Source organism: Streptomyces sp. NPDC001604 (genome assembly GCF_042893475.1).
Lineage (GTDB): Bacteria > Actinomycetota > Actinomycetes > Streptomycetales > Streptomycetaceae > Streptomyces.
Map to the genome: position 1 here is coordinate 442,908 of NZ_JBIAUY010000002.1, position 43,234 is coordinate 486,141.

Annotated in this window: 41 protein-coding genes and 3 pseudogenes; 24 read left to right on the plus strand and 20 right to left on the minus strand. The window is 71.2% G+C overall.

Translation table 11 applies throughout. The annotated features are described in order from the left end of the window. The first annotated feature begins 49 nt into the window (after positions 1-49). On the plus strand, positions 50-1,375 hold the full coding sequence (locus tag ACFY1E_RS07240; RefSeq protein WP_389072481.1) for a helix-turn-helix domain-containing protein: 1,326 nt from the start codon (positions 50-52) through the stop codon (positions 1,373-1,375). 218 nt (positions 1,376-1,593) lie between these two features. Continuing rightward, positions 1,594-2,958, plus strand: coding sequence for a S8 family serine peptidase (locus tag ACFY1E_RS07245; RefSeq protein WP_389072484.1), 1,365 nt, complete (start codon positions 1,594-1,596; stop codon positions 2,956-2,958). A gap of 71 nt (positions 2,959-3,029) precedes the next feature. Here the strand turns inward: ACFY1E_RS07245 and ACFY1E_RS07250 are convergent, their stop codons facing one another. Both ACFY1E_RS07250 and ACFY1E_RS07255 read right to left on the minus strand, forming a co-directional pair. Continuing rightward, complete coding sequence (locus tag ACFY1E_RS07250; protein ID WP_389072487.1) at positions 3,030-3,674, minus strand: response regulator; 645 nt, start codon at positions 3,672-3,674, stop codon at positions 3,030-3,032. Further along, positions 3,662-4,918 carry a histidine kinase gene (locus ACFY1E_RS07255; protein ID WP_389072489.1) on the minus strand — a complete coding sequence of 419 codons (1,257 nt, stop codon included), beginning with the start codon at positions 4,916-4,918 and terminating at the stop codon, positions 3,662-3,664. The genes ACFY1E_RS07250 and ACFY1E_RS07255 overlap by 13 nt, the downstream gene beginning before the upstream one ends. Before the next feature lie 133 nt (positions 4,919-5,051). Here ACFY1E_RS07255 and ACFY1E_RS07260 point away from each other — a divergent pair, with 133 nt between their 5' ends. Beyond that, a complete protein-coding gene (locus ACFY1E_RS07260) occupies positions 5,052-5,537 on the plus strand; it encodes a hypothetical protein (protein WP_389072492.1) in 486 nt (161 codons plus the stop codon). 35 nt (positions 5,538-5,572) lie between these two features. Here the strand turns inward: ACFY1E_RS07260 and ACFY1E_RS07265 are convergent, their stop codons facing one another. Together ACFY1E_RS07265 and ACFY1E_RS07270 are read right to left on the minus strand one after the other, a co-directional pair. Next, entirely contained in the window at positions 5,573-6,367 is a 795-nt protein-coding gene (locus tag ACFY1E_RS07265; protein WP_389072494.1) for a hypothetical protein, read from the minus strand. 69 nt (positions 6,368-6,436) lie between these two features. Then, on the minus strand, positions 6,437-6,814 hold the full coding sequence (locus ACFY1E_RS07270; RefSeq protein WP_389072496.1) for a DUF952 domain-containing protein: 378 nt from the start codon (positions 6,812-6,814) through the stop codon (positions 6,437-6,439). Positions 6,815-6,946: 132 nt separating this feature from the next. On the opposite strand from ACFY1E_RS07270, the gene ACFY1E_RS07275 reads away from it, so the two are divergent. Together ACFY1E_RS07275 and ACFY1E_RS07280 are read left to right on the plus strand one after the other, a co-directional pair. Next, complete coding sequence (locus ACFY1E_RS07275; RefSeq protein WP_389072499.1) at positions 6,947-7,150, plus strand: cold-shock protein; 204 nt, start codon at positions 6,947-6,949, stop codon at positions 7,148-7,150. 219 nt (positions 7,151-7,369) lie between these two features. Further along, a complete protein-coding gene (locus ACFY1E_RS07280; RefSeq protein WP_389072501.1) occupies positions 7,370-8,827 on the plus strand; it encodes a DEAD/DEAH box helicase in 1,458 nt (485 codons plus the stop codon). A 44-nt stretch (positions 8,828-8,871) separates the two neighbouring features. On the opposite strand, the gene ACFY1E_RS07285 is transcribed toward ACFY1E_RS07280, so the two are convergent. Further along, a complete protein-coding gene (locus tag ACFY1E_RS07285) occupies positions 8,872-10,008 on the minus strand; it encodes a sugar ABC transporter substrate-binding protein (RefSeq protein ID WP_389072504.1) in 1,137 nt (378 codons plus the stop codon). Positions 10,009-10,244: 236 nt separating this feature from the next. On the opposite strand from ACFY1E_RS07285, the gene ACFY1E_RS07290 reads away from it, so the two are divergent. Continuing rightward, the gene (locus tag ACFY1E_RS07290; RefSeq protein ID WP_389072506.1) at positions 10,245-11,717 is read left to right on the plus strand and encodes an ATP-binding protein; all 1,473 of its coding nucleotides are present in this window, start codon (positions 10,245-10,247) and stop codon (positions 11,715-11,717) included. 25 nt (positions 11,718-11,742) lie between these two features. Here the strand turns inward: ACFY1E_RS07290 and ACFY1E_RS07295 are convergent, their stop codons facing one another. Continuing rightward, positions 11,743-11,904, minus strand: coding sequence for a hypothetical protein (locus ACFY1E_RS07295; RefSeq protein ID WP_389072509.1), 162 nt, complete (start codon positions 11,902-11,904; stop codon positions 11,743-11,745). 17 nt (positions 11,905-11,921) lie between these two features. On the opposite strand from ACFY1E_RS07295, the pseudogene ACFY1E_RS07300 reads away from it, so the two are divergent. Next, a pseudogene (locus ACFY1E_RS07300) lies at positions 11,922-12,346 on the plus strand (hypothetical protein). Between the two features lie 485 nt (positions 12,347-12,831). On the opposite strand, the gene ACFY1E_RS07305 reads toward ACFY1E_RS07300, so the two are convergent. Beyond that, a complete protein-coding gene (locus ACFY1E_RS07305) occupies positions 12,832-13,197 on the minus strand; it encodes a DUF4440 domain-containing protein (RefSeq protein ID WP_389072510.1) in 366 nt (121 codons plus the stop codon). Positions 13,198-13,337: 140 nt separating this feature from the next. On the opposite strand from ACFY1E_RS07305, the pseudogene ACFY1E_RS07310 reads away from it, so the two are divergent. Both ACFY1E_RS07310 and ACFY1E_RS07315 read left to right on the plus strand, forming a co-directional pair. Next, positions 13,338-14,396: pseudogene (locus ACFY1E_RS07310) on the plus strand (chitinase); the annotation flags it as partial. 325 nt (positions 14,397-14,721) lie between these two features. After that, positions 14,722-15,570, plus strand: a complete 849-nt coding sequence (locus tag ACFY1E_RS07315; RefSeq protein WP_389072512.1) for a hypothetical protein — start codon at positions 14,722-14,724, stop codon at positions 15,568-15,570. A gap of 70 nt (positions 15,571-15,640) precedes the next feature. Here ACFY1E_RS07315 and ACFY1E_RS07320 read toward each other — a convergent pair whose 3' ends face one another. After that, positions 15,641-16,312: a DUF4328 domain-containing protein gene (locus ACFY1E_RS07320; protein WP_389072514.1), complete on the minus strand. Its 672-nt coding sequence runs from the start codon at positions 16,310-16,312 to the stop codon at positions 15,641-15,643. Positions 16,313-16,443: 131 nt separating this feature from the next. On the opposite strand from ACFY1E_RS07320, the gene ACFY1E_RS07325 reads away from it, so the two are divergent. Then, complete coding sequence (locus ACFY1E_RS07325) at positions 16,444-17,619, plus strand: acyltransferase family protein (protein ID WP_389072517.1); 1,176 nt, start codon at positions 16,444-16,446, stop codon at positions 17,617-17,619. Between the two features lie 10 nt (positions 17,620-17,629). Here ACFY1E_RS07325 and ACFY1E_RS07330 read toward each other — a convergent pair whose 3' ends face one another. From ACFY1E_RS07330 to ACFY1E_RS07345, 4 genes are all read right to left on the minus strand, one after another. After that, complete coding sequence (locus ACFY1E_RS07330; RefSeq protein WP_389072518.1) at positions 17,630-18,304, minus strand: nucleotidyl transferase AbiEii/AbiGii toxin family protein; 675 nt, start codon at positions 18,302-18,304, stop codon at positions 17,630-17,632. A 199-nt stretch (positions 18,305-18,503) separates the two neighbouring features. After that, positions 18,504-20,471: a YncE family protein gene (locus tag ACFY1E_RS07335; RefSeq protein WP_389072521.1), complete on the minus strand. Its 1,968-nt coding sequence runs from the start codon at positions 20,469-20,471 to the stop codon at positions 18,504-18,506. Positions 20,472-20,663: 192 nt separating this feature from the next. After that, positions 20,664-21,074 (minus strand): luciferase family protein, encoded by a 411-nt coding sequence (locus ACFY1E_RS07340; RefSeq protein ID WP_389072523.1) that lies wholly within the window; start codon positions 21,072-21,074, stop codon positions 20,664-20,666. 71 nt (positions 21,075-21,145) lie between these two features. Then, entirely contained in the window at positions 21,146-21,679 is a 534-nt protein-coding gene (locus ACFY1E_RS07345; RefSeq protein WP_389072525.1) for a GrpB family protein, read from the minus strand. Between the two features lie 92 nt (positions 21,680-21,771). Here ACFY1E_RS07345 and ACFY1E_RS07350 point away from each other — a divergent pair, with 92 nt between their 5' ends. Further along, positions 21,772-22,140, plus strand: a complete 369-nt coding sequence (locus tag ACFY1E_RS07350; protein WP_389072527.1) for a DUF6479 family protein — start codon at positions 21,772-21,774, stop codon at positions 22,138-22,140. 12 nt (positions 22,141-22,152) lie between these two features. Here ACFY1E_RS07350 and ACFY1E_RS07355 read toward each other — a convergent pair whose 3' ends face one another. Beyond that, on the minus strand, positions 22,153-22,836 hold the full coding sequence (locus ACFY1E_RS07355; RefSeq protein ID WP_365833887.1) for a DUF6445 family protein: 684 nt from the start codon (positions 22,834-22,836) through the stop codon (positions 22,153-22,155). 245 nt (positions 22,837-23,081) lie between these two features. Between ACFY1E_RS07355 and ACFY1E_RS07360 the strand changes: the two genes are divergently transcribed. Then, a complete protein-coding gene (locus ACFY1E_RS07360) occupies positions 23,082-23,816 on the plus strand; it encodes a DUF4142 domain-containing protein (protein ID WP_389073353.1) in 735 nt (244 codons plus the stop codon). A gap of 252 nt (positions 23,817-24,068) precedes the next feature. Then, positions 24,069-24,995: an LAETG motif-containing sortase-dependent surface protein gene (locus tag ACFY1E_RS07365; RefSeq protein WP_389072530.1), complete on the plus strand. Its 927-nt coding sequence runs from the start codon at positions 24,069-24,071 to the stop codon at positions 24,993-24,995. Between the two features lie 182 nt (positions 24,996-25,177). On the opposite strand, the gene ACFY1E_RS07370 is transcribed toward ACFY1E_RS07365, so the two are convergent. Both ACFY1E_RS07370 and thrS read right to left on the minus strand, forming a co-directional pair. Beyond that, positions 25,178-26,143: a nucleoside hydrolase gene (locus ACFY1E_RS07370; RefSeq protein ID WP_389072532.1), complete on the minus strand. Its 966-nt coding sequence runs from the start codon at positions 26,141-26,143 to the stop codon at positions 25,178-25,180. Between the two features lie 47 nt (positions 26,144-26,190). Beyond that, a complete protein-coding gene (gene thrS, locus ACFY1E_RS07375) occupies positions 26,191-27,411 on the minus strand; it encodes a threonine--tRNA ligase (protein ID WP_389072535.1) in 1,221 nt (406 codons plus the stop codon). 290 nt (positions 27,412-27,701) lie between these two features. Here thrS and ACFY1E_RS07380 point away from each other — a divergent pair, with 290 nt between their 5' ends. After that, the gene (locus ACFY1E_RS07380; RefSeq protein ID WP_389072537.1) at positions 27,702-28,505 is read left to right on the plus strand and encodes a hypothetical protein; all 804 of its coding nucleotides are present in this window, start codon (positions 27,702-27,704) and stop codon (positions 28,503-28,505) included. A gap of 25 nt (positions 28,506-28,530) precedes the next feature. Here the strand turns inward: ACFY1E_RS07380 and ACFY1E_RS07385 are convergent, their stop codons facing one another. From ACFY1E_RS07385 to ACFY1E_RS07395, 3 genes are all read right to left on the minus strand, one after another. Beyond that, complete coding sequence (locus ACFY1E_RS07385) at positions 28,531-28,809, minus strand: ribosomal protein L7/L12 (RefSeq protein WP_389072540.1); 279 nt, start codon at positions 28,807-28,809, stop codon at positions 28,531-28,533. Positions 28,810-28,860: 51 nt separating this feature from the next. Further along, positions 28,861-29,568, minus strand: a complete 708-nt coding sequence (locus tag ACFY1E_RS07390; protein WP_389072542.1) for a GAF and ANTAR domain-containing protein — start codon at positions 29,566-29,568, stop codon at positions 28,861-28,863. Positions 29,569-29,687: 119 nt separating this feature from the next. Next, positions 29,688-31,034, minus strand: coding sequence for a helix-turn-helix domain-containing protein (locus ACFY1E_RS07395; RefSeq protein ID WP_389072545.1), 1,347 nt, complete (start codon positions 31,032-31,034; stop codon positions 29,688-29,690). A 108-nt stretch (positions 31,035-31,142) separates the two neighbouring features. Here ACFY1E_RS07395 and ACFY1E_RS07400 point away from each other — a divergent pair, with 108 nt between their 5' ends. The 4 genes from ACFY1E_RS07400 to ACFY1E_RS07415 all read left to right on the plus strand — a co-directional run bounded on the left by ACFY1E_RS07400 (position 31,143) and on the right by ACFY1E_RS07415 (position 33,936). Continuing rightward, complete coding sequence (locus ACFY1E_RS07400; RefSeq protein WP_389072548.1) at positions 31,143-31,295, plus strand: hypothetical protein; 153 nt, start codon at positions 31,143-31,145, stop codon at positions 31,293-31,295. 138 nt (positions 31,296-31,433) lie between these two features. Beyond that, a complete protein-coding gene (locus tag ACFY1E_RS07405; protein ID WP_389072550.1) occupies positions 31,434-32,210 on the plus strand; it encodes an NPP1 family protein in 777 nt (258 codons plus the stop codon). 223 nt (positions 32,211-32,433) lie between these two features. Next, complete coding sequence (locus tag ACFY1E_RS07410) at positions 32,434-33,669, plus strand: amidohydrolase (RefSeq protein WP_389072553.1); 1,236 nt, start codon at positions 32,434-32,436, stop codon at positions 33,667-33,669. A 42-nt stretch (positions 33,670-33,711) separates the two neighbouring features. After that, positions 33,712-33,936 carry a hypothetical protein gene (locus tag ACFY1E_RS07415; RefSeq protein WP_389072555.1) on the plus strand — a complete coding sequence of 75 codons (225 nt, stop codon included), beginning with the start codon at positions 33,712-33,714 and terminating at the stop codon, positions 33,934-33,936. A 7-nt stretch (positions 33,937-33,943) separates the two neighbouring features. Here ACFY1E_RS07415 and ACFY1E_RS07420 read toward each other — a convergent pair whose 3' ends face one another. Further along, positions 33,944-35,098, minus strand: coding sequence for a hypothetical protein (locus ACFY1E_RS07420; RefSeq protein WP_389072557.1), 1,155 nt, complete (start codon positions 35,096-35,098; stop codon positions 33,944-33,946). A gap of 182 nt (positions 35,099-35,280) precedes the next feature. Here ACFY1E_RS07420 and ACFY1E_RS07425 point away from each other — a divergent pair, with 182 nt between their 5' ends. Next, entirely contained in the window at positions 35,281-35,748 is a 468-nt protein-coding gene (locus ACFY1E_RS07425; RefSeq protein WP_389072560.1) for a hypothetical protein, read from the plus strand. 87 nt (positions 35,749-35,835) lie between these two features. Continuing rightward, the gene (locus ACFY1E_RS07430) at positions 35,836-36,834 is read left to right on the plus strand and encodes a hypothetical protein (protein ID WP_389072562.1); all 999 of its coding nucleotides are present in this window, start codon (positions 35,836-35,838) and stop codon (positions 36,832-36,834) included. Here the strand turns inward: ACFY1E_RS07430 and ACFY1E_RS07435 are convergent. Beyond that, a complete protein-coding gene (locus tag ACFY1E_RS07435; protein WP_389072565.1) occupies positions 36,817-38,154 on the minus strand; it encodes a PLP-dependent aminotransferase family protein in 1,338 nt (445 codons plus the stop codon). The genes ACFY1E_RS07430 and ACFY1E_RS07435 overlap by 18 nt on opposite strands. Positions 38,155-38,243: 89 nt before the next feature. On the opposite strand from ACFY1E_RS07435, the gene ACFY1E_RS07440 reads away from it, so the two are divergent. The 4 genes and pseudogenes from ACFY1E_RS07440 to ACFY1E_RS07455 all read left to right on the plus strand — a co-directional run. Then, on the plus strand, positions 38,244-38,990 hold the full coding sequence (locus ACFY1E_RS07440; RefSeq protein WP_389072567.1) for an alpha/beta fold hydrolase: 747 nt from the start codon (positions 38,244-38,246) through the stop codon (positions 38,988-38,990). Between the two features lie 35 nt (positions 38,991-39,025). Continuing rightward, entirely contained in the window at positions 39,026-40,024 is a 999-nt protein-coding gene (locus ACFY1E_RS07445; protein WP_389072570.1) for an endonuclease/exonuclease/phosphatase family protein, read from the plus strand. A gap of 172 nt (positions 40,025-40,196) precedes the next feature. Beyond that, on the plus strand, positions 40,197-42,131 hold the full coding sequence (locus ACFY1E_RS07450) for an FUSC family protein (RefSeq protein WP_389072572.1): 1,935 nt from the start codon (positions 40,197-40,199) through the stop codon (positions 42,129-42,131). A gap of 170 nt (positions 42,132-42,301) precedes the next feature. Continuing rightward, positions 42,302-43,234, plus strand: a pseudogene (locus ACFY1E_RS07455) (Toxic cation resistance protein); the annotation flags it as partial.

The following is a 43,234-nucleotide window of genomic DNA, read 5'->3' on the forward strand; positions in this document are numbered from 1 at the left end:
TGGAACGCGCGACTGGAACACGGGGGAACACGGAGGGGTGGGGAAACACGTGTCGGAGGCGAGCGAGGCCGCTGAGACCGAGGCGTTCGCGCGGCTGTTGCGGGAGCTCAAGGACCGCTCGGGGCTGAGTTACGGGGCGCTGGCCAAGCGGCTGCACATGAGTACGTCGACGCTGCACCGCTACTGCAACGGCAGCGCGGTGCCGGTCGAGTACGCACCGGTGGAGCGCCTGGCGAGGGTCTGCCGGGCGGCGCCGCAGGAGCTGGTGGAGCTGCACCGGCGCTGGATCCTGGCGGACGCGGCACGGGGACGCAGAGCGGAACAGACAGAAGCCGTCCAGGCGGTGGATCCCGGCCCGGCGGCATCGCACGAACCCGTCGGTCGCGAGAGCGAGCGGGAGGACGAGGGCGAGGGCAGGGCCGACGACGTCGACGAGCCGGTGGTCGTCGACACACCGCGCGCGCTCACGCCACCCGGCCGTCCACGTCATCCCCGTACCGTCCTGATCGCGTCCGCCGCCGCGGCCGCCGTGCTGGGAGTCGTCGCGCTCACCGTGCATCCGGGCTTCGGCGGCGGGAACAACGCGGCGGACCGGCAGGAGGTCGGTGCGGGCGCCACGACCAGCGGCGCTTCGGACACCGGGACGCCGTCGGCCACCCCCTCCCCGAGCGCGAATGACCACCCGCCGTCCGCGTCGGCCAGCGCCTCCGCCACCGGGTCCGGGACGGCCGGGTCCGGCAAGGGACCGGACCGGTCCACCGGCGGCTCCGCCACCGGCCCCGTCCCGCTCACCGTCGGCACCCGCCCCTACGTCTACGACAGCCCCTGCAGCCAGCACTTCCTGGTGGACAGCGAACCCGCGCAGGTCGGCCCGCCGGCGAGCGAGGACACCGCCACACGCTGGGCCGCCGCGTACGGGGCGGTGTCCTCGGGCGAGCAGGAGGTCGCCCTCACCGTGCAGGGCACCGGCGCGGAGACCGTCGTCCTGGAGGCGCTGCACGTCCGCGTCCTCAGCAGGGGCGCGCCGCTCGCGTGGAACGACTACTCGATGGGCGTCGGCTGCGGCGGCGGCGTCGAGACCAAGTCGTTCGACGTCGACCTCGACAACGGCAGCCCCACGGTCACCGTCAAGGGCGGCCAGCGCGACTTCCCGTACAAGGTCAGCGAGTCCGACCCGGAGGTCTTCTACGTCGTCGCCCACACCAAGGCCCACGACGTCCGCTGGGACCTCACCCTGGACTGGTCCAGCGGCAGCCGCCGCGGCACCGTCCACATCGACAACTCCGGCACCGCGTTCCGCACCAGCGCCGACGCGGGCCGCCCGGGCTACGACTACCCGCTGGGCGGCAGCGAGTGGATCAAACGGGAGAGCTGACCGTCAACCGGCAGAGTTGAAGATCAATCAGGAAAGTTGCCGGTCAATCGGGAGGTAAAGGGTTCGGCATCGTCGCTTCAACGGCCTTGAACTGTGCATGACTCATTGGATGGGATGCGCGTAGACCATCTCGGAATCACCCCGTGAGACCGAGACAGAGCCGTTCGCGAACCCGCTTCGCGCATCCACTTCGTGATATTCCGAATCCAGGGGGATTCATGCACATAGCCCGTATCGGGCTGGGCGTCGCGGCTGCCACGTCCGTCGCCGCCCTCGCGGTCACCGCACTGGGGACCGCCGCACCCGCCGCCGTACCGCACACCCTGGCGGTACCGGCCGTCGCCGGGCACACCCTGGTCCACAGCGTGAGCAGCCCGCTGAACAGCGAGCAGTGCCAGGCCAAGTGGCACATCAACTGCTACAACCCGCTGCAGTACCGCAAGGCGTACGACCTCAACGCCCTCTACCGCAAGGGCGTCACCGGCAAGGGCCGCACCATCGTCATCGTCGACTCGTACGGTTCTCCGACCGTCCAGCACGACCTCGACGTCTACAGCCACCAGTTCGGTCTGCCCAGCACCAAGGTGAAGGTGGTCAAGTGGGGCCACGTGCCCGCCTTCGACCCCAAGAACTCCGACATGACCGGCTGGGCGGGCGAGACCACCCTGGACGTCGAGCTGGCGCACGCGGTGGCACCCGCCGCCAAGATCGTCCTGGTGGAGACGGCCGTCTCCGAGACCGAGGGCACCACCGGTCTGCCGGAGATGATGGACGCCGAGAAGCACCTGATCGACCACGGTGTCGGCGACGTCATCAGCCAGAGCTTCGGCGCCACGGAGAACACCTTCCCCGGCTTCGACCACGGCGACTTCTCCAGCATCAAGAACCTGCGGTACGCCTTCCAGGACGCGAACCGCAAGAAGGTGACCGTGCTGGCGGCCTCCGGTGACGGCGGCGCGACCGACCTGAGGCTGGACGGGAAGACGTACTACAAGAAGCGCGTCAACTCCTGGCCCTCCTCGGACCCGCTGGTCACCTCGATCGGCGGCACCGAGCTGCACCTGAACGACGCGGGCGCCCGCGTCAAGCCGGACAGCGTCTACAACGCCTCCGAGCACGACTTCGGCGCCGGCGGTGGCGGCCAGTCCCACGTCTTCACCCGCCCGTCCTTCCAGGACGGCGTGAAGAGCAAGGTCGGCACCCGCCGCGGCACCCCGGACGTCTCGATGGCCGCGGCCGTCAACGGCGGCGCCTGGATCTACTCCAGCTACGACCCGACCGCCGTCGGCTGGGACGTCACCGGCGGCACCAGCGAGGCCACCCCGATCTTCTCGGGCATCGTCGCCCTCGCCGACCAGGCGGCCGGCCACCGGGTGGGCAACATCCAGAAGGCGCTGTACGCCCTCTACGCCCACAACGCCAAGGCCAACGGCATCGTCGACGTCAACGACGGCACCGACAACAGCTACCAGGGCGTGACCGGCTACAAGGCCGTCAACGGCTACGACCTGGCGACCGGCGTCGGCACCGTGGACGCCCTCAAGTTCGTCCCGGCCCTCGCCAGGGCGAGCAGCCGCGGCTGACGCCTCCTGCACGACATGGACGGCCCGGGTCCCGCACCCGGGCCGTTCGCGTCGTCCGTCCGCTCCGGCACTCACGCCACCCCGAGAAAGTGCAGCACCGCGAGGACCCGACGGTGGTCCGCGTCGGCCTTCGGCAGGTCGAGCTTGGCGAAGATGCTGTTGATGTGCTTCGCCACCGCGCTCTCGCTGACGACGAGTTGTTCGGCGATGCCCGCGTTGGAGCGGCCGCCCGCCATCAGTTCCAGGACCTCGCGCTCCCGGGGCGTGAGGCGGTCCAGCGGGTCGCTGTGGCGCCGTACCAGCAGCTGGGAGACCACCTGCGGGTCGAGGGCGGTGCCGCCCGCGGCCACCCGGCGCAGGGTGGCCGCGAACTCCTCGACGTCCGCGACCCGTTGCTTGAGCAGATAGCCGATGCCGGAGGTGTTGGCGGAGAGCAGATCGGTGGCGTACCGCTCCTCGACGTACTGGGACAGGAGCAGTACGGCGGTCTTCGGCCACTGGCGCTTGACGACCAGCGCGGCCCGTACGCCTTCGTCGGTGAAGCCGGGCGGCATGCGCACGTCCACCACCGCGATGTCCGGCCGGTGCTCCTCCACCGCCGCCAACAGCGCCTCCGCATCCCCCACTTCGGCGACCACTTCAAAACCGGCCATCTCCAGGACCCTGACCACGCCGATCCGGAGCAGTACGGAATCCTCGGCGATCACGGCACGCACGGCAGCTCCACGGTGATGACGGTCGGCCCCCCGGCGGGGCTGTCGAGCGACAGCGTGCCATCGACGGAGGCGACCCGTTTGGCCAGCCCCGAAAGACCGGTCCCACCGCCGAGTCGGGCGCCGCCCACACCGTCGTCCCGGACGACCACGAGCAGGGTCGCCCCGGCGCGCACCACCGTGACCTCGGCCTCGGACGCCTCCGCGTGCTTCACCACGTTGGTCAGCGCTTCGGAGACGACGAAGTAGGCGACGGACTCGATCGTCGGGGACAGCCGCGCGGTCAGCTCCACCGTCACCCGCACCGGGACCGGCACCCGGGCGGCGAGGCCGGAGAGCGCGGCGTCGAGGCCGCGGTCCTCCAGGACGGCCGGATGCAACCCACGGACCAGACTGCTCAGTTCCTCGATCGCCTCCTTCGCCTCCCGGTGCGCCTCGTCGATCACGCGGCGGACGTCCTCGGGCAGGTCGCCGAGGGTGGCCTTGGCGATCCCGAGGTTCACGGCCAGCGAGACCAGCCGCTGCTGTGCGCCGTCGTGGAGGTCCCGTTCGATGCGCCGCCGTTCGGCGTCGACGACGTCCACGAGACCCGCCCGGCTCTCGGTCAGCGCCTCGACCCGGCGCGCCAGTTGCTCGGCCCGGCTGGGCCCGAGCAGGACGGTCGCGAGACGGGTGTCCAGCCGGGTGAGGGCGGCGGACAGCCAGGCCGCCACATAGAGCAGGCCGATCCCGGCAGCCGTGAGGTAGGCCGCCCAGGTCGAATACCCGAGGTGCTCAAGGCGCCAGTCCAGAGGTACGGCCCAGATCCACAGATAGACGGTGGTGGCGACCAGCGCGACGGCCCAGGTCAGGAGCGTGAAGGCCGCCGCAAGGGCGAGAAGCGGCCCGGCCGGCAGGTGGTACCGGAGCTGCCGCCGTCCGGCCGGGGACCGCAGCCACTGGTACGGCCGGGGCCGCCGTCCCCCGTACGGCGAAGGGATGTCCACGCCGAGCCGGACCCGGAAGCGGGCGTGCTGTGCCTCGGTCAGCAGCGGTCCCGCGAGCACGACGGCGGCGAGCGGCAGGAGCACTGCGAGGAGCAGTTGGCCCGCCGGGCCGAGGACCGGGAGGAAGAGCAGCCACGGCAGGGCCGTGACGAGCAGCACGCCGAACTGGATCAGCAGGCCCGTGGCGAGGAAGGCGACCGGGCGGCCTGACCCTCGCAACGGCCGCAGGACGATGCCCCGCAGGCGGGTGACGATGCGCATTGACGAAACGCTACTGCCCAGGTCAGGGGCGGTCCATGGTGCAGTTGCCCGGCTCGGGGTGCAACTGGTGCCACCCCCGGAACGGACAGCTGCGTTACTGACTGTGACCGCCGTGTGGCGAAGGCTTGAGGTCGTGGAGGAGAGCCGGAAACACGAGGAGACCGAGCCGATGAGCCTGCTGATGATCCGTCAGGAGCCCGGTGTCACCCGCCGCGTGGCCGTACCCGGCGCCCGCCGCTGGTACCACCGCTGCCGCACGGAACATGTCCTCGTCGGCTGCGGTCTCGCCCTGCTGCCCTGGCTGGTCGTGCTGGCGAAGGGCCTGCCCGACACCGCCGTCGCCACGCACTGGAACACCGCCTGGGTGGGCCTGGACGCCCTGGAGGCGACGGGCCTGATCGCCACGGGACTGCTGGCCGCCCGCGGCCACCCCCTGCACGCCCTCACGGCCTCCGCGACCGCGACCCTGCTGGTGGCCGACGCCTGGTTCGACACGATGACGGCGGCCCCGGGCGGGGACCGGCTCTCGGCGCTCGCGATGGCGTTCGGCGCGGAGCTGCCGCTGGCGGCACTGTGCGGGGCGCTGGCGGTACGGGGGCTCGCCCGCCGCACCGCCTGACCGGTTCCACGGCCGTACCGACGCGCCGGCCGGACTCAGACCGCGGCCTCGACGTCCTTGCGCGAGACCGCGAGGTAGCCGACGAAGCCGAGGATGGCGACCGTCCAGGACACGGTGACCGGACCGAGCCCGAGGGCCAGTCCGCCCCGGTTGTGGCCCACGGCCATCCAGTCGGCCACGGAGGCCCCGAGCGGACGGGTGATGACGTACGCCGACCAGAAGGCGGCCACCGCGTTCAGGCCGCTCCAGCGGTGGGCGACGGCCGGTACGGCGATGGCGGCGGCGTAGACGACGGCCGAACCGAGGTAGCCGAGGCCGATCGTGGCGGTGAGGTCGCCCGCTGCGGTACCGAGGGCGAAGGTGGCGAGGACCGCCGCCCAGTAGAAGGCCTCGCGGCGCCGGGTGTGGATGCTGTGGATGGAGAGGGTGCCCTCGCTGCGGGACCAGAGGAAGAAGACGGCGGCCAGCGCCACCATGAAGAACGGCGTCGAGATCAGGTACGGCACTCCGAGGCCGACGTGCAGCACGTCCGCGGCCATCGTGCCGAACACGCTGACCACCACGATCGCCGTCCAGTAGATCCAGGCGACGTACCGGCGAACGGCGAACTGCACCACCAGGGCGGCCACGAACGCGACGCCGCCGACGCCCACCGCGGGGATCGGGCCGAGCAGGTGCGCCAGCCAGTCGGAGGCCGTCTCACCCATCCCGGTGGTCAGCACCTTGATGATCCAGAAGTAGACGGTCACCTCCGGCACCTTGCTCGCCGCGTGCCGTATGCGGCCCGCGTGCTGCGCGGGCCGGTCGGAGGTGAGGTGATCTGTGCTCATGGCAGGCACGATGACATGGCGAACGGCTGTCGCCACAGGCCTCTTTGCCGGAGTTTTGGCGCTTGTTGGTCACGGACGTACGTCGGGTGGTGCGTCCGCAAGTCCCGTCGCGCGGCCCTCCTCGTCCCACCGGACCATCAGGACCCGCTCCACCGCCTCACGGTCGAGGGGCCCGAACACATGCGGGAACAGGGTGCCCTCGGCGACTCCCGGCGGCGGCGCGGGATCCGCCGCCTCCCACACGCACTTCGCGCTCAGCCGGGCCTCGTCGATCAGCAGCACGAACAGCGGCCGGGGCGCGCTGCCGTAGAACGCGTCGACGACCTTGAGCGTGGTCGGCTCGTCGGGGGAGCAGTGGACGAAACCGTCCTCGACCAGGGAGGCAGGGGCGTAGGGCCGGTCGGGACTCGCGTTCCACTCGGCGCTCGACACGACGTGATAGATCATGGCCGAGTTATACCCCAGCATCGGGCCACCACCTGTGCTACGGTGCCAAATGGCAGTTTTGGTTACCAGAGGCTTTTGAGTGCTCTTCGACCTTCCGTCGACGAGCACTCTTTTTTGTTGAGGGAGATCCGTATGGCATCCGGCACCGTGAAGTGGTTCAACTCGGAAAAGGGATTCGGCTTCATCGAGCAGGACGGCGGCGGCGCCGACGTCTTCGCCCACTACTCGAACATCGCCACCTCCGGCTTCCGTGAGCTTCACGAGGGCCAGAAGGTGACCTTCGACGTCACGCAGGGCCAGAAGGGCCCGCAGGCCGAGAACATCCTTCCCGCCTGACGCTGACGCGTACGTACCACGTGGCTGGGGCCCGCACTCTTTGGGTGCGGGCCCCGGCTCGTTGCGTTTTCCCGTACTCCGCTCCAATCTTCGCCGCATCCTTCACTTCGAATTCGTCATCCGTTCCTTCGGTTTCTTCGGCTACTTCTTGCGAATCCTCATGCGGTCCGTCCGCCGGGAGGCATTCCTCGATACGTGCCGCATCGAGGAGGCTTCCGCATGAACCGCACAGCTCGTACGAACACTCGCACGAACAAGAGATCCGGCCGTCCCCGTACGCCGGGCCGGGGCCGCCCCGCCGCGTCCGGCGGCGAGTTCGCACTGCCCGTCACCGTCACCCCGGCGCTGCCGCCCGTCGAGGACTTCGCCGAACTCGACATGCCCGAGCGCCTGTTGGCCACGCTCGGCGCCGAGGGCGTGACCGCCCCGTTCCCGATCCAGGCCGCGACGCTGCCCAACTCCCTCGCAGGCCGCGACGTTCTCGGCCGCGGGCGCACCGGCTCGGGCAAGACGCTCGCCTTCGGCCTCGCCGTGCTGTCCAGGACCGCAGGGCAGCGGGCGGAGCCCCGGCAGCCGCTGGCCCTCGTCCTCGTCCCCACCAGGGAACTGGCACAGCAGGTCACCGACGCGCTCACACCGTACGCCCGAGCGCTGCGGCTGCGGCTCGCCACCGTGGTCGGCGGGCTGTCGATCGGCCGCCAGGCGGGCGCCCTGCGCTCCGGGGCCGAGGTCGTCGTCGCGACACCCGGCCGGCTCAAGGACCTCATAGACCGGGGCGACTGCCGTCTGGACCAGGTCGCCATCACCGTCCTGGACGAGGCCGACCAGATGGCCGACATGGGCTTCATGCCGCAGGTGACCGCTCTCCTCGACCAGGTGCGCCCGGGCGGTCAGCGACTGCTGTTCTCGGCGACGCTGGACCGCAACGTGGACCGCCTCGTCCGGACGTATCTCCACGACCCGGTCGTCCACTCCGTGGACCCGTCCGCGGGCGCCGTCACCACGATGGACCACCACGTGCTGCACGTGGAGGACGAGGACAAGCACGCGACCACGACCGAGATCGCCGCCCGCGACGGACGGGTGATCATGTTCCTGGACACCAAGCACGCGGCGGACCGGCTCGCCAAGAAGCTGCTGGCCGTCGGGGTGCGCGCGGCGGCGCTGCACGGCGGCAAGTCGCAGAACCAGCGCACCCGGACCCTGGCCCAGTTCAAGGACGGTCAGGTCAGCGTGCTGGTGGCCACGAACGTGGCGGCCCGCGGCATCCACGTCGACAACCTCGACCTCGTCGTCAACGTCGACCCGCCAGGCGACCACAAGGACTATCTGCACCGGGGCGGCCGTACGGCACGCGCCGGTGAGTCCGGCACCGTCGTCACGCTGGTCCTGCCGCACCAGCGCCGCGAGGTGTCCCGTCTGATGGCCGACGCCGGCATCACCCCGCGGACCACCCGGGTCCGCTCCGGCGAGGCCGAACTGAGCCGTATCACGGGCGCCCAGGCCCCGTCGGGCGTGCCCGTCGTCCTCACTCCGCCGGCCGCTCCCGAGAGCCGCCCGGCGCGTACGGGTTCCGCCCCGCGGGCCCGGCGCGGCCGCCCGGCCCAGCAGGGCCGCCGCCGGTCCCCGGCCAGGGGCGGCAACGGGGCCAAGGGCGGCAACGGGAACGGCCGCTGACACACACGCCCGGGACGCTCATGCGTCCCGGGCGGTGCGGAGGCCTACTTCAGGCCGATGGCAGCGCAGTCGGCCGCGTACTTCGCGGTGCAGATGTCCTTGACGGTGTAGACACCGTCCTTGATCACCGTGGACTTGATGTTGTTCTTCGTGAGGGCGACCACGGGGACCAGCATCGCCGGGATGCCCTTCTGGGTGGGGCTGTCGACCGAGTCCTGGGTCAGCGCGTCGAACTCGAGGTTCTTGCCCTGCACCTTGTCCACCGCCATCTCCGCGGCGTTGGTCGCCTCCAGCAGGAACGACTTGTACACGGTCATCGTCTGCTCGCCGGCGACGATCCGCTGCACCGCATCGAGGTTGGCGTCCTGCCCGGTGACCAGCGGCATCTTGGTGGCGCCCGCCGCCTTCAGCGCGTCGATGGCGGCGCCCGCCATGCCGTCGTTGGCCGAGTAGACGGCGGCTATGTTGCCGAGCCCGACGGACTGGATGGCCTTGGTCATGTTCGCCTTGGCGACCGACGGCGACCACTTGTCGGTGTCGTACGACTTGACGATGTTCACCCGGCCCTTGAGTTCGCTGAGCGCGCCGTCCTTGACGAGGGCCGTGTTCGGGTCGCCGGGATCGCCGTTGATCATGACGACCTTGCTGGAGGCGGCCTTCTCGCCGAGCGCGTCCGTGATGGCACGGCCCTGCACCTCGCCGACGAGCTCGTTGTCGTGCGAGATGTACGCGTCGATCGGCCCTTGTGCGAGCCGGTCGTACGCGATCACGGGTATCCCGGCGTCCTTGGCCTTCTGCACAGCCGGGGCGATGGCCTTGGCGTCCACCGCATCCACCAGGATGACGTCGACCTTGGCGGCGATCATGTCCTCGAACTGCGTACTCTGCTTGCCCACGCTGGCACCGGCGTTGGCGTAGCGGACCTTGCCCTTGCCATGGGTGAGGGAGGCGACCCGCTCCTTGATCAGGGGGTGGTCGAACTTCTCGAACCGCGCGGTGGCCGTGTCGGGCAGCAACAGCCCCACCGTGATGTCGTCGCCCTTCGTGGGACTCGCGGAACTGCTGCTTCCACTGACGCTGTCGATGACACCGCACGAGGAGAGCAGGAGCGCCGAGGCGGAGGCGAGCACGGGGACGACGGCGAAACGACGCGCGCCGGTTCTGCGGGGGGTGTGAGCCATCACTTGCAGGTGCCTTCCGGGCAGTGGAGGAGCGGACCACCGGGTGAGCAAGAAGCCAACGGGCCCGTGGAGACCACGTCAAGACATCCGGTTGTCATCCCATCAACTTCCTACGGAATCTCCTCATCCGGCGCGTGTATCGGCCTATCCGCACGACCGGGCAGGCATGGGAAGCCGCACTCCTCAAATATAGGAGTACAGTTTATGGAGTCGTACTTCTATATCTAGGGGAAGGCGTGGACAAGCCTGCTGAGATGTTCGACCGTGACCACGAGTGGTCGGCGCTGAGACGGTTCATCACCGACGCGCAGCCGGGTGCGACCCTTGGCGTGGTCTCCGGGCGTCGCCGCCAGGGGAAGACGTTCCTGCTGGATGCCGCCTGCCGTGCCGCCGGAGGCTTCTATTTCGGTGCGACTGAAGCCACGGATGCCGAGTCGCTTCGCCGGATCAGCGCCGCACTGACCGCCCACGTCCGCCCTGCCAGCCCGTTCCACTTCGCCAACTGGGCGGAGGCTGTCGATGCGCTGCTCGCTCTCGGCTCCGAGCGGCCCGTACCCGTCGTGATCGACGAGTTCCCGTACCTCGCCAAGGCCAACCCGGAGCTGCCCTCGATCATCCAGGAGGCACTGCGGCCGCTGCGTGACCAGCGCACTGCCTCCCGAACGAGGCTGCTGCTGTGCGGCTCGGCGCTGTCCTTCATGGGGCGGCTGCTGTCGGGCAACGCCCCGCTGCGCGGACGGGCCGGAGTGGAGTTGGTCGTCCGCCCGCTCGACCACCGTCTCGCGGCCGAGTTCTGGAACATCACCGATCCTCACCTGGCCATGAAGGTGAACGCGATCGTCGGCGGCACACCCGCCTACCGGCGCGAGTTCGCGCGCGGAGACACTCCTGCGGGACCGGACGACTTCGACGACTGGGTCGTCCGTACCGTCCTCAATCCCGAAACCCCCCTCTTCCGCGAGGCCCGCTATCTGCTGGCCGAGGAACCCGATCTCCGTGACACCGCCCTGTACCTGTCCGTCCTGGCCGCCGTCGCCGACGGCAACGCCACCCGCGGAGGCATGGCCGGCTATCTGGAACGCAAGGCCACCGACATCGCGCACCCCATCAACGTCCTCGAAGACGCGGGACTGCTCCACCGTGACGCCGACGTGTTCCGCGACAACCGGCCCACGTACCGAATCGCCGAGCCACTGATCGGCTTCCATCACGCCATCATGCGGCCGGTCTGGGACCAGCTCGAACGCCCTGGCAGTGCGTCACGGGTCTGGCAGGCCAGTCGCCGACGCTTCGTCAGCAACGTCCTGGGGCCTCATTTCGAACAGGTCTGCCGTGACTGGGCTCTCCACCACGCGGACCCGGAACTCCTGGGCGGTCTGCCCGCCCGTGCCGGGCACGGCGTGGTCCACGATCCCAAGGCCCGTATCGGCCATGAGGTCGACGTGGCGGTGATCGGAATCGCCGACGCCGGCAAGCCGCCGCTCCTGGCCATCGGGGAGGCCAAGTGGAACGACACCATGGGCATGGCCCACATCGACCGCCTCCGCCACATCCGCGACCTCATCGCCCAGGCCGGCCGCTACGACACGACCCATACCCGGCTCATCTGCTTCAGCGGAGCAGGCTTCAACGACAAATCCCGCACCGTCGCCGAGGCGGAACCCGACGTCCAGCTGGTCGACCTGGCTACGCTCTACGGCCAGGTCTGAACGCCCAGAACAGGGACTGACCGAATCAAGCGATCTCTTCGAGCGCGACCGGGACCGGCTGCTGGAGCTGGTCGACTGGCTGCAGGGGGAACACGGCCCGGTCAGCGAGGACGAGCGCGCGGACGCAATCGCGGAACTGGAAGATCTCGACGCGGAGCACGAGCGCCGCCGCGCCGCCGGAGGACACAACCCCGGATGGGCCGCGTGAAGAAGCGCGCCGCTGAGCACACCAACGGCCACTGCGCGTCTTCGTACTCGACTGCGAGGCCTTGTCCCTGGCCGTACGCGGCGATCGAAAGATGATCGCCTGGCCAGACCTCGCGGCCAGGGGTGAGGCCGAGGTGGTGACGTCACTCATGACCCTGATCGAGGCGTACGACGGCAGAACCACCGAGCAGCGCTGGGACTGGGTGCTCTCCCGGCTCGAGGTCGCCGCCATCGGAAAGGACGAGGCCCGCCAGGCCCGACGCCTCCTGGCCGCCGCCGAGCTGCACGGCCACAAGTACGCCATCGATGCCCTGTTGGCCGTCATCGCACGCCGACAGAAGGGGCAGGTCACCGTCTCCACCTCGGACGTGGACGACCTGGAGAAGCTCCTGCCGGAGACCATCGTCGTCAAGAAGGTATGACAAGCCGGTGTGCAGGGTGGTGCGCGGCCGGCGCTGGCAGGTCGCCTCGTGGCCATCGACAAAGCCCGACCGTCGGATAGGTCCCGGACGAATCTCCGGGCCGCCCCCAGACAGGTCGGGGATGCAGCCATCCCTACTGAGCTGGAACCCCCGGAAGCCGACCGCGCGTTCGAGACCATAGCGGCTGGCACTGACAACGGACCTGCCCTGATTGGCCGTGGGTGCCCCCTGAACGGGGCCAACGCGAGGCGTACTTCTATATCTAGGGGCGACGTGGCGGTGATCGGCATCACCGGCACCGGCAAACCTCCGCCACTGGCCATGGAGGACGCCAGAGACCAACCGCTCATGAAGGCTGGCGAACGCCCCGGCACGGCCTGGATCGGGGAGCATCTCGCCGAGTACGTGCATCGGTTCCCCGAACCGCTCGGCTCCCGCCCTGCCCTGCCCCCTCGTATGACGAGGACATCTCTCCACGGCTTCCTTCAGGTGGCCGGCGTGCCTTGGTGGAAGTACATGCGCCAGCCCGTCTCCGTCAGGCGCCACAAGGAGCTTCGCCACACCCGGCGGCCCTGATTGTCGGCGAAGTACGTCAGGTGCACGATCCCCGGAGCCAGGACGGTTCCTGACATCTTGCTCACCTTGACCGGCGCATCGGCGGACACCGTTCCTGCACTGGTCACCGTGAGGATCGACTCCGCGTCCCACCGGCGACCAGACGCTCCGATCTCCCTGAACTCCGGATGCAGAAGCTCCGAGACGAGAGCCGGAGAAGCGCGCACCTCAGGGTCGAGAAGCCGCAGTTCTCCGGCAATGGCCGCTTGGACCGCCCGTTCGTTCTCAGCCGCCATGCACGCATCCTACGAAGCCCCCAGAAGGGTCAGGTAACTGTAAAGAACCTTGACAGACAATTGGTCTAGTCCAAATATGGTCGTCTGTTCGCCCCCACACCCCTCCCCTCTTCCTCTCCGCCATCCCCCTGGGAGCGTCAATGAGACGACCGCGTCCTGTTCTTCGTGCGTTGCTGTCCTGCGTCACCGTGACCGGCCTGTCGGCCGGTCTCGTCGCGCTCGGGGGAGGTGGGGCGTCCGCAGCGGATGCCGCGCCCTCGCGGCCCGTTGCGCCCATGCCCGCCCATGTCGCCGCGCCGTACTTCGAGGCGTGGACCGGGGAGAGCCCGGCCCAGCTCGCCGCCGCCTCCGGGAACAGGTACCTGACCATGGCGTTCCTGCAGACGGATGCCGCCGGTTCGTGCACCGCCTACTGGAACGGCGACACCACCCAGCCCGTCTCGAAGGCGACCTTCGGCGCCGACATCGCGGCCATCCAGGCCCGCGGCGGCAACGTCGTCCCGTCCTTCGGCGGCTACGGCGCCGACACCACCGGCACGGAACTCGCCGACAGCTGCACCAGCGTCGACGCCATCGCCAAGGTCTACGAGAGCCTGGTGACGACGTACGGGATCTCGCGGATCGATCTCGACGTCGAGGCCGACTCCATCAACAACACCGCCGGGATCGACCGCCGCAACAAGGCCATCGCCCAGGTGCAACGGTGGGCCGAACGCACCGGGCGGCGCGTGCAGTTCTCGTACACCCTGCCCACGACCGCCACCGGGCTCGCGCCGAACGGCGTGGCCCTTCTCAAGAACGCCGTCGACAACCACGCGCGCGTGGACGTCGTCAACATCATGACGTTCGACTACTGGGACGGCACCACCCATGACATGGCCGCCGACACCGAGACCGCCGGTGCCGGGCTCGTCGGCCAACTCGCCGCGCTCCACCCCAAGAAGAGCCTGTCCCAGCTCTGGCACATGGTCGGTGTCACCGAGATGCCCGGCATCGACGACTTCGGTCCCCAGGAGACCTTCACCACCCAGGACGCGGTGAAGGTCGAGCAATGGGCCGAGGCCAAGGGCATCAACACCCTCTCCTTCTGGGCGCTGCAGCGGGACAACGGCGGGTGCGTGGGCACCGCCGGCTCCAACTCCTGCTCCGGGATCGCGCAGGACACCTGGTACTTCAGCCACGCCTTCGAGCGGTTCACTCACCGGTAGGCCACCGGGGCTCAGCAGAGCAGCCGCGCCCGCACCTCCCACCCGTGACCGGCCCCTTCCCCGGGGCCGGCGCGGAGTTCCCCGCCCAGTACCGTCCCGGCGACTGTGATCAGCGCCACGGACTCGCGCATCACCCGGCAGTTCCGGCGCTGACCTGGTCGTTCGACCGCAGTGTGCGAGACGTGCAGAGAATCCGCGCAGGAGAAGCACACAGACCTCACACAGTCTTTCGAAACCCTCGTTACCGTTGCAGCCCGTTCGAACTCGCATGCATCTTCGGTGCATCTCCCCGTGCGAAGGGTCAGGAAGACAGCGGATGGACTACTGCTCCTCATGCCGCCGGCACCTCAACGGCGCCCTGGTGTGCCCCGGTTGCGGTGCCTACGCCCCCGACATCGCACCGGTGACCTCCCACGGCCGCCCCGCCCCCGCGCCCGCCGCGACGGCGATGTGGCCGGAGGTGGAAGAGCCCCCGGGGACCGACGCACACGGTGACGCCGAAACCGGCGCCGCGGCCGCGATACCCCTTGCGGAGGGGCGGGCCGCCCGGCGCAGGCAGCGGGCCCGCTGGAAGAAGAACCAGCGCAAGGCCGTGGTCGCGACCGCCGTGGCACTCGTCGGCGGCGGCCTGACCGTCGCCTCGATGGACCGCGGTTCCGGCCACCGCGCCGAGGCGTCGACGGCGACGGACCTCTCCAGCATGGGCTCCGAGGACGGGACCGCGGACCAGAACGCCCAGCTCCCGCCGGCGGGCACGGGCAAGCACCGCAAGCCCGACGTCACACCCGACCGCGCCACCGCGTCCGGCAAGGCTCAGCAGCGTTCCGGGGTCACCGCGTCCCACACCGATTCGGCGCGGACGCAGTCGTACACCCCGGCCGCACACTCGACGCCGGCGACGAAGTCCGCCCAGCAGGGCTCCGCGGCCACCGTGAAGACCCCCTCCGTCGACACGACGCCCGTCACCGGCGGCACGACGACGACCCAGACCCCCTCTTCGACGCCCACGGGCAGCACGGGTTCGGGCACGTCGAGCACCTCCGGATCCTCCGGGACGTCGGGCTCCTCCAGCACCTCGGGAACGTCCCAGTCGGGCAACACGTCGTCGTCCTCGGCGACCTCCCCGTCGGGGATCTGCGTGCTCGGCCTGCTGTGCGTCAGCTGACCTGACCTGCGCTCCCACCGTGACCCTGGCCGCGACCGGCCAGGGTCAACTGTTTCCAACTGACTTCGTCCTACGGCCGGTTCAGATGCCGCTCTTGTACGGCGGTGACGGCGCGGACCACGAAGATGCCCGCCACGGCCGCGCCGACGACCGCGGCGTCGGACGCCAGGAGCTGCCACACATGCGTGTAGGCGCGGGCGATGATCTCGTCGGTGGAGTCCTCGGACATGAGGCCGACTCCGCTGAGCATGCCGATCAGCCACAGGCCCCACCACACGTTCAGGGAGCGGGGCAGCCGCTCGCCGGGGGCGCTCGCGCGGTAGGCGTCCGCGATGATGCCGCGGGGGAACCACAGGTTGACGACGGGCACCACCCAGCCGAAGAACACCCACAGCCCGGAGTAGCGCGGCCTGGTCCCGGACAGCTCGCGCCCGTTGTCCCGGATGCGGCCCATCCACACGATGAACGCGATCGCGCAGACCGCCGCCGCGAAGCCGGACACGCTGCTGACGAGGTGGTACGAGTCCTCCAGCGAGGTCAGCGGACGGTGCACCGCGTCGCCCTGGTCCGGCGGCCCGGAGGCCGGCTCCCCCGCCATCGCGAGCCGGATCTGCCATACGCCCCGCGCCGCCCATCCGAGCCCGGCGAGGGCAAGGGCGGTCATGGTGGCGATGCCTGCCGCCCGGACCGGTTGCAGGACGGGGGCGGGAGCAGCGACGGGGGGTGCTATGTGATCGTTCACCGGGGCATCCTCGCCGACGACGAGCGACGACCGCCACATCGACATGCCCGGCGACGGGCTTTCACTCGTCCTCAACTTTGAACCCCGTTGCTGCCTGCGACGTATGAGTCGCTGTGGGTGGTGCCGCGCCCATGGACCGCGACCGGGCAGAAAGGAAGGGCCGAACAATTTTATTGGAATCGATCCGTCCCGACAGCAGGAATACTGATGTGGACGGCACGGGGGAATTAAAAGCAGGCAGTCATGTGCCGGGGCTCGACGGTCTCCGTGGGGTGGCTGCGCTGTATGTGGTTCTTTTTCACTGCTGGTTGCTTGCCTTTCCGGGGTTTCCCAGGAATTCGGGTCCGTTCTGGCTGGGCTGGCTGATGTACGGGCGGCTCGCCGTCGTCTTCTTTCTCGTGCTGTCCGGGTTCTCGCTGGCGCTCTCGCCCGCGCGCAACGGCTGGCACCAAGGCGGCGTCGCCCGGTTTCTGCGGCGGCGGGCCCGGCGGATCCTTCCGCCGTACTGGGCGGCGCTCGTGCTGAGTGTGGCAGTCGCCCATTTCGTGGTGCGCGCCTCCCATCATGGGCCGCCGGACTACAGGACCGTCGCCGTGTACGGGCTGGTGCTCCAGGACGTGTTCACGGCTCGTACGCCGAACGGTGCGTTCTGGTCGATCGCCGTGGAGGCGGAGCTCTATCTTCTCTTCCCGGTGCTGCTCCTCGTCCGGCGGCGGCTGGGGGCGGCGGTCCTGGTCAGCGGTGTGACACTGCTGGTGGTCGCACGTGGGGTGCTCGCGGGAAATGCCTCCCCGGTGGAAGGTGACAACTGGCTGGCACCGAATCTCGTGCCTGTGTTCGTCGCCGGTCTGGTCGGCGCAGGAGTTGTTGTTGCGCGAGAGAAAGTCCGGCGGCTGCCCTGGCATTGGCTTGCCGCCCTGGCGATCGTTCCCGTCCTGGCGCTCATCGCCGTCAAGGGGTCGGTCTGGACGGTGCATCACTACTTCTGGGTGGATCTCGCCGTCGCTCCCGCCATGGCGATGTTCCTTGCGGGAATCGCCACCGGGCGGCCTGCCTTTCTGTTGCGGTTCCTTGCCACTCGGCCCATGCGCCGTCTCGGCGACTTCTCGTACAGCCTCTATCTCATCCATCTGCCGATCGTGATGATCGTGGTGCGGAGAATTGCCCCGGACCATGTGTCGGCGGGGCTGCCCACGTTCTGTTTCACGGTGGTTGTGGGGCTGCCTGCGTCGGTTCTGTCGGCATGGCTGTTCTCAGAAGTCTTTGAGATGCCCTTCAAGCGGAAACGGGACGCGCAGGCCGCATGAGCCCGGTGATTCACTCGTCCTCCGGCGGCTCCCCTTCCAGGAGGCGTTCCGCGATGTCGTCGGCCCAAACCTGTGCCCAACGGCGGAGTTCCGCGATCGCGCCCGCGTCGAGCCCGTAGGCGGCGAACTCCCTGTCGTCCATCAGGTCCGCGCCGGACAGACGCGCCTGAAGGTCGGTGAGGTCGAAGGTGTCCCGGGCGTGGCGGCGGCCCAGTTCCTCGAGTTCGGGGTGGGTCCAACGGTCCGCGGCGGCTCGGACGTCGATGAGGTCGCGCGCGAGGCCCCGGTCGGCCAGGGCCCAGACCCTGGTGCCGACGACGTCCTCGAGGGAGAGGGCCGGGCCGTACTCGGTCTGTACCGGCGGCCGCCACATGACTTCCTTGAGGACGTCCACCTCGCACTCGTCGCCGCTCTCCGGGTCGGTGACGATCAGTTGTGCGGAGAGGGGATCCGTCTCCAACACCCGCACCTGCCAGCCCCGTTCCTCCAGCCCGGTCCGTACGGTGGCACCGATCCGCGCCATGTCCTCGGGGTTCTCGGTGGCGACGTCGAGGTCCTGGCTGAGGTGCTCGACCAGGCCGTGCGCCTGTGCGGCACAGTCACCCGTGAGGACGAGCGGGTAGGCACTGCCCACGGCGAGCACGTCGGTCAGGATGCGTCGCTGCAGGTCGGTCAGTGCGGCCATGTCCGGATTATGGCTCGTGGGAGCCGCACTCAGGCGCGATCAACACGTCATCGACTTCCTGGAAGGAACAGGAGCGCACGCGTACTTCCTGGCGACGGGCGGGCCCACCGCGCTTCCGCTGCGGCAAGGACTGGTGAACGCCGAAAGCGCCGGGTGATGGCGTTCGCCACCGGCCCGGCGCTTCTCATGCATCCGTCGGCTAGTTGGTGAAGTACAGGTACTTCCAGTCGCTGTACGTGTTCGAGTTGACGTTGTCGCCCGACGAGTTGTTGATGTACGCCGCGCGGACGCGGGCCTTGATGCCGGACTCGCCCGGGGCGCCCAGGCTCACCGCGGACTTGCCGTTCGAGCCGAGGGCGAAGTACTCGGGGCTGCCCTCGGTCGCGTACCACTTGCCGTTGTAGTAGACCTCGAGCTCGAGGCGCTGCTTACGGCCCGGGTAGTACGTCATGGTCGTCGTGACGACCGGCGAGGTGCTCTTGTGGAACCAGTAGTACGTGTGCGAGCCGATCGCGGCCTTCTTGTAGTTCTTGGTGACGGCCGTGGAGACCTTCACCCTGGCGTAGCCCGTGGACTTGACCGCCCTGGGTGCGTAACGGGCGTCGCCCTTGAAGACCGCCGTGACGTCGGTGTCGCGGGTCATGTCGACGATCGCGGAGATGTTGCCGTTGGAGTCGACCGTGCCGGTCTTCAGCAGCTTGTTGGGCTTGTCCCCGCCGTAGGGGTTGGCCCAGATCTCCACCGTGCGGTTCTTGTACGTCGTACCGAGGTGCGCGGTGAACTTCACGTCGGCGCCGTACGAGTACACCTTGCCGTTGTTGTTCAGGCTCAGCGAGGTCGCGTTCCGGGAGACGGCGACCTTGTCGCTCGCGCTGACCGCCGAGTGCTCGGCGTCGCCCGCGTACGTCGCCTTGTAGGTGACGGTGCCACCGGCCGGCGGGGTGTCGTTGAAGGAGTACGTGCCGTCCGCCTTGACCGTGACGGCGGGCAGCGCCTTGCCGTTCGGGGAGTCCAGGTCGGTACGGGTGACCTTCAGCTGCGCACCCGCCGGCAGCGCGACCGAGGCCGAGAGCTTGCCGGTGACGGTGAGCTGCTTGGCGCGGGTCGCCGTCGAGGGGGCGTTGAGCGTGAGGGTCGGGTTGTTCAGCGTCGGGTCGCCGAGCACCCTGAGGTTGTAGCCGCCGCTCCCGCCGTCCGCGCCCACCAGCGCGAAGACCTTCGTGAGGTCCGGCGCCCAGGTGAGGGCGGCCGCGTGGGAGGTGCCGAGGTCGTACGTGTGCAGCGGCAGCGTGGCGTTGGGCTTGTACGTGACGACCTTGCCACCGTTGACCTGGGCGATCAGGCCGTTCGGGGCGACGTCGGCGAGCTGGCCGTCCGGGTAGGAGCCGGCCGCCTTGAACTTGCCGTCCGCGTAGGCGTCCCGGTCCTTGCCGTTGACCAGCACCTGCGTGCCGCCGGGGACGAGGTCGATGTCCCCGATGCCGTTGTTCAGCGTGTAGTCGCCGTTGTGGTACGCGACCAGCGCGGGCTTGCCGCTCGACACGTCGAGCACGGCCATCGAGTCCGTGGACAGGCCGGTCTCGCCGACGGCGAGGATGCCCGGCTGGCTCGGGTCGGTGTCCAGCAGGCCCTGGCCCCAGATGCCGGAACCGGTGCCCTCGGTCGGGAACTGCGTCAGCGTCACCGGGTCGGTGCCGCCCGCCGGGTCCACCGTCGGGTCCACCGAGCCGAGGTTGCCGTCCCACTGGTCGCCGTACGTGAACCACACCTTGCCGCCGCTGAAGGCGACGTGGCGCGGGCCGTAGTTGGTGGAGACCGTGTAGCGGGTCTTGACGTCGAGGGTGGCCGCGTCGATGGCCCAGATCTCGTGGATCTGCGGGGCGGCCGCGTAGACCGTGGCCCCGTCGTCCGAGACCGCGAGGTCGCTGACGCCGGTGACGCCGCTCACCGAACCGAGGACGGCACCGGAGTAGTCGGTGACCGCGACGATCCCGGCGGAGCTGTCACCGACGAACACCCGCTTCAGCGGGCCGTCCGCGACGACGCCGCCGGGCGAGGTGACATGAGCGGTGGCCGCCGAGGCGGTGCCCGCCGCGACGACGCTCAGCGCCGCCGAGCTGAAGAGGACCGCAAGCGCTGTCGCGGTCGAGATGCTGCGCGTACGCACAGTGTTGTAACCCCCACAAGAAAACCCGGTGTGACCGGGCAGATGAGTGCGCCGCGCAACACCCGGACATGACCGCTCTACGGCGGTGACGCGCGGGGCGCGGCTGCCGTGAGCAGCGTATGACATGCCTGTGACAGTTGTGGAGGGGGTTTCCGGTGTGCGGACGTCCGGTGCAGGGACCTGCTCTCGGCTTTATCCGACCTCGTCGGCTTCGTCGTCGCCATCGGACTCGTCGCGGGCCAGCACCGTCACACGGTGGAAGTTGCACAGGGCCGGCGCCTGGTGCCCCGGGTGGGCGGAGTGGGCCTTGAGGGCGACGCTGACCAGGCTGAGCAGCAGGTCGACGTCCGTCTCGCAGTCGAGATGGACGGTGACCCAGCGGGAGCCCGGTACCAGGCGGATGGCTGTCGACTCCGCGAAGTCGTAGTGGAGCCGCTGGATCGCGCGGGTGGTGAGGTGCAGGTCCACGTCCCGCTCGGAGTGGAAGTGCACGATCTCGTCCCGCGCGGAGCGCAGCGCCCGGCCCGTGCCGCAGCCGGCCTCGCACGGGCTGAGGTCGGGCCACGCGGCCAGCTGGTCCATGGCTCTCTGCGCCGGTGTCATGCGCCCATGGTGCGGCGCTCACCGCACGGACACCAGGGCTTGAGCGATCCGTAACCTGCGGGAGACCTACCTCACTTCGGGCCCTTTTCCCAGACCGGCTCCGACGGCAGTCCGCGTTCCGCGCGGGCCCGGTCGGTCAGCTCCTGCACGAGCGCCGTCTTCGCACGCGAGTAGTCCCGGGCCGGGGTGCCGGCCGCCGCGAGGGCCCGCTTGAGCGCGGCGTACCGGGCCGCCTCCTCGGGGTGGGCGCGCAGGTAGTCCCGCAGGATGCGCTGGTTGCGGGTGGGCCAGCTGTCCCGCGTCACCACGTGCAGGATGTGGCTGCGGACGCCGGCCTCGGCGCGGACGTACAGGAGCCGGTCGGCCATTCCGTTGTCGTGGGGGAGTAAGCCGAGCGCGGCGAGCGCCGGCTCGTGGGGGCCGACGTCGGCGAGGGCCGGTACGGCCGCCATGAGATCGATGACGGGCTTGGCCGCGAGGCCGGGGACGGCCGTGGAGCCGATGTGTTCCAGCGCGACGAACAGGCCGGGGGCCGCCGTGCGGAGGGCGTCCGCAGCGGTGGATGCCTTGCGGGGCCAGTCGGGGTCGTAGTCGACCACGCGCACCGCCCGCACCTTATGCCCAGCCCTCGAAGCGCCCTTTACCTGCGAAAATACCGAACACTCCGCAATCGCTCCGTTTCGGCGATAATGAGGGTATGAGTACTGCGACGTTTGTTGTTGCGGCCACGTCGAGTGAGGTACTCAACGTGATCGCCGCCTTTGTCGGTGGCCTGATCATCGCCGGCGCACTGATCTGGGCCGTGCAGTTCGGCATGAAGGTCCGGGACCGCGAACTGCCGCGGCCCGACCCGGACGAGCAGCCCCGCCTCCCCGACGGCGGCCCCGTCCGGGAGACGCGCGAGGTGCGGGAACCCGACGAGGTGCCGCACGCCGAGGGCAAGGAACGGCTCATGCCCTACGAACTCCACCCATCCGGAACGAGGACAGGGAAGGACCAGCACCGCCGGCGCTGGCTGCCCGGCTCCAGCGGCTCCTTCGGAGGCGGCGGCCTGGGACGCCTCTGACGTCCCGGAGGCTCACGCCATCCAGAAGAACACGGCCGTCATGCGCTTCTCCTCCAGCGTGCTGCCGGAGTAGCCCGTGGCGCTGTGCACCAGGTTGGCGTTGTAGAGCAGCAGGCGGTTGTACTTGTGCGGGACCCGCACGTCCTCCTCGAAGTGGTCCCCCGGGACGAACCGCGTTCCGAGTGCCTCGACGAGGTTGTTGTGCGGGGCCTGCACGACGTTGCCGCCGAGCCGGCCGCCGGGCAGGGACTGCCGGTAGAAGGCGGTCCCGCAGTCCTTGGGGACGCCGGGGTTGAGGTACAGCACCGCCGCGTAGCGGCACAGCGCACGGGAGTCGGTGTGCGGGCGGGGCTCGCTCTCGCCCTCGCCGACGACCTGGATGCAGTTGTGGTTGAGGGTGCCGCCGCCGGGGGCCTCCTGCACCCACAGTTCCTTCGCACCGGTCGCCTTCTTCACCAGGCGTTCCACGCGGGCGAGTTCGGCGGGCTCCAGGCCCGGCATGGTGCGCAGGCCCGGCCAGGTCTCCGAGGTGTACGGGTATCCCTTGACCCAGTCGTCCTTGGCGAGACAGCGTTCCCGTACGGCGTCCACGTCGGGCAGGACGTCGTCGATGACCCAGTAGTCGCGGCCCTTGGTGGGCTTGCGGTAGGGGAGGACGGGAAGGGCCGTCGGGGCTTTCCGGGGCTGTGGGGGCATGGGGCGAATCTAGGTCTGGAGTTCGTCTCGTCTCTCCCGTGAAATGGTCAACATTCCGTCAACCGGCCGGGGCCCGCGGGCCGTTACCTGCCTCACACCCGCCGGTTTTTACCAAACCAAAAGGTTCCGCGGCCGAACCCCATCCGTACTCCTCTCCGTCCGACCCCCGCCGTCCACCGGCGGGAACCGCCGACCGGGCAGGAGGCACGGTGCGCTTTTCGCGGAATGCGACGGGAACTCTCTTCGTGGGCGGGGCCCTCAGTCTGACCCTGGCCGCGCTCGCCTATCCCGCGATGCTCGGAGTCAACACGGTGTCGAGCGACGGTTCGAGAGTCATCGCTCAGACCCAGTGGGGGCCGCTGACGGAGGCCGACCGGGACTTCGTGGTCAAGGTGCGTGCGGCCGGGCTGTGGGAGTACCCCGTCGGCCAGATGGGCCTGAAGAAGGGGCAGAGCCAGGCGGTGATCACCGCGAGCAAGCACCTCATCGACGGGCACGCCGCGCTGGACGCCAGCTGCCGCAAGATCAGCACGATGCTGAACATCACGATCCCCAACGTGGCCAGTCCCCAGCAGGTCGGCTTCGTCAACACGCTCGCCGCGGACCAGGGCAAGCAGTTCGACACGGACTTCGCCAACATCCTGCGCGTGACCCACGGTTCGATCTTCAACGCGATCGCGAAGATCCGCTCGACGACCAAGAACACGGTGGTGCGCGTGCTGGCCAACCAGGCCAACGCCACCGTCCTCGACCACATCACGGTCATGGAGCAGACCGGTCTGGTCAACTTCGACCAGGTCCTCTTCCAGGAGACGACCCCGCCGAAGCTGCCCGCCAGTGACCTGACCCCGCCGCCCCCGGTCGCGGGTCAGCCGGAGGTCGTCCTCACCCCGCCGGTGGACAGCACCACCCAGCCGCCGGTCCTGCCGGGTGAGTCCTCGACCGGCCAGAACGCGGCCCCGAGCCCGACCGTGAGGTGAGAACCGGGCGGCTCCACGGAACTGGAGCCGCCCGTTCCGACTGTGGCGAAATTGTAATAGACGATTGAACTACCCACCGGTTACCGCAGGTTGACAGCGTTCCGCCAAGAGATCCACGATGTGATCGCACCGGGGCGCATGTGACCAGTGGGCCCGGTGTTCCTCAGACCATTCACCCCCGGGGCGGCCGGGCGCGGCGTGCTGCCCTGCGCCGCCGCGCCGGGGACTGCACACGCCAAGATGGGGATCTGCATGTCCATGGCCAGACGTGTCACCGCCCGACGCCTGCTGGGAACGGGCGCCGCCTCGCTCGCCCTGTGCGCCGCCACCGTAGCCGCGGCCTCGGGCGCCTGGGCCACCGGCACGCCCGGCGGTGACGGCTGGAAGCATGCCGACGGCTACCGGCCCGGCACCGGTGCCGGCACCAAGACCGAGACGGACCGCTGCCAGTTCTCGCTGGACGGCACCGGCTTCTTCGACTCGGTCAAGGTCGACGACCAGACCCTGAAGCCCACCGACGACGGCAAGGTCCACATCAAGGTCCGCACCGCGGGCGACGCCACGACCTGCACGGCCTCCCTGGCCTCCTACCTCGCGCACGGCCCGTCCTTCGCCACCTCCGGCGAGCAGGTCTTCGTCGACTTCGACTCGGTGACGGTCAAGCAGGGCCAGACCGACTCCCTCGACATCGCGGTGCCGGACGCGGGCTGCTTCGCGCAGATCGACCTCTACCGGGGCGCCGTGAAGTTCGACGGCAAGCTCGATGCGAAGGACGGCTTCGTCCACGGCGATCTGCCCAAGGGCCCCGACCACCCGGTCATCAAGGACAAGCTGATCGCGTCCTGGAACGGCGGCACGAAGGACTGCACGAGCACCGAGTCGCAGCCGCCGTCCAGCCCGCCGGCCTCGACCCCGGCGTCCGGGCAGCCCTCGACGCCGGCCGCGGAGAGCCCCACCCCGACCCCGAGCGCCTCCGAGTCCACGCCGAGCGCGACCGACACCCCGGTCGCCTCCGCGTCGACCACCGTCCCCGCGGCCACCCCGAGCGGCGGCGGTGGCCTCGCGGAGACCGGCGGCGGCAGCAACTCCGGCCTCATCGCCGGTGGCGCCGCGGCACTCCTGGCCGCCGGCGGAGCGATCGTCGTCGCGACCAGGCGCCGCCGCACGGCCCGCTCCTGATCCACCCGAGCCGCACGGCCCGACAGCCACTCCCGATACGAACGCCCCGGAGACCCCCGCTCCGGGGCGTTCGTGCACCGCCGCAGCCGCGGGCAATCATGCAGCTCGGGGCGGCACGGGTGGGCGCAGCGGCACTCCGCACGCGGGCAAGCCCCCCGTGGTCACGCGCCCCCAGCGGAGCGCTAACGCTCCACCGTCTCCAGGTACAGCTTCACGAAGCGCTCGACGTCGACCTCCAGTGCCACGTCCACCAGCGGCTGTTCGCGGACGCCCTCGTGGATCTCCGACTCTCCGGGGCGGGGGCGGCGGTCGACGATCGTCTGGCCGCGGGTCGGGCCCGGGGCGAGGGCGACCTCGACCGGGAGGAGACGGCTGGTGATGCCCGCGGGGTCGACGACCGTGCAGACCGCACCCGCGTCGCCGAGGCCGCCCGCCTCCTCCGCCTCGGGGGCCTCTCCCTGGTGCGCCGGACGGTGGGCCAGGAGTTCACCGGCCAGCCGGGTGCCGGGCTCGGTGCTCGCGCGCAGCCGGTGCACATCGGCGCCGGGGACGACGACCTGCGTGAAGACGTCCAGGCCGTACATCGTGATGGGCACCCCGGCGGTGAGCAGGACGGCGGCCGCCTCCGGGTCGTGCCAGACGTTGAACTCGGCGACCGCCGTGGCGTTCCCGGTGGCCACCGCGCCGCCCATGAACACGATCCGCTCGATGTTGCGGGTGACTTCGGGGTGGGTGCGCAGCAGCAGGGCGATGTTGGTCAGGGGCGCGGTGGGGACGAGGGTGACCGGGCGCGGCGAGGCGAGGATCTCGCGGCGCAGCAGGGTGATCGCGTCCACGTCGGCGGGGGTGCGGGCGGGCGCCGGCAGGCCGAGGTCGCCCATGCCGTCGGAGCCGTGCACATGCCGTGCCGAGCGCGCCGGCTCGATCAGCGGGCGCTCGGCTCCGCGGCCCACGGGGATGTCGGGGGCGCCCGCCTGCTCCAGCACGGTGAGGGTGTTGCGGACGACGCCGTCCACGTCCGTGTTCCCTGCGACGCAGGTGACCGCGCGCAGGTCGATCCCCGGGTGGCGGACGGCGAACAGCAGGGCCAGGGCGTCGTCGACACCCGTGTCGCAGTCGATGATCACCGGGATGGGCTGACCGGTCACGGCCGGGCTCCTCTCGTTCGACGACGCAGGTCGCTACGGCAGTGACCTTACGCAGCCGCCCACAGTTCGGCGCCGCGGGTGTCGACGCACGCCCCGATCCGTTCCAGCAGCCGTTCCACCGGTACGGCACCCGGACGCCGTCCGTCCCGCAGCCGTAGGGCCGCCAGGTCGCCCTCGGCCTCCCGTGCGCCGATCACCGCCTGGTACGGCACCAGGCGCGCGGCCCGGACGCGGGCACCGAGGCTGCCCTGCTCGGGAGCGGCCACCTCCGCGCGCAGCCCGCGTGCCACGGCCCGTCGCACGACGTCGTGCGCCTGGTTCTCCTGGGCGTCCGACACCGGCAGCACCACGAGCTGGACGGGTGCGACCCAGGCCGGGAAGGCCCCGCCGTGCTCCTCGATCATCTGCGCCACCGCGCGCTCCACGCTGCCGATGATGCTGCGGTGGACCATGACCGGCCGGTGCTTCGCGCCGTCGGCGCCGACGTAGTGCAGATCGAAGCGTTCGGGCTGGTGGAAGTCGATCTGGACGGTGGACAGGGTGGCCTCGCGGCCGGCGGAGTCGACGACCTGGACGTCGATCTTGGGCCCGTAGAAGGCGGCCTCCCCCTCCGCCGCCTCGTACGCGACCCCGGCGCCCGCCAGCACCTCCTCCAGCAGGGCGGTGGCCCGTTTCCACAGCTCCGGGTCGGCGACGTACTTGCCGCCCTCCCCCGGCAGGGACAGCCGGTGGCGGGCCGCGCGGATGCCGAGGTCGGCGTAGGCACGGCCGATCAGCTCCAGCGCCTTGCGGGCCTCGTCCACCGCCTGCTCCAGGGTGCAGAAGATATGGGCGTCGTTGAGCTGGATGGACCGTACGCGGGTCAGGCCGCCGAGCACCCCGGACAGCTCGGACCGGTACATGCCGCCCAACTCGGCGATACGGAGGGGCAGTTCGCGGTAGCTGTGCGACCGGGACCGGTAGATGAGGGCGTGATGGGGGCAGAGGCTCGGCCGCATGACGACTTCCTCACCGCCCAGATTCATCGCCGGGAACATGTCGTCGCTGTAGTGGTTCCAGTGCCCCGAGATCTCGTACAGCTCGCGCTTGCCGAGGACGGGCGAGTACACGTGCCGGTAGCCGGCCGCGCGTTCCTGGTCGCGGATGTACTCCTCCAGGGTGTGCCGCACGACCGCGCCGTCGGGCAGCCAGTACGGCAGCCCCGCGCCCATCAGCGGATCGGTGTCGAACAGTTCCAGCTCACGGCCGAGCCGACGGTGGTCGTACATGGTCTCTCTCCTCGCGATGGGGGAGGGCGAGCGACCCACGACGAAGCCCCGGGGCGCTCGCCCCGGGGCTTTTGACATCCAGTCCATGGATCAGCGCGCCGGGACACTCTCCGGCGTCGTCGTGAGGAACGACAGGTCGCGCTGCATGGGAGGACGGTAACGCGGGGCGGGGACCGGGCGAACGGTTTTTGCGCGGGCCGTAACCCGGACGGCCCGGCGCGCTGGTGGGGTGTCCTGGGCGGTGGTCCCTTGGAGAGGTAACCGATCTTGAGGTGGCCAGGAGGCGTCCGATGACCCGCACCCCGTCCCGTGTCCTCGTCGCCGCCGTGATGTCCGCGGGGGCGCTGGTGGGCGTGAGTGCGTGCGGTCTCATCGTGGGCGTGGGCCCGGAGCCGGGGGCGAAGGAGAAGGCGCCCACCGCTTCGCACAGCGCCGTGCACAGTGCGAAGCCGTCCCCCACGGCCCCCGCCGCACCCCCGCCCCTCACCGAGGCGCAGGCTCAGGCCGCGCTGGTGACCCAGGCGGATCTGGGCGCGCCGTGGGCGCCCACACAGGGGGCCGCGACCTGGCGGGACGGGGTGCTCAAGGCCCACGCCGACGTGCCCGAGTGCCGCACGCTCCTCGATGCGCTGTACACGGACGACCTGTTCGGTGCGGACGCCACCGGGACACGGGCCGAGGTCGGACTCGACGACGCCATGGACCAGACGCAGCTGCGGTACCAGGTGCTGTCGCTGAAGCCCGCCGACGTGTCCCGGACGCTGGCCTGGCTGCGGACGATGCCGAAGACCTGCGCCAAGTTCACGGCGGTGACCGAGCGCGGCACCCTCCAGAACGTCCGGGTCGACGAGGCCGTGCTGCCCGTGGTCGGCGACGACCGACAGGGGCTGCGGGTCACGGTCACGAGTGCGACGGCGACCGGCGAACAGACCCTGCTCACCCTCGACGTCGCCGTGGTCCGCGTCGGCGTGGACACGATCGCCCTGTCCCACGGCGGGACGGGCGACGTGTCCGCCGACACCACGAAGGCCTTCGTACAGGTGGGTGCGCAGCGGCTGGCCGATGTCAGGAAGCAGCCGCGGCTGCGCGTCTAGCCGGGGTCCGGCCGATGACCGAGGTCTAGGCGAGCTTCTCCACGGCGTCCTTGGCCTCCTTCAGGCCCGCCCCGGTCGCCTCCCGGTACACCTTGATCGCCTGGATCTTCTTGCCGTCCCGCAGCAGCGCGTTGACCTCGTGGGACCACGGTTCGGGCTCGGTGAGTCCCAAGTGTCCGAGGACCAGGTCGAGTTTGTGCTCGATCCGGGCCGCTCGCCTGTCCGCGCGGGAGATCCGGTTCTCGATGCTGCCGATACCGAAGAGCACCAGCAGGGTGAGCAGGGAGATACCCAGTATGTCCATGCCGTGATCATAGGGATCTCGGGATCCGGGGTCCGCTCGTCGCGCGGGCGCTCAGTCGCCGTCCAGTCGCTCCCGGTGCGCGATGACGTCGTGCGCCACCTCGAGGGTGGTGCGGCCCTGCGCGAAGGCGCGGGCACGCAGCCGGGCCGAGGCCTCGTCGGCGTCGACGCCGAGCTGCGCCATGACCATGCCGATGGCCTGGTAGACCTCGTCGTGTTCGTCGGCCAGACCGGCCAGCCAGGCCTCCTCGCCGCCGCTGCCGCTCTCCTCCCGCGGCAGGGTGGTGAGGGCCAGCGTCATGACGGCGGCCACCAGCTGCGCACGGCGCAGCTCGTCCTCGGTCAGGCCGCCCGGGGTGTCGCGGTAGAGGTCGAGCGTGCCCACGGTCAGGCCGTCGTCGCTGCCCAGTGGCATCGAGTACACGGCCCGGACACCGACGGCCGCCGCCTGCCGGGCGAACACCGGCCAGCGGTGCAGGTCCCGGCCGGCGGTCAGGTCGCAGGCGAGCACGGGGGCGCCGTCCCGGTAGGCGTACAGCCACGGCCCGTCACCGAGGGTGGTCTGGGCCTCCGCGAGAAACGAGGCCAGGGAGTTGCTCGCGGCGAGCCGGATGGGCATTCCGCTGCCGCGCAGCGACACGCTCGCGCCGACGACCGGCAGCAGCTTCACCGCCGCCGCGCACAACCGGGCAGGTGTCTCGCCGGGCCGGGCATCGCGCACCACCTCGGCGATCACGTCGACGGCCCTTACTGCGTCCACGGCCATCGCCTCCTCCGATCGCAGCGGGGCCTGCATCTGGGGGCGCTGCCCGACTACCCCTGCCCCCGGGTGCGAAACGCCGTCGGCCCGCCGACGAGGCAAGGCGCCCCTGGCCGGGGTCACAGGGGAGGCTGTGCGGGTGCGGGTCCGAGGGTGGTGGTGCCGGGGGCCGTGCGGTGGCCGAGGCCGGTGCGGTAGGCGTCCAGGGCCGCCTCCACCCGGCCGGTGCGGCGCAGCAGATCACCGAGCAGCCGGCACAGGTCGGCCAGGTCGCCGGCCGCGCCCGCCCGCTCCAGCATGCTCAGAGCCCGGACATAGTGCTCCTCGGCGGCCTCCGTGTCGGCGGCGTCCTCGGCGATGATGCCGAGCAGCCGGTGGGCTGCGGCGGAGTGCAGGGCGCCGCGCTCGGGGCCGAGAGCATCGCTGAGCACGTCCTGCAGAAGGGCCGCGGCCTCGTCGGACTTGCCGCGCCGGTGCAGTACGTCGGCGAGCTCGACGGCGACCTGGCTGCTGTAGAGGGCGGCGCGCCCCGCGGAGAGCATGTCGAGCGCCTTCCTCAACTCACCCTCCGCGCGGTCGAGTTCGCCGTTCTGGGCGTACACGTAGCCGCGCATCCAGTGGCAGTTGGCCAGCTCGGTGCGGATCTGGAGGGTGCGGTACAGCTCGGCGGCCTTGGCGAGGGAGGCGTCGGCCTCGGCGATACGGCCCTCGGCGAGCAGGGTGCGGGCGACCGAGCGGTGCATACGGGCGACGAGCGCGGGGTCCCCGCACTGCGGGGCGAGGGCGAGCGCGAACTCGGCGGCCTGGGCGGCGCGGGCCTGGGCGCCCATGTCCATGTAGGGGCCGATGACGCTGGCGTAGAGGAGGAGCAGCGCGTCCGGGTCGTGCAGTCCGCTGCGGTTCAGCTCGTCGAGGGCGGACTCCAGCAGGTAGACGGCGTAACGGAGTTCACCGGCCAGGTAGTGGGAGACGGCCCGTCCGCGCAGGGCGGGCACCCGGGCGGGCAGCGGTACGTCGGCGAGTGCGCGCTCGGAGCGCTCGAAGTACTGCCGGGCGGCCTCCAGCTCTCCGGTGTCCAGCGCGCATTCGCCGAGCCCGAGCAGGGCGACCGCCTGGACGTCGACGAGTTCGTGGCGCTCGGCCTCGGCGAGCAGCCCGGCGTACTGCTCGGTCGCCTGCTCGGCCTCACCACCGGCGAGCGTGCGCTGCGCCTCGGTCAGGCCGAGGCGCAGGTCGGTGGCGAGGCGGGCCGGACGTCCGGTGACCAGCTCGTCGTAGGCGATCCCGAGGCGCTCGGCGATGTGCCTGAGCGCCTCGGCGGAGGGGCGGACCCGGCCGGCCTCCAGGGTGGAGATGTAGGCGGGGGTGTAGGAGGGCTCCGCCAACTGACGTTGGGTGAGCCCGCGTTCGGACCGCAACTGCTGGACTCTGCGACCGATGGTCACCGGATCATCACGGTCCGACACGACAACTCCCCCTGAACCTCTTGCCGTTGGCCCCCGTCGACCCCTACGTTAAACGGCGTCTTAAGCGCGTTTAATACAACACTGTTGAGACGCTGTTGAGAGGTTGCCGTGCTCCGACACATCTCCGAGCGTTACGCCCGAGGGTTCGGCGCAGCCCTCGTCGCAGTGGCCACCCTGGTCCTGGCGGCCAACGCGGGCCCGGCCAAGGCGGCCGACACCAGGCCGGCCGACCAGGTGCAGCAAGTTCACCACCGGGGCTAGCGGTCAGCACTCAGTTCGGGGAAAAGCCGCCTCGAGTTTGATGGAAAGGCCTTCCATCGAACGCTCGGCGTGCACCAGTCTTCGTCCCGCACCCGGATGTCATGTCCGGGACGAATGGACCGTCGACTGGAGCCCCCCATGCCTTCAGCAGTCAGCAGCGCCAGGCCCCGCCGCCTCGCCAGGGCCGCCGCCGTCGCGGGCAGCGCCGCCGTGCTCGCCCTCGCCCTGCCGGGCAGCGCCTTCGCCGGTGTGCTGCAGAACCTGCCCGAGAACGCGACCTCGTTCGAGAAGAACTTCGAGCCGGTCTACGACTACGACACGGACAGCTGCTACCCGGCCGCCGCCATCGACCCGAGCGGCAACCTCAACGGCGGTCTGAAGCCGACCGGACCCATCACCGGCGAGTGCCGCTCCGGCCACCTCGGCCACGCCAACACCTACTCGCGGTCCAAGTGCAACAACGGCTGGTGCGGGATCATCTACGCCAGCTACTTCGAGAAGGACGAGGCCTCCCCGGGCATCGGCCACCGCCACGACTGGGAGTGCATGGTCGTCTGGGTCCAGGACGGCGCGTCCACCCCGGCGTATCTGTCCGCCTCCCGGCACGGCGGCTTCAGCACCCACCCGATCGCCGACGTCCCGATGGACGGCCAGCGGGTCGAGGCCGTCTACCACAAGGACGGCGCGTCCACCCACGCCTTCCGCTTCGCCAAGTGGGGCGAGACGCCGGAGAACGACACGGGCGCCTGGCACCAGGAGAACCTGCTCAGCTGGTCCGGCCTGGCGTCCGGCCTGCGCGACACGCTGAACGCCTCCGACTGGGGCAGCGCGAACTTCCCGCTCCAGGACTCCAAGTTCGCCGACCATCTGAACAAGGCCAAGCCGAGCGGCATCCCCTTCGACCCGTACGCCTGACCGGCAGCCGACCGGCAGACGACGGGCCCGCGTGATTGATCACCCCCATGAACGGGGGTGCCTATCAACTCTCCGCCTGCCAGGCTCTTCACCGGGACCCCCCTCCCAACGCGGCCGCCGACGCACACTCCCCCCTGCGCGTCGGCGGCCGCACCGCGTGCACGGGCCCTCGCAATGCGGGCACCCCGCCCCGCCGTGGCCCGGTGCCGCCTACGCTGCCCCCATGCCGTCTCCCGCCGCCCGCACCGCGCTGGACCTCACCACCGATCTCCCGGTCTCCGACCTGGAGGACTTCTACCGGGACCTGCACCGCCACCCCGAGCTGTCGCTCCAGGAGCACCGCACGGCCGCCAAGCTGGCCGAGCGGCTCACCAAGGCGGGTTACGAGACCGCCGAGGGCATCGGCGGCACCGGGGTCGCGGGTGTCCTGCGCAACGGCGAGGGCCCGACGGTCCTGCTGCGCGCCGACATGGACGCGCTGCCGGTGCACGAGGAGACGGGCCTGCCGTACGCCTCCGTCACTCCCGGCGTGATGCACGCCTGCGGCCACGACCTGCATGTGACCTGGCTGGCGGGCGCGGCCGCGGCGCTGGCCGCCGGGCGCGACACCTGGTCCGGCACCCTGCTGGTGGTGGGCCAGCCCGCCGAGGAGACCGGCCAGGGCGCCCAGGGGATGATCGCGGACGGCCTGTACGAGCGGTTCCCGCGCCCGGACGTCCTGCTCGGCCAGCACGCGGCGCCCGGCCCCGTCGGCTTCTACGCCCACTCACCCGGCCTGATCATGTCGGCGTCGACGGACATCGACATCGTGCTGCACGGCCGCGGCGGGCACGGCTCCCGCCCCGAGACGACCGTCGACCCCGTCGTCACCGCCGCCTACCTCGTCACCCGTCTCCAGACGGTCGTCTCCCGGGAGATCGCCGCCCGCGAGTCCGCCGTGCTGACCGTGGGCCGGATCGAGGGCGGCACCCGGCACAACATCATCCCGTCCGAGGCGCGCATCGCCCTGAACCTGCGCACCCAGTCCGACGAGGTCCGCGAGCGGATGATCGCCGCGATCCGGCGCATCACGGCGGGCGAGGCCCTGGCCGCCGGCTGCCCGCGGGAGCCGGAGGTCATGGTCGGCGCGACCTTCCCGGTGACCACGAACGACGCCGACACCGACCGCCGGGTCGCCGCCGTGCACGAGGAGGTGCTCGGGGCCGGGACGGTCCTTGACTTCGGCCCGGTGATGGGCAGCGAGGACTTCCCGCACCTGGCGCAGGACTCGATCCCGTACTCCTACTGGTTCGTCACGACCACCCCGGCCGACGTGTGGGACGCGGCGCCCGGCACCGACCTGATGGAGAGGTTCCTGGCGGTCCCGAGCAACCACAGCCCGCACTTCGCACCGGACCTGTCGACGGTCACGCCGGGCGTACGGACACTCGTTTCGGGCGCGCTCGCGTATCTCACATAGCTCGCCTGTCTCATGTGGTGATCGCGCTCCTACACTCACCGCGTGAACAACTACAAGTGCACCTACTGCGGCACCATCGGCCTGATGGACGGCTTCATCGAGGACGAGGGCCAGGGTGCGAGCGGTTACGCGCGCTGGATCGAGGGCGTCCTGGAATTCGGGCCCCTCGGGGGCGCCAAGCGGATGGGCCGGCCCCGGCGGCAGATAGAGGCGTACCGCTGCCCCACCTGCGGCCACCTGGAGCTGTTCGCCACCGCCGGGAGGTAGGGCCTGCTCAGCCCTGGGTCTGCAACTGCCGAAGCTGCCGCTGCACATGGTCCAGCGCACCCTGCCTGCGCCCCGGCACCCGCGAGCGCAACCCGGCGAGCGACGCCCCGAGTTCCCGCGCCGCGGCCGGGTCCCGGACCTGCCCCCACTGGTGGTGCGCCCGGTCCACGGCTGCCTCCACGGCGGGCGCGTCCGCCGCCTGCCCCGCCGCCAGCCGCGCGGCGGCCACCCCGAGCCAGGTCCGGCAGCTGCGCACCGGATCCCCGGCGAACATCGCCAGATCCGCCCGCACTTCGGCCCAGTGCAAGGCCTCCTCGGAGCCGGGCCCGTGCGCGAGTACGGCGGCCTGCTCGTGACGGGCGGCGAGGGCGTCGGCGTCGGAGTGGCGACCGGACTGGACGGCGGCGGAGATGGCGGAGTGGGGATCGGCGGCCTCATGGTGCTGCTGCTGGTCAGCGAAATCCAGCCCGTCCGGCGTTTGAGGACGAGGCCGTTCAGGCCGATAGGGGGGTCTGGGGGCGAAGCCCCCAGGAGCAGCGCCCACCCCGAGCACCAGGTCCGCACACCCCTCCGCACCCACCCGGCCCAGCGCCTGCTGATGCAACTGCTCCGCGGGAGGCCGCAGCCCACTGCGCAGAATCGTCGCCACGGCCTTCATGTACGCGGGTACCGCCACCGCCCGCCGCGACGGCGGAGGTGCCACGCGGCCGTACACGGCGTTGTTGGCCCCGCAGTCGAGCGGAGCGCTCCGTAGCCACTCCCAGGCCTCGGCATCCGCATGCAGGTCCAGGAACAGCGTGGTGGAACCGACCGCCCGCAGCCGCAGTTCCTCCCGGATCCAGTGCCACGGCAGCCCGGTGTAGCGGACCGTCGCGGGCGTCGTACGGGCCAGCGCCAGGTGCGGCAGCCGCTGACGGCGGTCGAGTTGCAGCTGCCCGGTGACGAAGACGGTGAGCGGCCCCGGGGCCCCCGCGGCGGCCCGCAGCCGGGTGAGCACGGCCTGCGGTTCCAGCGGGTCGGCGAGCTCGACGACGTTCGCGGTGTCCGTGCCGGACAGGACGGCGGGCGGGACGGCCGCGAGGACGGGAAGCACGGACGCCGCGTCCACCAGGCACCCCTTGCCCGCCGGGGATGCGGCGAGCAACAGCACGGTTCCGGGCATCGTTCCCTCCCCATCCCCCGTCGATCACTTACGGCAGCACCGTAACCGCTGCGGGTGCAAAGGTGGGTGTCAGGCCCGAAAACCGGGCGTAGGGCGGCCGGTGGATCCGCGCACCGACTTGCCAAGGCCCTCCTCCAGGTGTGCTCTGGTAGGCAGGGGCGAGGAGAGAGAGGAGTGCTCTCATGGCTCAAGCGGCACCCACGTCCGGCGGAATGATGGACAAGGTCAGGCTGAACCGCGCGGCCCGGCCCACTCGCACACCCGACCTCTTCGACGAGCGGGTGCACACCGTCGGCCGGTACGGGATCCCCGTCGTCCTCGGGCTCGTCTACGGCTTCTGGGCCGCGGCCAACCGGCGCGGCGGCGGCGAGATCACCGGCTGGAACATCCTGTTCGGCTTCGTCACGGCGGCCGTGTTCATCGTGCTGTGCATCGCCGTCGCGACGTTCGCACCGCTGCTCAAGCGTGAACTGCACTCACTGGTGAAGTCCGGCTTCGCGGGCGCCGCGGTCGGCTTCCTCTACAGCCAGACCGGAGAGTCGGTCTACCGGTCGGTGGCCCTGGGGGTCGTCGTCACGGCGGGCATCTTCCTGGTGTTCTTCTACCGCTACTACACGCGCGAGGACGCCGTCGGCAACCGCATCCGCTGACCGGGCCCGGGGTGCGGTGCACCCGGACGGAACCCATATGGGGGCGCCCCGCTCGCGCACCCCACCCGCGGGCCGTTGCCTGGAGAGGTGGCCCCCAAGCGACCTGAGCGCCTGCGGCACGCCCTGTCGGCGGCACTGATCGCCCTGGCGTGTCTGCTCGCGCCGTGCGGCACGCTCGCGGCCTGGGCGGCGTACGACCTGACCGACACCAGCCGCTACGTCACGACGATGGCGCCGCTCGCCGGGGACCCCGCCGTGCGGGACGCGGTCGCGGACACCGTCGGCGCCGGGATCATGGAGCAGGTCGACGACCGGGGGGACGTACGGCCGCTGCGGGGCACCGTGCGCCCCTTCGTGCACGACGCGGTGCACTCCTTCACCGGTACCGAGGCCTTCCGGCTGGCCTGGGACGCCGGGAACCGGGCGGTCCACGACGCGGTGCTGCGCGCCCTGCACGAGGAGAGCGACCGCGACGTCACCGTCGACCTCGCCCCCATCACCGCCCAGGTCAAGCGTCAACTCGCCGTGGACCACGTCCCGTTCGCGAATCGCATCCCGGTCGAGCACACCGAGGTCTCGGTGCTCCCGGCCCAGGAACTGGACCGCCTCCGGAAGGGATTCCACGTGCTGGAAGTCGCCGGTTTCTGGCTGCCGGTGGCGGCCGTCGTCTTCGCCGTGACCGGGATCGCCGTCGCCGCCTGCCGCCGCCGCGCGGTCACCGCGACCGCCCTCGGCACGGCACTCGGCGGCGCGCTGCTCGCCCTCGCCGTCACCATCGGCCGCCATTTCACCCTCGCCGACCTCCCCGACGAAACCCAGCAACCGGCCGCGGCAGCCGTCTACGACGCCCTGACGGCAACGCTCCGCGAGGCGTGCTGGCTCCTGATCACGCTGGGCCTGACGGTCGCGCTGGCGGCCTGGCTCACGGGACGCCTCAAGCATCTACGGGGGCGCAGCGAAGTCACGCGCGGTTCGAACGCGCGCCAAAGGGGCGCGGGGCGGCGTCGATCTGCGGCTCCGCCGCGGGGCGCGACCAGCCACAACGAACCCGCAGACGAATCCCCGGACCTACAACGGAGCCCCTAGTGCCACCCTGGCAAGCACCGCCAGAGCCCGCTCCAGGTCAGGCAACGCAGCCGAAGCGAGACCGAGCCGGACAGCGTCCGGGGTCCGTTTGGGGTCGACCACAAAAGCAGTCCCCGGCGTGACGGCCACCCCGTGCGCGGCCGCAGCCGCGGCAAACGTGTCCGCCCGCCACGCCGCAGGCAGCTCCCACCAGGCGAAATAGCCCAGCGGAGCGCCCCGCACCCGAAAACCGTCCAGATGCTCGGCCACCAGCCGCTGCCTGCGCGCGGCATCCTCCCGCTTGGCCGCCACCAGCCGCTCCACGGTCCCGTCCCCGATCCACCGCACAGCCGCCTCCAGCGCGAACCGCCCGGCACTCCACCCCCCGGACCGCACGGCCGCCGCCACCGCCTCCACCCGATGCGCGGGTACGACGAGAAAGCCGGCCGTGAGCCCGGGCGCGACCCGCTTGGAGAGGCCGTCGACGACATGGGTGAGGTGAGGGGCGTAGGCGGCGAGCGGATCGGCGGCCTCGGCCGGGTCGGCGAGGAAGGACCAGATGCGGTCTTCCACGACGGGGATGTCCAGGTCGGCGACGACCTCGGCGAGTTCACGCCGCCGTGCCTCGCCCGTCGTCACGGACGTCGGGTTGTGCAGGGTCGGCTGGACGTACAGCGCCGCCAGGGGAGCGGCCCGGTGAGCGGCAGAGACCGACTCCGGACGCAGCCCGCCCTCGTCCGTGGCCAGCGGGACCAGCCGGACGCCCAGCCGACCCGCGATCTCCTTGACCAGCGGATACGTCAGCTCCTCGACCCCCACCCGGCCGCCCGGCCGGACGAGGGAGGCGAGGGCGGCGGCGATGGCCTGGCGGGCGTTGCCGGTGAACAGCAGCCGGTCGGGGGCCGGGTGCCAGCCGCGGGTGGCGAGCAGGGCCGCCACCGCCTCGCGGGCCTGCGCGGTCCCGGCCGCGGGGGCCGGGCGCAGGGCCTCCGTGAGGACGTCGGGGCGCAGCATCGGCGTGAGGACGGGGGCGAGCAGCTCCGCCTGGCCGGGTGCGGAGGGGTAGTTGAGCTCCATGTTCACCGGGGCCGCGGTCGCCGGTTCGGTGAGCGCCCGCCCGGCGGGTCCGCTCCGGGCGGCCCGGACGAAGGTGCCCCGGCCGACCTCGCCGACGACCAGCCCCCGCCGCACCAGTTCGCCGTACGCCCGCTCCGCCGTGGAGGCCGCGATGCCGTGCCGGCGGGCGAACTTCCGCTGCGGAGGCAGCCGTTCGCCCGGCCGGAGCCGTCCGGCGGCGATGTCGTCGGCTATGCGGTCGGCTATGCGCCGGTACGCATCCACTGGTCCCCCTGTTGTTGCCGTTCCCGGCATTGCACCGAGGGCAAAGATCTTATTGCACTGAGGAATTGGACCGCTCTAGGGTCGAGGCCATGCCGATCCCGCTGGTCCTCGTCCACGGCCACCCCTTCGACCACACGATGTGGAACCCGCAGGTGGAGGCGTTCTCCGGCACCCGCCGGGTGATCGCCCCCGACCTGCGCGGCTACGGCTCCTCCCCTTCGGCTCCGGAGGTCACGCGCTTCGAGCAGTTCGCGCAGGACCTCGCGGCGCTGCTGGACGAGCTCGGGGTGGAGTCGTGCGTGCTCGCCGGGCTCTCCATGGGCGGCCAGATCGTCATGGACTTCCACCGGCAGTTCCCCGCCCGCGTCCGCGGCCTGGTCCTCGCCGACACCTTCGCGGCGCCGGAGACACCGGAGGGCGTCGCGGTGCGGCACGCCATGGCCGACCGCCTGCTGCGGGAGGGCATGCGCGGGTACGCCGACGAGGTCCTGGAGAAGATGGTCGCGCCGTACGCCGCCGCCGAGGTCAAGGCGCATGTCCACCGCATGATGACGGCCACCCGCCCGGAGTCCGCCGCGGCCGCCCTGCGGGCCCGCGCCGCCCGCCCCGACTACCGCGAACTGCTCACCACCGTCGCGGTTCCGGCCCTGGTGGTCGTGGGCGCCGACGACACCTACACCCCGGTCGCCGACGCCGAGGCGATGCACGCGGCGCTCCCCGACTCGACGCTCCACGTCATCGAGGGCACGGCCCACATGCCGAACCTGGAGCGGCCGAAGGAGTTCAACGAGGCGCTGGAGAGTTTCCTGGCGCGCATCGACTCCGCCGGGGGATGATTCGGGCATCCCACTCGTGAGCGGAGGGCCCGGACTTGGACACTGCGGCTGCCGAGTGGACCACTGCGCGCGAGGGCGAGCCGGTACGGCGGGCCGGGCGGCGTTTCGCGGCCTGGTGCGCGGGGCTGCTGCTGGCCGCGGTGAGCGTGGTCGTCGGCTGCCGGGCCGCCGACAGCGACGGCTTCACCCCGGTCCCCCAGGTCCTCGCCTTCCTGCCCTGGCTGCTCGCCCCCGCCGGGCTGGCCCTGCTCCTCGCCCTGCTGGGCCGCTGGCGCCTCGGCATGGTCTGGTCGCTCCTCGTCCTCGGTCTGCTGGCGTGGTTCGTCGAGCCGTACGGGAAGACGGACGAGCCCGGCGGCGCCTCCGTCGCCGAGTTCCGGGTGCTGACCTCGAACGTCGAGTTCGGGCGCGGCACCGGCTCCCTCGTCCCCGAGATCCGGCGCCACAAGCCTGACCTCGTGTTCGTGGAGGAGTGCGAGTACACCTGCCAGGCCCGGCTGACGCAGGACTTCGGCACCGACTACCCGTACCGGCAGGCCGTGGCCGCCGGCGGCAGCCATGGCTCGATCATCCTCAGCCGCTTTCCGCTCAAGGCCACGGCGGGTGTGACCGGGACCATGGGCATGCCCGGCGCCGTCGCCGATGTGCGCGGACATGCCGTACGGCTCCAGCTGGCCCACCCCATGCCGCCGCTGCCCGGCCAGGTCGACCTCTGGCGCCGGGAGCTCGGCCGGCTGCGGGACGCTGCCGCCGCCACCCGTGCACCCATGATCCTGGCCGGCGACTTCAACGCCTCCCAGGACCACGCCGCCTTCCGCCGCATCCTCGACACCGGCCTGCGCGACGCCGCCCGTCTCACGGGCCACGACCGCACACCCAGCTGGCCCGCCCGCACGGCTCCGCCCTTCGGCGCCCAGATCGACCACGTCCTCGTCTCCCGGGACTTCTCGGCGAGCAGCGCCCACTTCCTGAACCTGCCCGACACCGACCACCGCGCCCTGCTCGTGGACGTCACGCTCCACCAGCGCGGCTGAACCGGCCCCCGGTGCCCGAACCCGCCGTCGCCGCACCCTCGGCACCGGCCCGCCCGACGACTCCCGCCCGCGAACCACGCCCGCACGGCCCCGCCGTCCGACGCCCCGATCGACCACGCACTCCTGCTTCACCAGCGCGGATGAGCCGGACCGGGGTGCTCATAATGGGCGCATGTCCCGAGAGTTCCCCGCCGGCCTCACCCCTCCCGACTGGCTGGTAAGGAACCTCCGGCCCCAGCAGGCTCCGGTGAACTGGGCTGCCGTGGCCCGCGCGGCGATCGCGATGACGCTTCCGCTGGCGATCGGCCTCGCGGCCGGCCGGCCCGCCTACGGTGCGCTGGCCTCCATGGGCGCCCTGTCGGGTGTCATCGGCGACACCGCGGACGCATACCGCATGCGGATCCTCAACATCGCGATCCCGCAGCTGTTCGGTGCGATCGGCGTGACCCTCGGCTCGCTGGTGTTCGGGCACGGCTGGGTCGCCGTCGCCGCGGTCACCGGTGTCGCGCTGGTCTCCGGGATGATCTCGACGATCGGGGCGGTCGCCTCCGTGTCGGGGCTGCTGCTGCTCCTCAACTCCGTGGTCGGCGCGGGCCTTCCGATGCCGGGCGACTGGTGGCTCGCGCCCGTGCTGATGTCCGGCGGCGGCCTCCTCGTCCTCCTTCTCGCGCTGCTCGCCTGGCCCCTGCGGTCCGGGGTGCCGGAGCGGGCGGCGGTCGCGGACACCTACCGCACGGTGGCCGGGCTGATGGCCGCCTGCGGCACCCAGGAGTACGACGCCGCACGCCACGCCGTCACCCAGTCCCTGAACCAGTCGTACGACCTCGTCCTCGCCCGCCGCGCCCGCCACCACGGCCGCAGCCCCGAACTCACCCGCCTGCTCGCCCAGTTGAACGCCATCACCCCGGTCGTGGAGGCCGCACCGGCCGTCCGGCTGAGCGGCACCGCCCTCCCGCCGGAGGTCCCGGAGGCCGTACGCCACCTCGCGCAGGCCGTGGAGACCGGCTACACGGGACCGATAGGACTGCGGCTGCCCGCGCCGGCGTCGGAGACCGCCCGCGCCGTCGACCACGCCCTGCGGCACGCCGCCGAGGTCGTCACCGCGCCCGATGTGGACCCGAGGGGCATCGACGACCGCCTCGGCCGCCCGGCGGCCCTGTCGATCCGCGCGGCCCGCGCCGCCCGAAACGTCACCCTCTCCGCCAACTCCTGGCGCTACGGACTGCGCCTCGCGCTCTGCATCGGCATCGCACAGGCGCTGGTGTCGATCGTCCCGGTGCCGCGCTCCTACTGGGTCGCCCTCACCATCACCTTCGTGCTGAAGCCGGACTTCGGCTCGGTCTTCTCGCGGGCGCTGCTGCGGGCCCTCGGCACGGTCGCGGGCCTGGTGATCGCGGCGGCGGTACTGGCGGCGGTACCGCGCGGCTGGTGGGACGTGGTGGCGATGCTGGTCCTCGCCCCGCTGATCCCGGCGTTGACGCCCCGCGGCTACGGCTACCAGACGGCAGCCATCACCCCCGTGATCCTCCTCCTCTCCGACATCCTGAACCACCAGGGCACCGCCCTCCTCCTGCCCCGCCTGGTCGACTCCCTCATCGGCTGCGGCATCGCACTGGTAGCCGGCTACCTCCTGTGGCCGGAGAGCTGGCACACCCGCGTCGGCGACCGGCTCGCGGACGCGGTCGCCGACACCGCCCAGTACGTCGAGTCCGCCTTCGGCGACGGCACCGAACCGGCGGCCCGCGCCCGTATGCGACGCCGCCTCTACCGCGATCTGTCCGTCATCCGTACGGAGTTCCAGCGCGCCCTGACCGAACCACCGCCGACCGGCCGCCGGGCCGCCGCCTGGTGGCCGCTGGTCGTCGCCGTGGAGCGGATAGTGGACGCCACGACGGCCGCGGCCGTGCGGGTACGGCACGGGGCGGCCACGCCGTCCGCCACCGAGGTGCGCCAAGTTGCCATGCAGCTGGACGAGTTGGCGGAGGGACTGCGGGACACCGAGGTCCTGTACCCGGTCCGTACGGACCTCACCGGGCCGGCGGGCAGCGTGCTGGAGCCACTGCGCCAGGAGGTGGCGGCGGCGCGGGCGATCGCGTCACCGCGCTGAGGGCGGAAGGCAGGTGGGTGCGGCCGCCCTGCACAGGAGCGCGGCCTGGTTGACACGAGTGGCCGTACTGTCCCTTGCCCCTGCCCAAGATCGCTATCTGGGGCCGCTAACCTTACGTGTCCGTCCTGGCCAGGGATTGACGGGATCAACTCACGCGAAGGGTTGCGCACATGGGCATTCTCACTCTCCTGCGGAACGCGTTCGGCAGGTCACGCAAGGGGCGTGCCTCCGAAGCAGAGGGTGCGGACCTCACCCCTTCGCACACTCCGGAACCGACCGTCCCGGCCCCCTCCCCCGAGCCGCAGCCGACACCGTCCGCCCAGGTCCCGGAACCGCGCTCGGCGTCCACGGAGGACAAGCCCGAGGACCAGGACGAGCACGAACTGGTCTCGGCGGCCTTCGACAACGTCACGGTTCCCAGGCCGTCGGAGCCGCTGGACCAGGTGACCACGGAGCCGACGGCCGACGAGCCGTCCCTGCCGACGGCGGAGACGCAGCCCGAGCCCGAGGAGCACCCGGAACCGGCCACCGAGGCCCCCACGGAGCCGGCCCTGACCGCTGAGGTGGAGCCCGAGGAGCCGGAGCAGACCGCCGAGCCGGAGGCGGAGGTCGTCCCCGAGCCCGAGCCGCTCGCGGAGGCCGAGGAGCCGGAGCCCACCGCGGCACCGGAGGAGACCGCGGCACCGGTGGCGGAAGCCGAGCCGGAGCCCGAGGCCGAACCTGTGGCGGAGATCACCCCCGAGCCCGAGCCCGAGCCGCTCGCGGAGGCAGAGGAGCCGGAGCCCACCGCGGCACCGGAGGAGACCGCGGCACCGGTGGCGGAAGCCGAGCCGGAGCCCGAGGCCGAACCTGTGGCGGAGATCACCCCCGAGCCCGAGCCCGAGCCGCTCGCGGAGGCAGAGGAGCCGGAGCCCACCGCGGCACCGGAGGAGACCGCGGCACCGGTGGCGGAAGCCGAGCCGGAGCCCGCGGCCGCCGACGGCGAGCAAGCCCCGCAGGGGCCACCCGCAGCCGACGACGAAACCAGCACGGGCGGTGCGGGTGGGAACGACCCCGCCGAAGGCGAAGCCGAGGCGCAGCCCGAGCCGGCGGCCGCCACGGCC

What these genes read in the sequence shown, in the direction of transcription:
- ACFY1E_RS07245 (WP_389072484.1), top strand. Translation starts at nt 1,594, where the DNA reads ATGCACATAGCCCGTATCGGGCTGGGCGTCGCGGCTGCCACGTCCGTC.
- ACFY1E_RS07255 (WP_389072489.1), bottom strand. Translation starts at nt 4,918, where the DNA reads ATGCGCATCGTCACCCGCCTGCGGGGCATCGTCCTGCGGCCGTTGCGA.
- ACFY1E_RS07265 (WP_389072494.1), bottom strand. Translation starts at nt 6,367, where the DNA reads ATGAGCACAGATCACCTCACCTCCGACCGGCCCGCGCAGCACGCGGGC.
- ACFY1E_RS07270 (WP_389072496.1), bottom strand. Translation starts at nt 6,814, where the DNA reads ATGATCTATCACGTCGTGTCGAGCGCCGAGTGGAACGCGAGTCCCGAC.
- ACFY1E_RS07275 (WP_389072499.1), top strand. Translation starts at nt 6,947, where the DNA reads ATGGCATCCGGCACCGTGAAGTGGTTCAACTCGGAAAAGGGATTCGGC.
- ACFY1E_RS07280 (WP_389072501.1), top strand. Translation starts at nt 7,370, where the DNA reads ATGAACCGCACAGCTCGTACGAACACTCGCACGAACAAGAGATCCGGC.
- ACFY1E_RS07285 (WP_389072504.1), bottom strand. Translation starts at nt 10,008, where the DNA reads ATGGCTCACACCCCCCGCAGAACCGGCGCGCGTCGTTTCGCCGTCGTC.
- ACFY1E_RS07305 (WP_389072510.1), bottom strand. Translation starts at nt 13,197, where the DNA reads ATGGCGGCTGAGAACGAACGGGCGGTCCAAGCGGCCATTGCCGGAGAA.
- ACFY1E_RS07315 (WP_389072512.1), top strand. Translation starts at nt 14,722, where the DNA reads ATGGACTACTGCTCCTCATGCCGCCGGCACCTCAACGGCGCCCTGGTG.
- ACFY1E_RS07325 (WP_389072517.1), top strand. Translation starts at nt 16,444, where the DNA reads ATGGACCGCGACCGGGCAGAAAGGAAGGGCCGAACAATTTTATTGGAA.
- ACFY1E_RS07330 (WP_389072518.1), bottom strand. Translation starts at nt 18,304, where the DNA reads ATGGCCGCACTGACCGACCTGCAGCGACGCATCCTGACCGACGTGCTC.
- ACFY1E_RS07340 (WP_389072523.1), bottom strand. Translation starts at nt 21,074, where the DNA reads ATGACACCGGCGCAGAGAGCCATGGACCAGCTGGCCGCGTGGCCCGAC.
- ACFY1E_RS07350 (WP_389072527.1), top strand. Translation starts at nt 21,772, where the DNA reads ATGAGTACTGCGACGTTTGTTGTTGCGGCCACGTCGAGTGAGGTACTC.
- ACFY1E_RS07355 (WP_365833887.1), bottom strand. Translation starts at nt 22,836, where the DNA reads ATGCCCCCACAGCCCCGGAAAGCCCCGACGGCCCTTCCCGTCCTCCCC.
- ACFY1E_RS07365 (WP_389072530.1), top strand. Translation starts at nt 24,069, where the DNA reads ATGTCCATGGCCAGACGTGTCACCGCCCGACGCCTGCTGGGAACGGGC.
- thrS (WP_389072535.1), bottom strand. Translation starts at nt 27,411, where the DNA reads ATGTACGACCACCGTCGGCTCGGCCGTGAGCTGGAACTGTTCGACACC.
- ACFY1E_RS07380 (WP_389072537.1), top strand. Translation starts at nt 27,702, where the DNA reads ATGACCCGCACCCCGTCCCGTGTCCTCGTCGCCGCCGTGATGTCCGCG.
- ACFY1E_RS07385 (WP_389072540.1), bottom strand. Translation starts at nt 28,809, where the DNA reads ATGGACATACTGGGTATCTCCCTGCTCACCCTGCTGGTGCTCTTCGGT.
- ACFY1E_RS07405 (WP_389072550.1), top strand. Translation starts at nt 31,434, where the DNA reads ATGCCTTCAGCAGTCAGCAGCGCCAGGCCCCGCCGCCTCGCCAGGGCC.
- ACFY1E_RS07410 (WP_389072553.1), top strand. Translation starts at nt 32,434, where the DNA reads ATGCCGTCTCCCGCCGCCCGCACCGCGCTGGACCTCACCACCGATCTC.
- ACFY1E_RS07420 (WP_389072557.1), bottom strand. Translation starts at nt 35,098, where the DNA reads ATGCCCGGAACCGTGCTGTTGCTCGCCGCATCCCCGGCGGGCAAGGGG.
- ACFY1E_RS07425 (WP_389072560.1), top strand. Translation starts at nt 35,281, where the DNA reads ATGGCTCAAGCGGCACCCACGTCCGGCGGAATGATGGACAAGGTCAGG.
- ACFY1E_RS07440 (WP_389072567.1), top strand. Translation starts at nt 38,244, where the DNA reads ATGCCGATCCCGCTGGTCCTCGTCCACGGCCACCCCTTCGACCACACG.
- ACFY1E_RS07450 (WP_389072572.1), top strand. Translation starts at nt 40,197, where the DNA reads ATGTCCCGAGAGTTCCCCGCCGGCCTCACCCCTCCCGACTGGCTGGTA.